This is a genomic window from Deinococcus frigens DSM 12807, assembly GCF_000701425.1.
In the GTDB taxonomy this organism is placed as follows: domain Bacteria; phylum Deinococcota; class Deinococci; order Deinococcales; family Deinococcaceae; genus Deinococcus; species Deinococcus frigens.
This window is the reverse complement of the sequence record NZ_JNIW01000007.1, coordinates 56,191-102,527: the sequence shown is the minus strand read 5'-3', so window position 1 is coordinate 102,527 and position 46,337 is coordinate 56,191. Positions and strand designations below refer to the sequence as shown.

Annotated in this window: 44 protein-coding genes (1 of these 44 running past the window's edge); 14 read left to right on the top strand and 30 right to left on the bottom strand. The window is 66.5% G+C overall.

Annotated elements, in window-relative coordinates:
* On the top strand, nucleotides 1-459 hold a 459-nt coding region (locus tag Q322_RS0104305), incomplete at its 5' end, for a magnesium chelatase subunit ChlI family protein (protein WP_162176581.1).
* A gap of 101 nt (nucleotides 460-560) precedes the next feature.
* On the opposite strand, the gene Q322_RS0104300 is transcribed toward Q322_RS0104305, so the two are convergent.
* Together Q322_RS0104300 and Q322_RS20595 are read right to left on the bottom strand one after the other, a co-directional pair.
* Nucleotides 561-893 carry a hypothetical protein gene (locus tag Q322_RS0104300; RefSeq protein WP_211248865.1) on the bottom strand — a complete coding sequence of 111 codons (333 nt, stop codon included), beginning with the start codon at nucleotides 891-893 and terminating at the stop codon, nucleotides 561-563.
* A gap of 93 nt (nucleotides 894-986) precedes the next feature.
* Entirely contained in the window at nucleotides 987-1,292 is a 306-nt protein-coding gene (locus Q322_RS20595) for a hypothetical protein (RefSeq protein WP_034417544.1), read from the bottom strand.
* Nucleotides 1,293-1,531: 239 nt separating this feature from the next.
* Between Q322_RS20595 and Q322_RS0104290 the strand changes: the two genes are divergently transcribed.
* From Q322_RS0104290 to mutL, 3 genes are all read left to right on the top strand, one after another.
* Nucleotides 1,532-2,851, top strand: coding sequence for a hypothetical protein (locus Q322_RS0104290; protein WP_029476274.1), 1,320 nt, complete (start codon nucleotides 1,532-1,534; stop codon nucleotides 2,849-2,851).
* On the top strand, nucleotides 2,841-3,971 hold the full coding sequence (locus Q322_RS0104285; protein WP_034417539.1) for a [LysW]-lysine hydrolase: 1,131 nt from the start codon (nucleotides 2,841-2,843) through the stop codon (nucleotides 3,969-3,971). The genes Q322_RS0104290 and Q322_RS0104285 overlap by 11 nt, the downstream gene beginning before the upstream one ends.
* Nucleotides 3,972-4,185: 214 nt before the next feature.
* Nucleotides 4,186-5,856 carry a DNA mismatch repair endonuclease MutL gene (mutL, locus tag Q322_RS0104280; protein WP_034417537.1) on the top strand — a complete coding sequence of 557 codons (1,671 nt, stop codon included), beginning with the start codon at nucleotides 4,186-4,188 and terminating at the stop codon, nucleotides 5,854-5,856.
* A gap of 58 nt (nucleotides 5,857-5,914) precedes the next feature.
* Here mutL and Q322_RS0104275 read toward each other — a convergent pair whose 3' ends face one another.
* Together Q322_RS0104275 and Q322_RS0104270 are read right to left on the bottom strand one after the other, a co-directional pair.
* The gene (locus Q322_RS0104275) at nucleotides 5,915-7,108 is read right to left on the bottom strand and encodes a M20 family metallopeptidase (protein ID WP_029476268.1); all 1,194 of its coding nucleotides are present in this window, start codon (nucleotides 7,106-7,108) and stop codon (nucleotides 5,915-5,917) included.
* A 112-nt stretch (nucleotides 7,109-7,220) separates the two neighbouring features.
* Nucleotides 7,221-8,798, bottom strand: coding sequence for an ABC transporter substrate-binding protein (locus Q322_RS0104270; protein WP_029476267.1), 1,578 nt, complete (start codon nucleotides 8,796-8,798; stop codon nucleotides 7,221-7,223).
* A gap of 195 nt (nucleotides 8,799-8,993) precedes the next feature.
* On the opposite strand from Q322_RS0104270, the gene Q322_RS0104265 reads away from it, so the two are divergent.
* Entirely contained in the window at nucleotides 8,994-10,439 is a 1,446-nt protein-coding gene (locus tag Q322_RS0104265) for a phosphoglucomutase/phosphomannomutase family protein (RefSeq protein WP_029476265.1), read from the top strand.
* 3 nt (nucleotides 10,440-10,442) lie between these two features.
* Here the strand turns inward: Q322_RS0104265 and Q322_RS0104260 are convergent, their stop codons facing one another.
* Both Q322_RS0104260 and lpdA read right to left on the bottom strand, forming a co-directional pair.
* The gene (locus Q322_RS0104260; RefSeq protein ID WP_029476263.1) at nucleotides 10,443-11,390 is read right to left on the bottom strand and encodes a type I phosphomannose isomerase catalytic subunit; all 948 of its coding nucleotides are present in this window, start codon (nucleotides 11,388-11,390) and stop codon (nucleotides 10,443-10,445) included.
* A gap of 67 nt (nucleotides 11,391-11,457) precedes the next feature.
* Complete coding sequence (gene lpdA / locus Q322_RS0104255; RefSeq protein ID WP_029476261.1) at nucleotides 11,458-12,864, bottom strand: dihydrolipoyl dehydrogenase; 1,407 nt, start codon at nucleotides 12,862-12,864, stop codon at nucleotides 11,458-11,460.
* Nucleotides 12,865-12,971: 107 nt separating this feature from the next.
* On the opposite strand from lpdA, the gene Q322_RS0104250 reads away from it, so the two are divergent.
* From Q322_RS0104250 to Q322_RS0104230, 6 genes are all read left to right on the top strand, one after another.
* Entirely contained in the window at nucleotides 12,972-14,003 is a 1,032-nt protein-coding gene (locus Q322_RS0104250; protein WP_029476258.1) for a M42 family metallopeptidase, read from the top strand.
* 23 nt (nucleotides 14,004-14,026) lie between these two features.
* Entirely contained in the window at nucleotides 14,027-14,419 is a 393-nt protein-coding gene (locus tag Q322_RS22205; RefSeq protein WP_084147781.1) for a putative immunity protein, read from the top strand.
* Between the two features lie 206 nt (nucleotides 14,420-14,625).
* On the top strand, nucleotides 14,626-15,330 hold the full coding sequence (locus Q322_RS0104245) for an IclR family transcriptional regulator (RefSeq protein WP_029476257.1): 705 nt from the start codon (nucleotides 14,626-14,628) through the stop codon (nucleotides 15,328-15,330).
* A 186-nt stretch (nucleotides 15,331-15,516) separates the two neighbouring features.
* A complete protein-coding gene (gene accB / locus Q322_RS0104240; RefSeq protein WP_029476255.1) occupies nucleotides 15,517-16,026 on the top strand; it encodes an acetyl-CoA carboxylase biotin carboxyl carrier protein in 510 nt (169 codons plus the stop codon).
* A gap of 133 nt (nucleotides 16,027-16,159) precedes the next feature.
* Nucleotides 16,160-17,497: an acetyl-CoA carboxylase biotin carboxylase subunit gene (gene accC / locus Q322_RS0104235; RefSeq protein WP_029476253.1), complete on the top strand. Its 1,338-nt coding sequence runs from the start codon at nucleotides 16,160-16,162 to the stop codon at nucleotides 17,495-17,497.
* 169 nt (nucleotides 17,498-17,666) lie between these two features.
* Nucleotides 17,667-18,452, top strand: coding sequence for a hypothetical protein (locus Q322_RS0104230; protein ID WP_029476251.1), 786 nt, complete (start codon nucleotides 17,667-17,669; stop codon nucleotides 18,450-18,452).
* Here the strand turns inward: Q322_RS0104230 and Q322_RS0104225 are convergent.
* The 3 genes from Q322_RS0104225 to Q322_RS0104215 form a co-directional block, all read right to left on the bottom strand.
* Nucleotides 18,394-19,761: a S41 family peptidase gene (locus Q322_RS0104225; protein ID WP_029476249.1), complete on the bottom strand. Its 1,368-nt coding sequence runs from the start codon at nucleotides 19,759-19,761 to the stop codon at nucleotides 18,394-18,396. The two genes, Q322_RS0104230 and Q322_RS0104225, sit on opposite strands and share 59 nt — an antisense overlap.
* A gap of 178 nt (nucleotides 19,762-19,939) precedes the next feature.
* Nucleotides 19,940-21,025 carry a M20/M25/M40 family metallo-hydrolase gene (locus Q322_RS0104220; RefSeq protein WP_029476247.1) on the bottom strand — a complete coding sequence of 362 codons (1,086 nt, stop codon included), beginning with the start codon at nucleotides 21,023-21,025 and terminating at the stop codon, nucleotides 19,940-19,942.
* Between the two features lie 196 nt (nucleotides 21,026-21,221).
* Nucleotides 21,222-21,962, bottom strand: a complete 741-nt coding sequence (locus Q322_RS0104215; RefSeq protein ID WP_029476245.1) for a class I SAM-dependent methyltransferase — start codon at nucleotides 21,960-21,962, stop codon at nucleotides 21,222-21,224.
* Nucleotides 21,963-22,030: 68 nt separating this feature from the next.
* Here Q322_RS0104215 and Q322_RS0104210 point away from each other — a divergent pair, with 68 nt between their 5' ends.
* The gene (locus Q322_RS0104210; RefSeq protein ID WP_034417534.1) at nucleotides 22,031-22,984 is read left to right on the top strand and encodes a DUF5694 domain-containing protein; all 954 of its coding nucleotides are present in this window, start codon (nucleotides 22,031-22,033) and stop codon (nucleotides 22,982-22,984) included.
* Here Q322_RS0104210 and Q322_RS0104205 read toward each other — a convergent pair.
* The 7 genes from Q322_RS0104205 to Q322_RS24405 all read right to left on the bottom strand — a co-directional run bounded on the left by Q322_RS0104205 (nucleotide 22,981) and on the right by Q322_RS24405 (nucleotide 30,263).
* Nucleotides 22,981-24,243, bottom strand: a complete 1,263-nt coding sequence (locus Q322_RS0104205; protein ID WP_342667654.1) for a polysaccharide deacetylase family protein — start codon at nucleotides 24,241-24,243, stop codon at nucleotides 22,981-22,983. The genes Q322_RS0104210 and Q322_RS0104205 overlap by 4 nt on opposite strands.
* Before the next feature lie 56 nt (nucleotides 24,244-24,299).
* Complete coding sequence (locus tag Q322_RS0104200) at nucleotides 24,300-25,430, bottom strand: MGDG synthase family glycosyltransferase (RefSeq protein WP_342667653.1); 1,131 nt, start codon at nucleotides 25,428-25,430, stop codon at nucleotides 24,300-24,302.
* A 2-nt stretch (nucleotides 25,431-25,432) separates the two neighbouring features.
* Nucleotides 25,433-26,578, bottom strand: a complete 1,146-nt coding sequence (locus Q322_RS0104195; RefSeq protein WP_029476239.1) for an LptF/LptG family permease — start codon at nucleotides 26,576-26,578, stop codon at nucleotides 25,433-25,435.
* Between the two features lie 105 nt (nucleotides 26,579-26,683).
* Nucleotides 26,684-27,112, bottom strand: coding sequence for a 3-hydroxyacyl-ACP dehydratase FabZ (gene fabZ, locus Q322_RS0104190; protein WP_029476237.1), 429 nt, complete (start codon nucleotides 27,110-27,112; stop codon nucleotides 26,684-26,686).
* Nucleotides 27,113-27,215: 103 nt separating this feature from the next.
* Nucleotides 27,216-28,265 carry a rod shape-determining protein gene (gene mreB / locus Q322_RS0104185; protein WP_156952875.1) on the bottom strand — a complete coding sequence of 350 codons (1,050 nt, stop codon included), beginning with the start codon at nucleotides 28,263-28,265 and terminating at the stop codon, nucleotides 27,216-27,218.
* Nucleotides 28,266-28,429: 164 nt separating this feature from the next.
* Nucleotides 28,430-29,221, bottom strand: coding sequence for an alpha/beta hydrolase family protein (locus Q322_RS24410; RefSeq protein ID WP_245593133.1), 792 nt, complete (start codon nucleotides 29,219-29,221; stop codon nucleotides 28,430-28,432).
* Between the two features lie 61 nt (nucleotides 29,222-29,282).
* The gene (locus Q322_RS24405) at nucleotides 29,283-30,263 is read right to left on the bottom strand and encodes a TolB family protein (protein WP_245593131.1); all 981 of its coding nucleotides are present in this window, start codon (nucleotides 30,261-30,263) and stop codon (nucleotides 29,283-29,285) included.
* A gap of 118 nt (nucleotides 30,264-30,381) precedes the next feature.
* Between Q322_RS24405 and Q322_RS0104175 the strand changes: the two genes are divergently transcribed.
* A complete protein-coding gene (locus Q322_RS0104175; RefSeq protein ID WP_029476233.1) occupies nucleotides 30,382-31,893 on the top strand; it encodes a carboxypeptidase M32 in 1,512 nt (503 codons plus the stop codon).
* Between the two features lie 57 nt (nucleotides 31,894-31,950).
* Here Q322_RS0104175 and Q322_RS0104170 read toward each other — a convergent pair whose 3' ends face one another.
* The 4 genes from Q322_RS0104170 to Q322_RS0104155 form a co-directional block, all read right to left on the bottom strand.
* Nucleotides 31,951-32,826, bottom strand: coding sequence for a carbohydrate ABC transporter permease (locus Q322_RS0104170; protein WP_084147789.1), 876 nt, complete (start codon nucleotides 32,824-32,826; stop codon nucleotides 31,951-31,953).
* A 56-nt stretch (nucleotides 32,827-32,882) separates the two neighbouring features.
* A complete protein-coding gene (locus Q322_RS0104165) occupies nucleotides 32,883-33,815 on the bottom strand; it encodes a carbohydrate ABC transporter permease (RefSeq protein ID WP_029476229.1) in 933 nt (310 codons plus the stop codon).
* Between the two features lie 175 nt (nucleotides 33,816-33,990).
* A complete protein-coding gene (locus tag Q322_RS0104160) occupies nucleotides 33,991-35,274 on the bottom strand; it encodes an ABC transporter substrate-binding protein (RefSeq protein ID WP_029476227.1) in 1,284 nt (427 codons plus the stop codon).
* Between the two features lie 72 nt (nucleotides 35,275-35,346).
* Nucleotides 35,347-36,027, bottom strand: a complete 681-nt coding sequence (locus Q322_RS0104155) for a glycerophosphodiester phosphodiesterase (protein WP_029476225.1) — start codon at nucleotides 36,025-36,027, stop codon at nucleotides 35,347-35,349.
* Between the two features lie 103 nt (nucleotides 36,028-36,130).
* Between Q322_RS0104155 and Q322_RS0104150 the strand changes: the two genes are divergently transcribed.
* Entirely contained in the window at nucleotides 36,131-36,967 is an 837-nt protein-coding gene (locus Q322_RS0104150) for a MerR family transcriptional regulator (RefSeq protein WP_029476223.1), read from the top strand.
* A gap of 74 nt (nucleotides 36,968-37,041) precedes the next feature.
* On the opposite strand, the gene Q322_RS0104145 is transcribed toward Q322_RS0104150, so the two are convergent.
* The 10 genes from Q322_RS0104145 to tig all read right to left on the bottom strand — a co-directional run.
* Complete coding sequence (locus Q322_RS0104145; RefSeq protein WP_029476220.1) at nucleotides 37,042-37,680, bottom strand: phospholipase A2; 639 nt, start codon at nucleotides 37,678-37,680, stop codon at nucleotides 37,042-37,044.
* Between the two features lie 164 nt (nucleotides 37,681-37,844).
* A complete protein-coding gene (ppk1, locus tag Q322_RS0104140; RefSeq protein ID WP_051668158.1) occupies nucleotides 37,845-39,971 on the bottom strand; it encodes a polyphosphate kinase 1 in 2,127 nt (708 codons plus the stop codon).
* 368 nt (nucleotides 39,972-40,339) lie between these two features.
* Nucleotides 40,340-41,584 (bottom strand): beta-ketoacyl-ACP synthase II, encoded by a 1,245-nt coding sequence (gene fabF, locus Q322_RS0104135; RefSeq protein ID WP_029476216.1) that lies wholly within the window; start codon nucleotides 41,582-41,584, stop codon nucleotides 40,340-40,342.
* 104 nt (nucleotides 41,585-41,688) lie between these two features.
* Nucleotides 41,689-41,919, bottom strand: a complete 231-nt coding sequence (gene acpP / locus Q322_RS0104130) for an acyl carrier protein (RefSeq protein WP_029476213.1) — start codon at nucleotides 41,917-41,919, stop codon at nucleotides 41,689-41,691.
* Between the two features lie 185 nt (nucleotides 41,920-42,104).
* The gene (gene fabG / locus Q322_RS0104125; protein WP_029476211.1) at nucleotides 42,105-42,857 is read right to left on the bottom strand and encodes a 3-oxoacyl-[acyl-carrier-protein] reductase; all 753 of its coding nucleotides are present in this window, start codon (nucleotides 42,855-42,857) and stop codon (nucleotides 42,105-42,107) included.
* Nucleotides 42,854-43,312 carry a hypothetical protein gene (locus Q322_RS0104120; protein ID WP_156952874.1) on the bottom strand — a complete coding sequence of 153 codons (459 nt, stop codon included), beginning with the start codon at nucleotides 43,310-43,312 and terminating at the stop codon, nucleotides 42,854-42,856. The genes fabG and Q322_RS0104120 overlap by 4 nt, the downstream gene beginning before the upstream one ends.
* Nucleotides 43,309-43,881: a DinB family protein gene (locus Q322_RS0104115; protein WP_084147780.1), complete on the bottom strand. Its 573-nt coding sequence runs from the start codon at nucleotides 43,879-43,881 to the stop codon at nucleotides 43,309-43,311. The genes Q322_RS0104120 and Q322_RS0104115 overlap by 4 nt, the downstream gene beginning before the upstream one ends.
* On the bottom strand, nucleotides 43,878-44,804 hold the full coding sequence (gene fabD / locus Q322_RS0104110) for an ACP S-malonyltransferase (protein ID WP_029476206.1): 927 nt from the start codon (nucleotides 44,802-44,804) through the stop codon (nucleotides 43,878-43,880). Before fabD ends, Q322_RS0104115 begins: the two co-directional genes overlap by 4 nt.
* Nucleotides 44,801-45,847, bottom strand: coding sequence for a beta-ketoacyl-ACP synthase III (locus Q322_RS0104105; protein ID WP_029476204.1), 1,047 nt, complete (start codon nucleotides 45,845-45,847; stop codon nucleotides 44,801-44,803). Before Q322_RS0104105 ends, fabD begins: the two co-directional genes overlap by 4 nt.
* Before the next feature lie 135 nt (nucleotides 45,848-45,982).
* Nucleotides 45,983-46,337, bottom strand: partial view of a trigger factor gene (gene tig, locus Q322_RS0104100; protein ID WP_029476202.1) — the final stretch only. The gene runs 1,031 nt beyond the window's last position; only the last 355 of its 1,386 coding nucleotides appear in the window; the start codon falls outside the window, past its right edge; the stop codon is at nucleotides 45,983-45,985.

Here is a 46,337-nt window from a genome sequence, read left to right as displayed (position 1 = left end):
TGCCCCTGCGGTCACTTGGGCGATCCCGAAAAGGGCTGCACCTGCACGGCCTCCGAGCGGGCGCGTTACGCCGCCCGGATCAGCGGCCCGCTGCTGGACCGGTTGGATATCGTTTGCAGGGTGCCCAGACTGACCGTGGACGAATTGACCCGCGCGCCGGAGCCGGAAGCGTCGGCCCCGGTCCGCGCCCGGATCACGGCGGCGCGGGGCCGGATGCTGGAGCGCCAGGGAGGCCGCAACGCCGATCTGGCCGGGCAGGCGCTGCGAAAGTTTGCGCCGCTGGCCCCCGGCCCGGAAAATTTCATCCGTGCGGCAGCCCGTCAACTGGGCCTGACCGGGCGCGGCTTTGACCGCGTGCTGCGCGTGGCCCGCACCGTGGCGGACTTGGCGGGCGAGACGGACGTACGCGAGGCGCACCTGGCCGAGGCGGTAACCTACCGGCCCCGTGAGCTGACCTGAACGGACATCTCGCCCCAGGTCAACCGTAACGCCGCAACACAAAACAGAAAAGCTGGGGGCACCCGGTCTTCCCAGATGCTCCCAGCTCCTCAAACCATTGCTCAGCTTTCGCTGGTGCCCCGGTCCCGGTCCGACATGGGGCGGTCAACCTCATCCTCGTCCACCCAGCCGAGGCCGCTGCGCTCGCGGGTCTCGTCGCTGCGGTCCACTGCGCCGCTGCCGCCCTCGACCAATGCCCCAGGATTGATGATGGCGGGCGTGCCGCTGGTGCCGCCGCCCCCACCGCTGACGACGGCGGGAATGAAATCCGCCTCGTCCTGCATCTCCCGTCTGGCCTCGCCCGGCAGCGGGGAATTGACGCGGTTGCTCTCCTCGGCCTCGACTTCCTCAACGCTCTTGCCCAGGGGTTTGTCGCCGTATCGGTTGTCAGTCATGCCCGCAGTGTGCGTGAGCGTGCCCACACTTGGGTGAAGTGGGCCTGCACCGTTCCTTATGCTGGGGTGCTCTCTGGGCGGGTCGGGCGGCGCTCAGCTCTCGCCCGATTCGCTGCTTTGCCCGGCGTCGGGGCCAGCCTGCGCCCGGTCGCGGCGTTCGTCGGCCATCACGCTGTCGGTCAGCAGGGTGTCGGTTAGCAGGGTGTCTGGCGCGATCACACCGGGGTTGGTGTTGGTATTGCTGTTCGCGACGGCGGGAATCACGCCCACCTCTTCCTGATCGCGCCGCACTGCCTCGCCCGGCACCGACGAGTTGACGCGGTTGCCCTCCTCGGCCTCGATGTCCTCGACGCTCTTGCCCAGGGGCTGGTCACCGTAGCGGTTATGGGAATCGGTCATGGTCCAGTCTGTCTGATGGGCTGCCGGGGCGGGTGAGGCGGGGGATGGACTCTCCTTCACGCTGTTTTACCGGGCGGGGTTTTTAATCGGGTTGGGTTTACCGGGCTGGGCCGCCGGGCGGGCGTTGAGAGAAAACGCTTTACCGCCGCCATAGCAAAATCGGTATGCTGGGCAGCAAGAACGCCGCCAAAATCCGCAGGACAGTGCGGACCCACGCCCCAGACCCCCGAGGAGTGACCATGACCCAGAGTGCCCAGAGTGAACGCGCCCAGACGGCCCTGACCGCCAGCGGAATGACCGGATCACCCCTGATGTCGCTGGAGCGCGACGACGCGCTGTTCGTCCTGACGAGCGACACGTTGATCTATCAGGATGGCGGCGGCACGCGGCGCGTGACCCTGCGCGACCTGACCCGCATCCACAGCGATCAGGCCGGGCTGCTGCGGGTGGAAACCCCCGCCGGAACGGCCCTGACCGCCAGCCTGCTGGGTTTCGACGTGGGCCAGGTCCAGAGCTTTTTCAAGGCGGTCAGGAGTACCACCGCCCGCGCCAAGGACGTGCCGGATTCACCCATGCCGACGGCGGGCGGGGCCAAGACCTTCGGGTCCGCGCCCACTGCGCCGAGTGGGGAGACCCAGGCTCAGGACACCGGGGCTGACGCGAAATCGGAACAAACGGTTCCCGAAGTGTCTGGGATGCCTGGGCCTTTCGGGGCGCAGGGGGGAGAGGCCCCCACCGACGGACCCCCCGCAGCCCGCCCGCCGTCCGACGCTCCATCAGACACCCAGAAGCCTGGGCTGACGGCGGCCACGCCCAAGGCCCCCGACGCCCCGCTGTCCGAGATCAAAATTCCCGAACTCGGGAAGGGTGGGGGCAGCGCCGAGAATCCGGTGGTGATCTCGTCGTCGAGCTTCTCGCCGAATGTCAGCAAGCCGGGGTTTGGCGCGGGCGGCGTGGGGGCGGCGGGCAAAACTGAGGTGGCCAGACCAGAATCTGCTAAACCGGAATCTGCCAAATCGGAAGCCCCCAAACCAGAACTCCGCAAGACCCAGGCCCCCGCACCCGCCCCGGCAGACCCGGCGGCCACCCGGATCGAGCTGCCCCACCGCCCCACCCCGCGCAGCGCCGTGGCGGTTCCTGGCAACAGCGCTCCGGCCACGGCGCAGGCGGACAGCCCAAAGCCAGAGCTTCAGGCCGCTCCCGACTCTGCGCCTCCTATCTCTGCGCTTCCTATCATTGCGCCGCCCGTCACCGCGCTTTCAAAGGTGGCGGCGGCCACGGCGCTGGCCCGGCAGGCCGAGACCGTCGAGGCCCTGGCCGGGCGACTGAAGATCCTGGGCGCGGTGCTGTTCGTGGGGGCGCTGGCGCTGGCCTTTTTCCAGTTCACGGGTGGTCAGCCGCTGGCCGGCATCTGGACCCTGCTCTCGGGCGGCGTGGGCGCAATCGCGCTGCTGGCCTTGGGCGAGATGTCGGGCCTGCTGGCGCTGCTGGGCCGCGCGCCCGGCCCGCTGCCGGAGCGCCTGCCCAACAGTGGGCATGACAGCGGGCATGACGGCTGACCTTCATCCTGCCGAGCCTCACACCGACGCCCAGCGGGACGCCCGCGAGCTGCTGATCGGGGCCGTCTCGCTCTCCTCCCTGTCGGGGCAGGAGGGCAAGGTGGCCGAATTTCTGCGTGGCTGGATGGAGATGCGCGGTTTTGCGGCGCAGGTGGACGAGGCGGGCAACGCGCTGGGCATGCGCGGCAACGGTCCCTATACCGTGGCGCTGCTGGGCCACATGGACACCGTTCCAGGGGAGATCCCGGTGCGGGTGGACGGTGACGGCGTGCTGCACGGGCGCGGCAGCGTGGACGCCAAGGGTCCGCTGTGTGCCTTTATAGCGGCGGTGGCGGCGCTGCCCCCCGAGGCCCTTCAGTCCGTCCGATTCGTGGTCATTGGCGCAACCGAGGAGGAGGCCCCCAGCAGCCGGGGCGCGCAGCACATCCGCGAGGTGCTGCACCCCGACGCCGTGCTGATCGGCGAACCCAGCGGCTGGGAAGGCCTGACGCTGGGCTACAAGGGCCGCCTGGTGGCGCAGGTCCGCGCCGAAAAGGACAACTTCCACACGGCGGGCGAGGGGAGCAGCGCCGCCGACGATCTGGCCGAGGCGTGGTTTCGCCTGCGGGCCTGGGCCAGTGTGGGTGCCGGGGGTACGGGCATCTTCGACGCCGTGCAAGCCACCATCCAGAGCATCGGCTCGGCGGGCGATGGCCTGACCCAGCGGGCCGAGGCGACCTTTGGCCTGCGCCTGCCGCCGCGCCTCTCGCCACAGGACGCAGAGAGGCAGATTCTGGAATTGTTCGCAGACCTGCCCAGCGTGTCGGCCAGCTTTGTCGGCCATGAGACTGCCGTGCGCCACCCGAAGGACAACCTGCTCACGCGGGCCATGCGCGTTGCCATTCGCGCCCACGGCGGCACCCCGGTCTTCAAGGTCAAGACCGGCACCAGCGACATGAACGTGGTGGCCGCCCACTGGCCGGTGCCCACCCTGGCCTACGGCCCCGGCGACAGCGCGCTGGACCACACGCCGGATGAACGCCTGGACCTGGCCGAGTATGACCGAGCCGTGGCGGTGCTGACCGGGGCGCTGGTGCGGCTGGCGGCCTCTGTGTCTCAGTCCGTGTGCCTGAGCGGTTGAATTGGGGCTAATACGGACTCCGATTGAAAGGTGTTGGAAACACCTGGAAATTCGAGCGAAGCGAGCAGGAGAAAAACGGGTTCCGGACGTGAAGTGGATGAGTCGGCGCTTTCCCGACTCATGCACGAAACAAACGGAATCCGTGTAAGGAGTGCAGCTCAAGCGCAAAATTCGCCGCAATGGTCCCGTTGGCCGTGCGCTACGCTTGCCCCACATGATCCGCGTCCTGCCCCCCGAAGTCGCCCGCTTGATCGCGGCGGGCGAGGTGGTGTCGCGCCCGCTGGACGTGGTGCGCGAGCTGGTGGACAACGCGCTGGACGCCGGGGCGAGCCGCATCGAGATCGAACTGGAGGGCGGCGGCCTGAGCCTGGTGCGCGTGCGTGACAACGGCGGCGGCATCGGCGCGGAGAGCGTGGAACTGGCCGCCGTGCGCCACGCCACCAGCAAACTGGAACCCCGTGCCGAGGCGGTAGAGCGCGTGACCACCCTGGGCTTCCGGGGCGAGGCGCTGTGGGCGGCGGCGCAGGCCGGAGAGCTGCACCTGGTCACCCGCCCGGCGTCCCAGGTGGGCGCATCCGAGGTCTGGGCGCAGGGCGAGAGCGTGCACGTGGGCCGCGCCGCCGCCCCGGCAGGCACCACCGTCACGGTGCGCGGCCTGTTTGCCCGCCTGCCCGCCCGCCTGCGGACCCAGGCCGCCCCGGCAGCCGAGGTCCGTGAGATCACCGCGCTGGTGGGCCGCTACGTGCTGCACCATCCGGGATTGCACTGGCGCTTGAGCGTGGACGGCGATCCCAAACTGATCCACGCCCCCGCCGATCACCGGGGCGCGGTGGCCAGCGTCTACGGCCCGCTGAACGCCAACCGCGTGCTGAAGGTGGAATCTGATGGCGAAGTCAGCGTGTGTGGCGTCGTCTCGCGCCCGGAATTAACCCGCGTCCGGCGGGACCGCATGCACTTCAGCGTCAACGGGCGGCCCATCGTCGCGCCGCCGGAGCTGGAAAGGGCCGTGATCGAGGGTTACGCGGAATTGCTTCCTGCTGGGGCCGCACCGCTGTGCGTGCTGGACCTCAGGGTTGCGCCGGGGGACCACAATCCCAACGTCCACCCCGCCAAGCAGGTGGTGGCCCTGGCCGATCTGGGCGGCGTGGCGGCCCGCGTGCGGGAGGCGGTGGCACAGGCTCTGGCGCAGCATCCGCTGGCCCGCGCCGCACCCGCATTGATCGCCCCGTCCGAACCCTCCGAGTCACCCCGCAACGGCAGTTTCCCCGAATTGACCCTGGTGGGCATTTATCAGGAGCTGTATTTGCTGGCCCAGGGCGAGGGTGACCTGTGGGTGGTGGACGCCCACGCCGCCCACGAGCGCGCGCTGTACGAACGCCTGACCCGGGAACTCCTGACGGCCCCGCCCGTGGAACTGCCCGAACCGGAGTTGCTGCACCTGACGCCGCAGCAACTGGCCGCCCTACACGAACGCGCCGCCGAATTACAGAGCTGGGGCTTGGAAATAGAGGACTTCGGTGCGGGCCTGGCGCGGCTGCGAACCCTGCCCGCCGCGCTGGCCGCCCTGCACATCCCGCGCCTGCACGAGCAGATCGTGGAGGGAGCGCTGGGGAGCGGCCCCGATCCGCGCCGCGACGTGCTGGCAAATCTGGCCTGCGCGCCTGCCCTCAAGGCCGGAATGCTGGACCACGGGCGCGGCGAAGTGGTACTGGCTGCCCTGGCCGACTGCCAACATCCCTGGGCCTGCCCCCACGGACGCCCCACCACCCTGCGCCTCTCGGAGCGCGATCTGGCGCACGCCTTCGGGCGGCGCGGTGTGCGGGACGTGGCGCGGGGGCGGGACGCTGACAGGAAAGTGGTTCCCAAAGAAATCCAGCGCAACTGAACACGCAAGGGAGGGCGCAGTGAAAAGTCACGCGCCCCCTCTCTCTCACGTTCTGTCTTTACAGCGGCTGCGTCAGTCTTTGCGCCGCCCCAACGTACATCCGCGTGCCGTGGTCCAGGGCGCGCTCGTCGATGTCGAATCTGGGGTGGTGGTGCGGGGCGTGGTCCGGGCCGCCCGCGCCGATCAGCACGAAGGTTCCAGGGGCCACCGTCATGTAGGCGCTGAAATCCTCGCTGCCCATCAGCGGCTGGCCGTCGGTAATGGTCACCGTGTCGCCAAACGTTTCCTGGGCCACTTCACGCAGCATGGCGGTGGTGGCGGCGTCGTTGACGGTGGCGCGGTAGCCGTTCTGGTAGCTGAAGGTGTAGCTGGCCCCGAACGCCTCGGTGATGCCCTGCACGATCTTTTCCATGCGCTGCGGCATCAACTTTCGCAATTCCGGGTCAAAGGTCCGCACCGTGCCGTTCAGGGTGGCGGTGTCGGGAATGATGTTGTGGGCGGTGCCGGAATGAATCTGGGTGACGCTCAGGACGGCGGGCACAATCGGATCGAGCTGGCGCGAGATCACGCTCTGAAAGGCCAGCACGATTTGCGCGGCGATCACCACCGGGTCCACCGTCTGGTGCGGCTGCGCGCCGTGGCCGCCCTTGCCCTGAATCACGATATCGAAGCCGTCCGGCGAGGCCATCAGCGGCCCCTCGCGCAGCATGATCACGCCGGTGGGAATCGGACTCATGACGTGTTCGCCCATCACCACGTCCACGCCAGAGAGCGCGCCGCTGTCCACGATCTGCTGCGCGCCGCCTGGAAAATGCTCCTCGGCGTGCTGGAAGATGAAACGGACCTCGCCGTGCAGTTTTTCCGGCTGGCCCGACAGCACTTTCGCCGCGCCCAGCAGCATGGCGGTGTGCGCGTCGTGGCCGCAGGCGTGCATCACGCCCTCGCGCTTGCTGGCAAAGGGCAGCCCGGTTTCCTCGGTGATGGGCAGCGCGTCCATATCGGCCCGCAGCAGCACCGTGCGCCCCGGCCCGGCCCCGCCCTTCAATGTGGCCAGGACGCTGGTGGGCGTGGGCCGCATGACGGTCAGGTTGGAAAGTTTGCTCAGTTGGCCTTCCACGAAGTCGGCGGTCTCGTTCTCGTGAAACGACAGCTCCGGATTCTCGTGCAGGTGGCGTCGCCACTGGATCACCTGCTGCTGGAGGGCAAAATCCTCGATGCTGGCCGGGGTGGGCTGACGGATGCTCTGGGTCATGGGGAAACCTCGCGGGTGCTCGTGAAACGGCGGGGAGGGTGACCGGCAAGACCGTTCGGGTCCCCCTCCCCGCCCTCCTCGCCTTATGGAAAGGCGGGATGAAAAGGCGGGTTTACTTCTTGCCGTCAATCGTGATGTCCTCGAAGGGCAGCAGGCTGGACGGCCCCGGCTGCCAGCCCTTGACATAGCTGCGGATGGCTGCCAGCGGGCGCGAATGCACGATGGGCAAGCGGACGTTGGCGTCGTAGGTGATCTGGTGGACCTGGGCATACGCCTTGGCCTGGGCCGCCCGGTTGCTGCTGGCGGCGGCCACACGCAACTGATCGAAGATTTTCTGGCTGTTGAAGTTGCTGTCCGCGCCGGATTCCTCGCCGTAGTAGGTGTTGTAGAAGTTGTACGGGCTGGCATACGGCCCGGTCCAGCCGATCATGTACATGTCGAAGCCGGGGGCCTTGTTGCGGTCGTCCAGGTACTTGGCCCAGTCCTCGGTCTTGAGGGTCACCTTGATGCCGATGGCGGCCAGATCGGCGGCCATCGCCTCGGCAATCGGCTTGGGCGTGGGGAAATACGGGCGGCTGACCGGCATGTACCACAGGTCCACCGTGAAACCGTTGGGATAGCCCGCGTCGGCCAGCAGTTTCTTAGCCGCCGCCGGGTCAAATTTGTAGTCCGCTGGCACCGCCTTGCTGTTGGCCCAGCCCAGCGCCGGGGGCAGAAAGCTGGCATCGGTCACGCCCAGATCGCCCCAGAAGGCGTCCACGATGGCCTTTTTGTTGATCGCCATGCTGATGGCCTGCCTCACCTTGTCGTTTTTCAGGTATTTGTTGCCCAGGTTCAGGCTCAGCATCCCCACGTTGAACGACGGCACCAGCACGGCAGTCAGGTTCTTGTCGGCCTTGACCGCGCCCAGTTGTTCGGGGTTCAGGTCGGTGGTGAAGTCGATGGTCCCGGCCTTGAGTTCGTTCAGGCGGGTGCTGGGGTCTTTCAGGAAACGCAGCACCAGCGCGTCGTACTTGGCCTTGGTGCCCCAGTACGCCTTGTTGGGCACCAGGTTGATGCGGTCCCCGGTCTTCCAGTCCTGCATGATGAACGGCCCGGTGCCCACCGGCAGCGCGGCAGGGGTGCCGTACTTCGCGCCCGCCTTTTTAATGGCCGCCGGACTGGCGATGCCGAAGAAGCTGGTCGCCAGCGTTTCGGGAAGCTGCGCGTAACCGCGCGTCATGGTGAAGATCACCTTGTTGGGGCCGTCGGCGCGCACGCTTTTCAGGATGGTCCCGGCGTCGCCCTTGAAACCGCCGAAGATGAACTGCCACGAGGTAAAGGACTTGTTCTGTTCCTTCGCGCCGCCGGGGGCATCGGCGTCCCACCAGCGGTTGACGTTGTACACCACGGCGTCGGCGTTAAAGGGCGTGCCGTCGGTGAACTTGACGCCCTGGCGCAGATTGAAGGTCCATTCGGTGGCGTTGGCGTTGGGGGTCCATTTGAGCGCCAGACTCGGCGAGATGTCGCTGGTGCCATTCTTGAAGCGCACCAGACCGTCGTAGACCATCATCTGCGGGGTGGCCGAGTTGCCGTCGGTGATGGTGCCGGAATCCAGCGAGACGGGTTCGCCGCCCGCGCCGTAGACCAGCGTGGCCGCGCCTGCCGAGGTGCCCAAGAGGGCCAGGGAAAGAAAGAGGGAACGCCGCATAGAAGCCTCCTGAAGATGGAAGAAGGGAAAGGCGAGGTCAGGGCTGGATTGCCGAGAAGTGCATTGTCGAAGCTGCTGTGAGGCTAGGGACTGCGGCGGGGAAAGTCAAACCTGTTGCCCAGACCGGCCCGGTCAGAATCTGGGCCGGAATCCTGTCAGACGCTTCTTGCTACGCTGTGGCCCGGAGACTCCTGGATGCCCATTAAATTCGGAACAGACGGCTGGCGCGACATCATCGCCGAGGAATTCACCTACGCCAACGTGCAGCGGGTGGCGCGGGCACATGCCCAGGCGCTGCGCCAATCACGGGCACAGGCGGGCGGCCAGTCGGTGGTGGTGGGCTTCGACACCCGCTTCCAGGGCGCGAACTTTGCCCGTGTGGTGGCGTCAGAGATGGCCGAGAACGGGCTGGACGTGTACCTGGCTGCCGATTACCTGCCCACCCCGGCGCTGTCTTTCGCCGTCGTCCACCACGGCGCGGCGGGCGGGGTGATGGTCACGGCCAGCCACAATCCGCCCGAGTACAGCGGCTACAAGCTCAAGGGAGACTACGGCGGCAGCGCCACCCCCGCCATCGTGGCCGAGGTGGAGGCCGCCCTGGACGCGCCCGGAACCTACAGCGGGCCGCGCGGCACGGTGCGGCCCCTGGACATCCGGCAGGCGTACTACGCGCAACTGGACCGCCAGCTCGACCTGGAGGTGCTGCGCGCCTACCGGGGCCGCGTGGTCCACGATCCGATGGGCGGCGCGGCCTGCGGCTGGCTGACCGGGTATGCCGAACACGCGGGCCTGAATCTGGATCTGAGCGAGCTGCACGGACGCCCCGATCCGCTGTTCCACGGGGTCAACCCCGAACCCGTGCCGCAGAGCCTGGGCGAGTTGATGGGTTTGCTGGCCGGGGAATCCGGGCAGACCCTGGGTGTCGTGACGGACGGCGACGCGGACCGGGTGGGCGCGGTCACGGCGGGCGGGCAGTTCTTCAACAGCCACCAGATCTTTGCCGTGCTGACCGCGCACCTGTACCGCGTGCGCGGCTTGCGTGGGCGGGTGGTCAAGACCGTGTCGGGCAGCCGCGTGATCGAGTTGCTGGCCGGGAAACTGGGGCTGGAGGTGCTGGAAACCCCGGTGGGCTTCAAGTACATCACCGACGCCTTTTTAGAGGGGCAGGACGACGAGTCCAAGGCCGTGCTGATCGGCGGCGAGGAATCCGGCGGGCTGTCCTCGCGTGGGCATATCCCGGAGCGCGACGGTCTGCTAAACAGCCTGCTGATGATCGAGGCGATGGCGGCCAGCGGCAGGAGTCTGTCCGAACTGTTCGCCGACATTGAGGCCGAGGTGGGCTTTCAGCACCACTATGACCGCGCCGATCTGCACCTGAGCGATCAGTTCGACAAGGCTGCGCTGCTGGCCGACGCCCAGGCATCTACGGAAGTGGCGGGCCGGGCGGTGGAGGGCGTTAACACCCGCGACGGCGTGAAGCTGAATCTGGCGGGCGGCGCGTCGGCCATGTTCCGCGCGTCCGGCACCGAGCCGGTGGTGCGCGTCTACGTGGAGGCGCAGAGCGACTCTGACCTGCGCGCCATTCTGGACGAGGCCACCCGGCGCGTGTATGGGTACGATCCGGGGCGTGAGGCTGGCTGAGCGTTATTCCGGCAGGCTGGAGCGCAACATCTCAAAGTCGCCGCAGAGCATGTAAGTGCCGACAGCAGCGGGCAGCAGTAGCGACTCGAACTGACCGAGCGTGTGCTGTTCGCCGCCCGCCTTCACCGTCGCCTCGCCTTGCGTTACGGTCAGGACGTGGAAGGTCTGTCCGGCGGTGTCGCCCGCCAGCGTGCCGTCCCGGTTGGTCAGCCGCTCCAGCACGAAGTAGTCGCAACGCGTAAGCTCCTGAACGGCCTCCCCGGTGGGCGGTGGGGGCAGGGCCGGGGCGGGCCAGGGCCGCGCGACCTGTCCGCTCTTTTCAAGGTGCAGGGCGCGGCCAGCGGCAGCGGGACGGTCCCAATCGTAGATCCGGTAGGTCAGGTCACTGGTCTGCTGGACCTCGTACAGAAAGACCCCTGGCCCCAGCGCGTGGACCGTTCCGGCGGGAATCATGAAGGTGTCCCCGGCGTGGACGGGCGTATACGCCACATGATCCATGACCTTTCCGGCCACAATCGCCGTGCTCAGCGTGTCTTGCGGGGTGCCGTCCCGAATGCCCGCGATGATCTGCGCGCCCGTGTCGGCGTCCAGCACCTGCCACGCCTCGGTCTTGCCTAAAAAGCCCTCGCCCTCCAGTGCGCGGGCCTGCGCGTCGTCCGGGTGAACCTGCACGCTGAGCCACTCGGCGCAGTCCAGCAGCTTGATCAGCAGCGGAAAGCGGCCAGAGGTGGCGCGGCTTCCCAGCAACTCTTTCGGAAACTGCTTTGCCAGTTCTGCCAGTGTCTGCCCGGCCTGTGGACCGTCCGAAACGTGATTGTCCTCGCCCACCACCCACGCCTCGCCAATTTTGCGGCCATCGTCGCTGCCCGCCGGGAGCAGCCGGGTGCCGCCCCACACGCGCTCGACGAGCCTGGATTCCAGCGGCAGGGGAGAGGAGAGGTTCTGGGTCATGCCCGCATCATAGACAGGGGGGCAGACCGCGTGGCCCGCCCCCCATTCATCAAAGATTGCGTCCGACTTACATATGCAGCGCCCGCTTGTCCGCTGCCAGCGCCGCTTCCTTCACCACTTCGCTCAACGTCGGGTGGGCGTGGATGGTGCGGGCCAGGTCCTCGGAGGAGCCGCCGAATTCCATGATCGCCACCGTCTCGCCAATCAGTTCGGAGACATTGGGACCTACCATGTGGACGCCCAGCAGTTTGTCGGTGTCGGCGTCGGCTACCACCTTGACGAAGCCGCGCGTGTCATTGTGGCCCAGCGCCCGCCCGTTGGCGCTGAAGGGAAACTGCCCGGTCTTGACGCTGTGGCCCGCGTCCTTGGCCGCCTTCTCGGTCAGCCCTGCCCAGGCGATTTCCGGCGAGGTGTAGATCACCCAGGGAATCACGTCGTAATTGACGTGTCCGGCCTGCCCGGCCAGTTGCTCGGCCAGCGCCACGCCTTCCTCCTCGGCCTTGTGCGCCAGCATCGCGCCGCCGATCACGTCGCCGATGGCGTAGATGCCCTTCAGGTTGGTGCGGTAGTGAGAATCCACCTTGACGTAGCCGCGCTCGTCCAGCCCCAGCCCCACCGCGTCCGCGCCCAGGCCCGCCGTGTGTGGAATGCGCCCGATGCTCACGATCAGCTTGTCAAACTGCGCCGTGACCTCCTGCTCGTTCTCGGTGTATGTGACGCTGACGCCCGCGTCGGACTGCTCCACTTTGGTGATGTTCACGCCAAAATGGAAGTCCAGCCCCTGCTTCTTGAACTGTTTCAGGGCTTCTTTGCTCACGGCGTCGTCGGCGGCCAGCAAAAAGCCGCGCAGGGCTTCCAGTACCGTCACGTCCGCGCCCAGGCGACGCCACACGCTGCCCAGCTCCACGCCGATCACGCCCGCGCCAATCACGCCCAGCTTCCCCGGAATTTCGGTAAAGGCCAGCGCGCCGCTGTTCTCCACTATGTGTCCGCCGAAGGGGGCCAGCGGCAGTTCGCGGGGGCTGCTGCCCGTCGCCACGATCACATTTTTGGCCTTGACCTCGGTTCCGGCGGCGTCCACGACCCACTCCTCGCCGTCGGGCCGGACCAGCTTGCCCAGACCCGAGATGGAGGTGATCTTGTTCTTCTTGAACAGGTAGGCGATGCCGCCGGTCAGCTTGTCCACCACGCCGGTCTTGCGCGACAGCATCCTGTCCAGGTCCATCTTCAGGCCGTCCACAGAGATGCCGTGATCGGCCACGTCATGCGCGATCATCTCAAATTTCTCGGAGGAATCCAGCAGCGCCTTGCTGGGAATACAGCCCACGTTCAGGCAGGTGCCGCCCAGGCTGGGTTTGCCGTCCCGCATAAAATCGTCCACGCAGGCGGTCTTGAAGCCCAGTTGCGCCGCACGGATGGCGGCCACATAGCCCGCCGGGCCGCCGCCGATGACCAACACATCATAAGAATCCATATCGCTCCTGAGCGTAGCACCGCCTGGGAAAACGGATGGTGGCGTGTTCCTGCCCTGGAGTTCCTGTGCTGGAGACAGCGGGCGCGGATTCCGCCATATTGGAGGCCATGAATCCCGCATTTGATCTGGATTACACGCTGGATGTGCTCGTGCGTCTGCTGGACACCCCCAGCCCCACCGGGTTCACGGGGGCCGCCGCCGCGCTGATCGAGCAGGAGGTGGCGGCGCTGGGTCTCACGCCGACGCGCACCCGCAAGGGCGCACTGACCTGGGAGGTTCCCGGTAGCGGCGCGGGCCACGTCACCTTCAGCGGCCACACCGACACGCTGGGCGCGATGGTCAAGGGCATCAAAAATAATGGCCGCCTGCTGCTGTCCACGCTGGGCGGTTACGACTGGGCCACCGTGGAGGGCGAGGACGTGCGCGTGCATACCCAGAGCGGGCGCGTCATCACCGGAACGGTGGTCAACATCCGCCAGAGCACCCATGTCCACGGAGCGGCCCTGCGTGACCTCAAGCGCGAGGCGTCCGTGATGGAGGTGCGGCTGGACGAGCAGACCGGCAGCGCCGCCGAGACCCGCACCCTGGGCATCGGCGTGGGCGATTTCGTCAGCTACGACGCCCGGCCCCGCGTCACCGCCGCCGGATACATCAAGTCGCGTCACCTGGACAACAAGGCGGCGGTGGCCATCTTCCTGGCCGTGAGCCGTGAACTGATCAAAACTCCGCCTGCCAAAACGGTGGCCTTTCACGTCACCACCTACGAGGAAGTCGGCCACGGCGCAGCCACCGGCATTCCGCCGCACACCGATGAATTGATCGCCGTGGACATGGCGGCGGTGGGCGACGGCCAGACCAGCAGTGAACATTGCGTCACCCTGTGCGTGGCCGACAGCGGCGGTCCCTACGATCACGCTCTAGGCAATCGCCTGCGGGCGGCAGCGGCAGCAGCGGGCCTGGATTTGCGCGTGGACCTCTATCCCTTCTATTCCTCGGACGGGACGGCGGCGTGGCGGGCGGGCGGCGATTACCCGGTGGCGCTGATCGGCCCCGGCGTGGACGCCAGCCACTCCTACGAGCGCATGCACACCGACGCCCTGCGCGACACGGCGGCGCTGATGCTGTCGTATGTGAAGTAACGAGGAGCAGGGGAGACTGGGCCTTGAAACCTGACCCGCAAGACCATGTTCTCCTGGCTCTGTGGGCCGCCGACTGTGCAGCGCACGTGCTGGAGGCTTTCGAGGCGCGTTGCCCGCAGGATGACCGCCCCCGGAAAGCCATTGAGGCGGCGCGGGCCTGGGCGCACGGCGATCTGAGCATGGCAGAGGCGCGGGCCGCTGCCTTCGCCTCCCACGCGGCGGCGCGTGAAGCCTCGAACCCCACTGCTATCGCTGCCGCCCGTGCTGCTGGGCATGCCGCCGCCACCGCGCATGTGGTGACTCATGCGCCACATGCGGCCAGATATGCGCTGACTGCGGCTTCAGATGCAGATGCAGAACGCGAATGGCAAAGGGGACAGCTCCCGGAACGGCTGTGGGCTTTCGCCTTTCGCTGAGTTGAAGGGAAACCCCTGAGTTGGCTGTGCTGCCAGCTTCCCTCAGAAGGCAATCGCAAAAAACGGAAAACCACTTCCTTATAAGGACGGGAGGGGCTGAACCGCAAAACTCCGCCCAGACAGCAGATTCCTCTCCCCCTCCCTCAACCCACAATGAAGCCCAGGCCACATATACATTTCACCCGATGTCCGCGTAAGCTGGACGGGTGCTGTCCTTACAGAAAGCGTCGAACATCCTGTCGGCCTTCAGTGCCGAGCAGCCGGAATGGGGCGTGCGCGCTCTGGCGGCACATCTGGGCGTGCCGCGTGCCACGGCCCACGCGTATCTGGCGGGCCTGACCGGAGCGGGTTTCCTGCGCCGCACTCCTGCCGGGAAATACCGCCTGTCATGGCACCTGGCCGAGATGGGCGCGCAGCTCACGGCCTCGCTGCCGTGGTTCCCGGAGGCCCGCTCACTGATCACCCGGCTGGCGCTGGAGGTGCGCTGCGTGGCCTTTCTGTGCATTCTGGAGGGCGAGGAAGTGGTGGCCGCCATCCGCGAACGCCACCCGGACGCCGACATCGATCTGCCGCTGGACATCTACCTGCCCGCCACCTCCACCGCCAGCGGCAAGATTCTGTACGCCCACGCGGACATCACGCCCAAGACCTTTGCCCCCTGCACCCAGAGCAGCATCACCACGCTGGACGAGTGGCACACCGAGGTGGCGCGGGTGGGGCGGCTGGGCTACGCCTACAGCATCGAGGAATGGATTCCGGGGCAATGCACCCTGGGCGTGCCGTACCACTACGCGGGCGCGCTGGTGGCGGCCATCGGCGTGCAGATGAGCGCCGAACGCTACCTGCGCGAGGAACGCGCCGTGCGCGAGCGGGTGCTGGACATCGTGCGCGAGGCCGAGGGACTGAGTTAACAAGCCATGCAATAGAACTGGACCGAGTTGAAAATTCTGCCCACAGACGCGTGGAAGCCGCTAAACTCGGCAGGCAGCCAAACGGGCGTCAGGCATGGGGGAGGCTCTCCCCACTGGTGACCCGTCATGATGGACAGGCGCAACCTACCGCAGCAGACCCGATTGTTACGATCACAAGGAGGGGCCATGAACCCAGACGACCTCAAACAGATGCTCGATGCCCTTAAAGCCGCCGATGTCCGCGAATTTAGCCTCAAGACCGGCAGCTTTTCACTGGACCTCAAGCGCGGCCCGCAGGCCATGGGCGGCCCGGCCTCCCAGCCCAGTGCCGCTGCCCCGGCACCCAGGATGGAAACGGCGTTCGACGCCGCGCCTGAGAGCAATCCCAATCCCGCACCCAGCGCTCCCCTTGCCAGCGCCGCTCCCGCCGAGAGCGCGGCCCCTGCGCCCAGCGCCAGCAAGGGTGCGCCGGTCAAAGCGCCGATCGTCGGCACGTTCTATGCCAGCAGCAGCCCGGACGCCGCGCCTTACGTCAAGGTGGGCGACACCGTGGCCGCTGGGCAGATCCTGTGCATCATCGAGGCCATGAAGCTGATGAACGAGATCGAGGCCGAGGCGGGCGGCGTGGTGCGCGAGATTCTGGTCAAGAACGCCGAGCCGGTGGAATACGGCCAGACGCTCTTCCTGATCGAGTAGGAGGAATTGCGATGAGTCGAAGACGAATCCGAGCAGAGCGAGTAGCAACAGGTACGGGAGGGCGGCGATGGACGAACGTCCGGCGATTTCCCGGATGTTCGGGAATCAGAGCCATCTCGTACAAGGCGGCGGCATGTTCAAGAAAATCCTGATCGCCAACCGGGGCGAGATCGCCCTGCGCGTTATCCGCACGGCCCGCGAGCTGGGCGTCAAGACGGTGGTGGTGTACTCCACCGCCGACGAGAAGAGCCTGCCCGTGTTGCTGGCCGACGAGTCGGTGTGCGTGGGGCCGCCCGCCAGCAACGCCTCGTATCTGAACATTCCCAACATCCTTCAGGCGGCCCTGATGACCGGCGCGGAGGGCATCCACCCCGGCTACGGCTTCATGGCCGAGAACCCCGACTTCGCCGAGATGTGCCGCGAACACGGACTGGTCTTTATCGGCCCCACGCCCGAAAGCATGCGGGCGCTGGGCAGCAAGGCGGGTGGGCGCGAGATTGCCGCTGAATCCAACGTGCCCGTGGTCCCTGGAACGGGCATTCTGGCGGACCTGGACGCCGCCGTGCTGGCCGCCAAGCAGATCGGCTACCCGGTGCTGCTCAAGGCCAGCGCGGGCGGCGGCGGGCGCGGCCAGAAGGTCATCCGCACGCAGGACGAGCTGAAGAAGGGCTTCGCGCAGGCACAGGAAGAGGCGCGGCTGTACTTCAGCGACCCGGACCTGATCATGGAAAAGTTTCTGGAAGAGTTCCGGCATGTGGAGGTGCAGGTCATGGGCGACGGCACCGGCCACGTCATCCACATCGGCGAGCGCGATTGCTCCATCCAGCGGCGCAACCAGAAGCTGATCGAGGAAGCGCCCAGCACCCTGCCCGACAGCCTGCGGCAGGAGATCCTCGCGGCGGGCGTGCGCCTGGCGCAGCACGTCAACTACGCTGGGGCGGGCACCTTGGAATTCATCGTGGACCGCGACGGCAACTACTATTTCATGGAGATGAACACCCGCATTCAGGTGGAACACTGCGTCTCCGAGATGATCAGCGGCCTGGACCTGGTGCGGATGCAACTGGAAATCGCCTCCGGTCACGGCCTGAACATGAAGCAGGAGGATGTGGTGCTGCGTGGCCACGCCATCGAGTGCCGCCTGAACGCCGAGGACCCCGACAAGGATTTCCGCCCGGCGGCGGGCAGGATCGACGACGTGCATTTCGCGGGCGGCCCCGGCGTGCGCGTGGACAGCCACGTCTACACCGGCTACGTCATTCCGCCGCACTACGACAGCCTGATCGGCAAGCTGATCGTGCATCACGACAACCGCGCCGAGGCGATTGCCCGCATGAAACGCGCCCTGGAAGAAACCGTGATCCAGGGGCCAAAAACCACCATTCCGCTGTACATCAAGATCATGGACAACCCGTTCTACAAACGTGGCGCGGTCATGACCAATTTCTTGAAGACGCGGATGGACATGTGATACGGATTCCGTTTGTTTCGTGCATGAATCGGGAGAGCGCCGGTTCATCCACGTTACGCCCGAAACCCATTGTTCTCCTCGCTGTTCGGTCCAGAGCAGCGCTCATGCGGACGCCTGGATGCCCACTCGGATGTTCAGGTGTTTCTAACACCTTTCAATCGGAGTCCGTATGACCACCCACCGGCGGCGCATGGAGGGGGCGGCGGACTACCTGAAACGCGAGGACAAGCGCGAGCAACTGGACCGGGACGAACGCCAGTACAAGCGGGAAGGTGCCGCCAGGACGCGCGAGGGGCTGGAGACCTTTTTGCGCGGCGAAACCGAACATGCCGACGTGCAGCAGCAGCCCCTCAACCTGCTGGACTGGCGCACAAGGGATGACCTGAACGCGGTGGTGGCGGCCAACCCAGACCTGTTCCGTCAGGCCCTGACCCGGCTGTGGTCCGATCAGGCGAAGTTCAGCGAGGCCGATGCCTTCTGGGGCATGCTGGACCCGTCGCTGGCTGCCCTCTCCGAAACCAGCAGAAAGCGCTTTGCTTCCCTGAATGCCCGGACGAGCGTGGCCTCGTACTTTTTGTTCATCGCCGCCCCCGAACGCCATCCTTTTTACCGGGCGTCTTTCTCGGCCAGGGCCATCCAGGCGCTGTACGACAAAGCTGAGGGGCTGGATAAGAGCAGCGTGGGCGGTCTGCTGCGGGATTTCGTGGGCCGCTGTCACTACGTTCAGCGCGAATGGCCTGCTGCGGGCGTGCCGCTGGAGGACATGGCCGACGTGCAGAGCGCACTTTACATCCTGGCGCAGGAATATTTCTGGGGACAGGGGTTGACCGTGCAAGAAAAGAGCGCCTGCGATCCACGCAGGCGCTCTGCTGTCATCCGGTGTCAGCCTCTCGCGCTTACGGCTGATCGCGCGCCGGGTCCACCGTCAGCACCGGGGCCTTTGCCAGCGCCCTGACGCCGCTTTCGAGCAGATCATCCTGGCCCTGTGTCAGGCGGCGAATCTGCTCCTCGCCCTGGGCCAATGGCTGATCGGGAGTAATGCGGGTGGGGTACGGCGTGCCGTCGGGCTTGGCGTAGTTCAGGATGGTCAGTTGCAGCGCGCCGTCGCCCACTTCAAAAATGCGGGTAGCGGTGTTGCCCACCCCGGCGGTCGTCTCGCCGATGACCGGGCCGCGCGCCGCGTACTGGATTTCGTAGGCGAAGAACTCGCTGCACGAGGCGCTGCCGCTGTCCACCAGCACAGCCAGCGGGCCAGTCCACAGATTAGGATTGCGGACGCTGCCGGGGGTGATCCTGCCGTCTTCCAGGCGGGTGCCCCGGCTGACCACCGTGCGGACATTGCCGTCCACGCTGCGCGCCACGCGGGTGACGCTGGGAACAAAGGCGCTGACGCCGCTGTCGCACTCGTACAGGCTGCCGCCGCCGTTGCTGCGCAGATCGACGAGCATGCCCGTCGCCCCGCGTGCCTGGGCCTGCCCCACCAGATCATGCACCTGCTGGGCCACCCCGCCGCCCGACAGGAAGGTGGGAATCCGCAGCACGGCCACCTCGCCCTGCGTCGTGATGGCCCCCGCTCCCGCCGGGCTGCCTGCGGGCACGTAGCTGATGCGCGGCAGATCGCGGGTGCTGCTCTCGCGCGAGGTCAGCGTGAGGGTTAGGCCCACGCCCCGGCGGGTCAGGCTCAGGGCGGTGGGCTTGCCGCCCTCCTTGGCCGTTTTAAGGCCGCTGAAGGTGTACGGCGCGCCGTCGATGCTCAGCAGCAGATCACCGCGCAGCAGGCCCGCGTCCTCGGCGGCGCTGCCCGGCACGACTTCGGTGACCACGCGGTTCTCGCCGTCCAGTCGGGCCAGCTTCACGCCAAATTGCAGGCGGTTGCCCCCGCTGGCACTGGCCGAGAAGTCCTTGAAGTCCTCGGGCGTCTGGAAGAAGGTATGTTCGTCGCCCAGCGCCGTGACCTCGGCCTGAAGCACCGGGTAGGCCCTGGCCTCGGCGCAGTCGGCAACTCCGCTGCACACGGCGTCCAGACGCTTCTGGTACTCGGCGGCCAGGGCCACACGGTCCACCGTGGACAGCCCGCCGTAGTTGTCCTCGATCAGGTGGTTGACCCGGTTAAAGACCAGTTGCGCCGGAGAGGACGCCGCCTGCGCGCCGGTGCCGCCCAGCAGCAGCGCGCTGCCCAGCGTCAAGGCGCGTCCCGTGCGGGCCAGGAGAGGGCTGCCGGAGGCGACACGGCGCGGTGCGGAGAGGCGCGCGAGAGGTTTCATAGCTGGCCCCCATTCTGCGCTGAATTGATGGGAAAATGGTGGGCCGAAATTGCTGTCAATATCACGAAAGGCTGCGCCTGGACGTCAAAAAGCGGGAACGGCTACAGTGAAGGCGGGGGAGGCGAGGGTGTGGGGTGGGGGCGTCTCGCCTTCAGACGTTTTTGACCTTGAGACCCCCCTACGCCACCGGCTGCTGCTGGTACAGTTCCACCACGCGGCGCAGGAACTTCAGGCCCGGTTCCAGGCTGCTGGTCTGGACCCATTCGTCCAGGCGGTGCGCGTTGCCGCCCCGGTACACCCCGATGGCGACGGCGGGCAGGCCGTGGGGCGCGGCGGCATTGGCATCGGTGCTGCTGGACGCGGTTCGCAGTTCGGTGCGGATCTCGCGGGCGGCCTCGCGGATGGGGGGCAGCAGGGCCGCGCTGTGCAGGTCGCCGCCGGGCCGGTCGCCCACCTGTTCCACCCGCACGGTCACGCCCGCTTCACGCGCCGCCGCGTGCAGGGCCGCCACCGCGCGGCGGTCCAGTTTGCCCAGCACCTCGGGGTCCAGCGAACGCAGGTCCAGCAACAGTTCCGCGCTGGCCGCGATGGAATTGACGCTGGTGCCGCCCGAGGCCACGCCCACATTCAGCGTGGTGCGCGGCGAGGGCGGCAGGGGCAGGGCGTAGAGCGCGCTGATGGCCCGCCCCAGCGCGTGCAGGGCGCTGGGCGACTGGTCCCCCCAGGAATGCCCGCCCGGCCCCAGGAAGGTGGCCCGGTAGCGCCGCACGCCCACCCCGCGCGTGACCGCGATGCCCAGGTAGCCGTCCACCGCAATAAATGCGCCCAACTGCGCGCGGTGCTGCGCGATCAAGTATTTGCTGCCGCGCAGGTCACCCAGCCCTTCCTCGCCCACGTTGGCCGCGATCCACAGCGGACGGCGCAGGACCCCGGTCTGCCCGCGCAGATCGCGCAGCAGCGCCGTGAGAACCGCCAGGCTGGCGCTGTTGTCGCCCACCCCTGGCCCGATCAGCCGCCCGCCGTCCTCGCGCACGGCCACGTCGGTCCCGGCCTCGAACACGGTGTCCAGGTGCGAGGCCAGCAGCAGCGCCGGGTGGCCCTCGGTGCTGGGAGGCGCAATACGGGTCAGCACGTTGCCCACCGCGTCGATGTCACAGGGGTAGCCCAGCTCCCGCCACAGCGACGCGATCAGTTCGGCCCGCGCGCCCTCCTGGAATGTAGGCGCAGGCGTCTGCGCGATCCGCGCCAGGTAAGCAAGAGGCATCGGGCGCAATTCTAGCGGCTCAGTGGGTGGGCTGACCGTAGGCGGGGCTGGAGTGGCGGAAGGCGGCGCGGGTGAGCTGACCTGCCCGCCTTTGTGCGCCGCCGGTCTATTCGCCCTCACAGCGCCTGCGCCCACCTCACAGTGCCTGCGCCCACCTCACAGTGCCTGCGCCCACCTCACAGCGCCTATGCCCACCTCACAGCGCCCGCGTCTGGAAGACCATCACCTCGCTGCCCTTTTCTAATGGGCCGCCCTGAAAACTGCCGGTCACGCGCGGCGACTCGAAACCCGCGAAGCGCAGCAGCCACTCCACCTCGTAGCGGGTGTAATAGCGCTGGGTCAGGGTGTAGTGCCGCCGGGTCAGCCGCCCGCCGCCGTGCGTGGTGTCTACCTGGTATTCGGTGGTGATGTGCTGGCGCACCTTGTCGTGGCGCTGCACCAGAAAGATGTCGGTGCGGCTGCCGTCCGGCGCGTGCAGGGTCTCGCCCTCGTGCCGCACGGTGTTGGGCTTGCCGAAGCGCGGCAGGTAGAGGTCAAAGGCAAACTGGCCCCCCGGCTCCAGGTGCGCGCGCAGGTTCTCCAGCGCCTGCACCTGCTCGCCCGGCGTGTACAGGTGCATCAGCGCATTGAAGGGGGCGATGACGAGGCTGAACTTCTGCTCCAGCCGGAAGGTCTGCACGTCGCCCTGTACCAGCTTTAACTCCAGGCCGCTCCCCGCCGCCCGCTCGTGCGCCCGCGCGATCATGCGCTCGCTGGGTTCCAGCCCGGTCACGTCCACGCCGTGCCGCGCCAGGTAGGCGGTGACGCGCCCGGTCCCGGCCCCCACCTCCAGCACTGGCCCCGCCGCCCGCTCGGCCACGCCCGCGTAGAAATGCAGATCGTCGCGGTAGAGGTCGTACTGGTGGTCATACAGGTCGGCGAAATCGTCGTAGTTCATGAACGGAGGGTAGTGGGTTGTGGACTGTGGGGTGTAGGAAAGGCGAGACTGGCGGATTAGTCTGGTCCATGCCATTCGCGTTTGACGGAGTACCTACCGAATTGCTGGTGCTGGGCAGCGCTCACCTGACCGTCGAGACGGCGGATGACGCCCTGCAACCCACGCTGAAGCGCCTGCTGGCCTGGCACCCCCAGGCCGTGGCCGTGGAAAACCTGCCCGGTGCCGTGGTTCAGGGTTACCGGCGGGAGGGTGAGCTGTACGCCAGTCTGCGCGTGGGCGGCTACCCGGTGGCCATCAAACTTGGGGTAGAGGCCAGCGGGCACCGCGCCTGGAGCCGGGCGGAGGCTGAAGCTGTGGCCCTGTGCCCCGATACCACGCCCACCGAGCGGGTGCTGGCCTGGCTGGTGGCGCTGGAGCCGGTGAATGCGCTGCTGACCTGGACGCCAGACCTTCAGTTGCCGCCCGACGTGGCCACCAGCCTGGCTGAGTACGCCGCCCATCAGGGAGAAATCCACCGACTGGCGGTGCCGCTGGCCCGCCAACTGGGGCACGCCCGGCTGCATCCTTTCGATGATTTTACAGCCAATCCAACCCTTGAGGCACGATTGAAAATTCTGTACCAGATTCGGGAGGATCAGACCTTCATGGCTGGAATTCATTCGTCGCGCGCCATCCGCGAAGGAGATGAGCGTTTGCAGCAGGCCAATGCTGCGGGCGACTACTGGGACTTTTTGCGGTACGCCAACAGCCCGCGCTGGGTGCAGGACAGTCTTGCGCTGGAGGAAGGTTCTTACCTGAATCATCCTCTGCCCGGCGGCGAACACCGCACCCAGGTGGCGGACTGGAATGCCCACAACACCTTCATGGCGGCGCGGCTGCGGCAGGTCACGGCGCTGTATCCCGGTGGGCGCGTACTAACGGTTGTGGGAGCTGCCCACAAGGGACCGCTGGAAGCGGTGCTGGCCTCCATTGCCCCCGACCTGAGACTGGTGGGGCTTTCGGAACTGGAAAGGTCTGGTTAGCCCTCGTCCCCGTATTGCGCCAGAAACGCGGCCCGGCTCAGGATGCTCAGCCTTGGCTCGGCCACTTTGGGCGCGCCCGCAAAGCCCCAGCGCATCACGCGTGCCCACAGGCGCAGGCGTCGGGCATCGGCGGGGGGCAGATCATGCGTTTCGAAGCCCATCACGGCCATCAGCGGCGAGACGGCGCTCAGGCAGAAGACGTACTGCGCGCCGCGCAGGTCCGGGCGGCGCAGCAGGTCGCCTGCCACCAGCCGGTAATCCCGTTGCGCCTGCCGGATGCTGGGACGGTTGATCCCCAGGTCCACCATCAGCGGGTTGTTGACATGAAACTCGGCGCACGGCGCACCCTTTGGAACCGGGGTGCCGTCGGCCAGCGTCACCCCTTTCAGTGGAAAGGCCGAATGGCCTGTGCGGAAGAGGTTGTCGGCCCGGCCCGCCGTGGGCTGGATGCGGCCCACCCGGTCAAACACGCCGTCCAGCGCGATAAAGGCCCGTCTTCGCAACGCTGCCGAGTCCACAGGCGTCGCTCCCTCCAGCTCAGCTACGGTTTTGAAGCCGTAGCCGCGCACCTTCAATTCACGCAGCAGCCCCGGCAACATCGGCACGGTATTCGCCGCCCCTGGCCCGGCATCGTGCAGCACGACGATGGAGCCGGGGCCAGCGCGCAGCAGCAGCCGCTCTTGCACCTGATCCGGCGTGAGGTCCGCGCGCCAGTCCTGGCCATCCACGCTCCAGTGGACGCCGCGCACGCCTGCCGCCCGCTGGCCCAGCACGGTTGCCAGGGTGTAGGCCCCGTGGGGCGGACGGTGATACCGGATAGGCCGTTCCATCACTCTCGCCACCCGCCGCGCCGCCCGCACCACGTCCAGAAAGCCGCCCCAGGGCGTGCGAATCCAGGCGTGGATGTGTTGCTCGGCGTGGGCAGCCACCTCGTGCCCCTCGGCCAGCATGCGGGCGATCAACTGCGGGTGATCTGCGGCCCGGCCCGCGATCACGAAGAAGGTGGCCCGCGCGCCCGCCTCCTGCAAGGCGTCCAGCACGGCGGGCGTGGTCACGGGGTCCGGCCCGTCGTCGAAGGTCAGCGCCAGCTCGCGCCGCCCCCGGCTGCCCTCGCGCAACAGGCCGATGTTGGCCAATTGTACGGCCAGTGCGGGCAGGATCAGATAAGCGGTCAGGGCAGCGAGGGGGGGAAGGAGCCAGGCGAACTTGCTCTTATTTGAGGCTCGCGTGGTGGCCCCCCCTCCCCAGCCCTCGGGCACAAGGAGGGAAGGAGCTGAGGATAGACCCTCAACCGCTTTGACCCTCTGACCTTTGCTCACCGTCCCAGCCGCCGCAGCAGGGCCGCCGCCACCCGGTCCGCCGCGTCTGGCACGCTGATGCGGCGGGCGCAGGCGCTGAGGCGGGCGTGTTCATCGGTGTCCAGGGCACGCAGGACGGCGGGGCGCAGTTCGCTCAGGTCATGTGCCCACAGGCCCGCGCCGCAGCGTTCCAGATAGGCGGCGTTGTATTCCTCCTGGCCGGGAATCGGCGCGTGGATTACCTGCGGCACGCCCAGGGCAGTCGCCTCGGCCACGGTCAGGCCGCCCGCCTTGCCCACCACCAGATCGGAGGCGGCCAGCAGTTCGGGAAAGTCGTCGGTGTGCCCCAGTTCGTGGACGGTGGCTCCGCCCACCTGCTGAATGCCCCGGTCCCTGGCCCCGGCCAGCACCAGCACCTGCACCCGCCGTCCCAGGCTGCCCAGTTCGCCCAGCACGCGGCCCAGCGCCGGATAACTGCCCGTCCCCCCCCCAGAGACGAGCAGCAGCGGCACGTCGGGCCGCAGGCCGTACCTGACCCGCAGGGCCGCCCTGTCCGTCCCGATCAGGGCGCTGAACCGGGCCGAGATGGGAATGCCGGTTACCTCCAGCTTGCGGCTATCCAGGCCACGCTCAATCATCTGCTGCGCCGTCTGCTCGGTGGCCACCATCACCAGATCGGCCTCGTGCCTGATCCAGTGGCGGTGGGCGCGGTAATCCGTGACGATCAGCGCGTTGATGAAGCTTTGCCCGGTGTGCCGCTGGACATGGTGCGCCAGGGGCACCGAGGACCAGTAGCTGCTCAGCACGAGTTCCGGCTGGGTCAGGGCCAGATCACGCCGCATCCCCTTCAGACCGACCCAGCGGCAGAAAAATTCAATCATGCTGAAGGAGCGGTCGTGATCGGTGCCGTGGTAGAAGGCCTCGTACAGCCACGGCGCGTGCCGCAGCTCGAAGGCGTACAGGTCCACCGTCCAGCTTCGTTCGGCGGCGCTCAGGTAGCCCACCACGTCGCTCTGTAAACCCTGAACGGCGGTGCCCCGTCCGGTCAGGGCCTGCTGCACGGCGGTCTGTGCCTGGTGGTGTCCTGAACCAATCGACGCGCCGACAAACAGGGCGCGCAGCGGTGAAGCGCCTGGCAGGGCCGTCACCTTCAAGTCCGCCTCAGCAGCCACAGCCCGCCCGCCGCGAAGACGATGTTCGCCAGCCACGCGCCGGGTTCCGGCAGGGCAGGCATTGCCGCCGCCACCGTCAGGCCGACGAAGAACAGCAGGTAATACGCCACCGCGATCAGCAGGGCGATGCCCAGGCTGACCCCCAGCGTGCGCCCGAAGCGCAGGGCGAAGGGCAACGCGGCCAGCGCCAGCACCAGATTGCCGAAGGGCAGCGCCAGCTTGCGGTTCAGGTTCAGCCGCGCCGCCTGCCGGTCGGCGGGCTTCCCGCCGGGGGCCGTCAGCGCCGCGATCAGTTCCGGCCACCCCTGCGCGTCCGCACCGATGGCGTCTGCGTAGGTGGCCAGCGTCTGCTTGCGCGACAGCCCGGTGTCCACATTCAGCGTGTCGCTGGCCTTTTCGGGAATGACCACGCTGGGAAACACGCCTTGCACCGCCGTGCGGAAGGCCGCCGGGTCATTGTCCGGCACCGCCGAGAGTTGTGCCGCCGCCGCGTAGTCCACGGTGTAAACGCTGTACCCGCGCAGCGAGAGGACAGAGTTCTCGAAGGTCCCCGCATCGGCGAAGATCAGGGTGGCCCGCCTTCCCCCGTCTGGCAGCCACTTCTCCACCCGCACGCCCCGCAACTCGCGGGAGGCCGTGTCGTATCCGGCCAGCGCCAGCGTCAGGCCCGCGCCCAGGTCCACCGTCTTGCCCACCAGTTGCGACAGCCCGGCCCCGGTCAGGCCGTCCCAGTACAGGCCGCGCGTTTCCACGTTGGCGCGCGGGGCCACCCACAGGCTCAGCCACACGGCCAGCGCCGTGACCGCTGCGGCTACCACGCCCACGGGCCGCGCCACCCGCCCCAGGCTGATGCCCCCGGACTGCACCGCCACCAGCTCGCGCTCGGTGCTCATGCGCCCAAAGGCCACCACGGTCATCAGCACAGTCGCCATCGGAAAGACCTTGACCAGCGTATCCGGCATTTGCAGCCCGATCCACTTGCCGATCAGGGCCACCGGCACCCCGCTCAGCCACTGGCTGGAGACAAAGAAATACCCGAAGCTGAGGACCGCCGTGAACAGCAGCGTCCCCGCCAGCAGCGGCGGAATCAGCTCGGCGGTAATGGCGCGGGTGAGGCGGGTCATAGCGTCCTCAAAACAGTTTGCCTGAAAGGTGAGACGAGGTACGCGGAATGCCCGGCACAGTCAGGAGATTATTCTGTGCCCAGCACGCCGCGCCCTGCCTTCCGATCACCCCTTGCCCACCGCGAACAGGATCGTGGCCTCCGCCGCCAGTGCGCCGTCCACCTCGGCGCGGCAGGTGGTCTTGCCCAGGCCCCGGCGCATGAATTCCAACTTGGCATACAGGTGCAGCGTGTCGCCAGGAATGACCTTGCGCTTGAAGCGTGCGCCGTCAATGCCCGCCAGATACCCAATGGTGCCGGGTTCCAGAGCCTCGTGCATGCAGAAGAAACTGGCCTGGGCCAGCGCCTCAATAATCAGCACGCCGGGCATCACGGGTTCGGTGGGAAAATGGCCGGTGAAGAACGGCTCGTTGACGCTCACGTTCTTGATGGCGTGGACCTCACCGCCTTCCACACTCAGCACGCGGTCCACCAGCAGGAAAGGGAAGCGGTGGGGCAGGGTGTTCATCACTTCCTGAATCAGGATGGGTTGCATGGGGAACTCCTTGGAAGGAAAGCAGGAAACGGGGGAAAGAAGGCGCTGAATTCTCCTTCCTCAGACGGTCAGACGCCTCGATCTGGACGCTCCACAGCTTTGTTTAGCGCCGCAGGTAATAGTCGCTGGATACCAGACTGTCGCCCAGCACCGAGAGCATGTCCAGCGCCATGCCGGTGCCGACGGCCACGGCTTCCACGGCGTTCTCGGCCACCGAGACGGGAATGCCGGTGGTCTGGCGCAGCAGCTCGTCGAAGTTGCGCAGCAGGCTGCCGCCGCCGGTCATCACGATGCCCCGGTCAATAATATCGCTGACCAGTTCGGGCGGGGTGATTTCCAGCACGCGCTTGACGCCCTCCACGATGCGGGTCACGGGTTCGGCCAGCGCCTCTACCACGTCGCGGCTGTCCAGGCTGATGGTGCGGGGCAGACCGTTGATCAGGTCACGCCCGCGCACCTCGGCCACCAGATTCTCGGAGTCGTCCACCAGCATGGCGGCCCCCACCTTGACCTTGATTTCCTCGGCGGTGCGCTCGCCAATCAGCACGTTTTCCTTGCGGCGCACGTAGCGGATGATGCTCTCATCGAATTCGTTGCCCGCCACGCGCATGGACTCGCTGACCACGATGCCGCCCAGCGAGATCACGGCCACGTCGCTGCTGCCCCCGCCGATGTCCACCACCATGCTGCCCAGCGGCTCGGTGATCTTGAGGCCCGCACCGATGGCCGCCGCCAGCGGTTCCTCGATGAGAAAGGCGCGCTTGGCGTTGGCGTTCAGCGCCGCCCGCAGCACCGCCCGGCGCTCCACGTCGCTGACATTGCTGGGCACACCCACCATCAGTTGCGGTTTGAAGCCGCCGAACCCCAGCAGGCGGCCCGTGTTGCCCTGCACTTTTTGCAGGAACATGGTGATCATCTTCTCGGTCAGGCCCTCGTCGGCGATCACGCCGTCCTTGATGGGCCGCACCGCCACGATGCCGCCGGGGGTGCGCCCGATCATGCGGTACGCTTCCTCGCCCACCGCGCGCACCTGCTTGCTGTCGCGGGTCATGGCGATCACGCTGGGTTCCTGCAAGACCAGCCCCCGGCTCTTGGTATAGATCAAAAAGGTCGCCGTTCCCAGGTCAATTCCGATGTCTTCTGACAGCCTCACACTCCATCCTCCGGTCAAAACGCACTGATCGTAGCACGGGCCTTGGGCGCTTCCCGGAAGGGTGTTATGAGTGGTCCTGGGGAAGGCTGAGGGCCTTCTGGAAGGAAGGCGAATCCCTCAGTCTGCTTCGCTGCCAGCGCCCCTGAATGGGAGCCGGGAAACAGCTACAGCCGCCGCGCCAGGTAATCGGCCATCAGGCGGTAGCTGCGGGTCTTTCCGGCGATGTCACCCGCGCCGTGGCCCTCGTCGCCGAATTCGACGTACTCGAAGTCGCGCCCTTCCTCGCGCCCGTTCGCCAGCAGCGCGTCGCGGAAGCCTCTGGCCTGGTTGACCGGGCAGCGCGGATCGTTGGTGCCGTGCATCATCAACAGGTGCGCCTTCAGATCGGCGGCGTGCGTGATGGCGCTGCGGTCCCGCCACAGCGCGGCGTTCTCCACTGGATCGCCCATAATGGTGCGGAAGTAGTAGCCCAGTTGCGGCATCACGCGGGCGTTGTCCTCGTACAGTTGGGGCAGATCGGTGATGCCCACGATGGGCACGCCCACCTTGAACAGGTCCGGCTGCCTGACCACCGCCATGTAGCTGAGGTAACCGCCGTAACTGCCGCCGAAGATGCCCAGGCGCGCCCCGTCCACTTCCGGCAGGGACTTCAGGTATTCGGCCCCGGCAGCGATGTCGGCCAGATCGCGCCCGCCCCAGTCCAGCAGGTTGGCGTCGCGCCACGGTACGCCGTAGCCGGTGCTGCCGCGCACGTTGGGACACAGCACCAGATACCCCCGGTCCGCCAGAAACTGCGCCTGCGCGTCGAAACCCCGGAAGAACTGTGCAGTGGGGCCGCCGTGCGCGTGGATCAGGGCGGGGTACTGCTGGCCTGCCTCCAGCTCACGCGGTTTGTAGAGGATGGCGGGAACACTCAGCCCGTCCGCCGTCGGGTAGTTGATGTACTTGCCCGGCACGAAGTCGGCGGGGTCCACTTCGCCGTACTCGGCGTCCAGCAGCACTTCAGAGGTGTCGTCTTCAAGGTTGTACAGCAGTACCTGCGGGCGGGTGGTGGCGGTCACATAACTGAACAGCAGGTGGCTCCCCCCGCGCGCGAACTCGGTCCCCACGGCCAGACCGGGCGGCAGCTTCAGCCCACGCGCCTCTCCCGTCGCCGTGTCGTACAGCACCGGGGTCAGGGTGCTGTCCACGTTGCGGATCACGCTCAGCCAGCGCCCATCCGGAGAAAAGCTGCCGGAGTATTCCTCGATGCGCTCGTCGGCGGGGGTCAGCCACTGCACCTCGCCCGTTTCCACGGTCAGCAGGCCCACTCGCCGATTCCCGTCCGCATCGCTGCTGGCGGCCACGCGCAGGCCGTCCGGGTGCCACTCGCCCACGCTGTCCTGACTTGCCCTCGCGCACCCGCAGCACGCGGCGCAGGCCAGAGCCATCGGCGTTTAGCACATAGCCGTCGGTGTTGCGGAGGTCCGCACTCTCGTTGGTGGTCAGCGTCAGCCGCGTGCCGTCGGGACTCCAGGCGGCGGCCTGGGTGGAGTTGGGCAACGCGGTGAGCGCTGTCCAGGCGTCTTCACCCTCTTTCGACAGGTCATAAACATGCACGTTCATCTGGCCGCCGCGCGTGCTGTTGATCAGCAGACGTTGGCCGTCCGGGTGCGCGTCCGCGACGTAATCCATGCTCTGCGGATCGTGCTGAAGGGCTTTGGCCTCGCCCGATTCCAGATTCAGATCGAACAGCGCCTGCCGTTCGTCGCCGTTGTGGTCCCGGCTGAAGAAGATGCGCGAATCGTCGGCCGCCCAGACGAAGCCCGCGCGGATGGCCTTGGGAGCCTGCCCATCCGTGAGCTGACGGCGCTGGCGGGTCTCCAGATTCAGCGTGTACAGCTCGAACCGTCCGGTCCAGTCGGCGTAAAAGGCCACCTGATCGCCGCCGCGAGAAACGTTCAGCGCCGCCACCGTGGGCAGGGCCGCCAGAGCTTCCAGAGAGATACGTTGGGACATGGGATCAAGTGTTCCACACAGAACAAAGGCAGAACATGAAGAAAGGGCGATAAGCCAATCGGCTAGCCTGACGGGTTTTTTGAGGCCACGCCCTGTCTGCCTGCGATACCCTCTCGCCATGACTTCCAAAACAGACGCCCAGTGGGAAGACCTGAAAACCCGCTGGCAGGACCTGAGTGATTTGGGCGGCATCGGCTCACTGCTGGGCTGGGACCAGAGTACGTACCTGCCCGCCGGGGCGGCGGCGGGGCGTTCGCGGCAGCAGTCGCTGCTGTCACGCATGGCCCACGCCCGCGCCACCGACGCCGAATACGGGCGGCTGCTGGACGCGGCGCAGGGCAGGGCGGACCTCTCGCCCGCACAGACGCGCATGGTGGCCGTGGCCCGCAAGAATTTCGAGGAAGCCACCCGCTTTCCCGCCGACTTTGTGGCCGCCTGGACCCGGCACGGCGGCGACAGCTACAGCGCCTGGACCACGGCCCGGCCCGACAACGACTTCGCGCGCATGGTGCCGTATCTGGAAAAGTCGCGGGATTTCAGCCTTCAGGCCGCAAGCTACTTCCCCGTATTCAGTGATCCGATGGACTACTTCATTGACCAGTCCGACGAGGGCATGACGGCGGCGGAGGTGGGCGACGTATTCAGCAAACTGCGCGAGGCGCTGGTGCCGCTGGCCGACGCCGTGATCGGGGCCGATATACCCCGCACCGATTTTATGGGCCGCCACTTCGACAGCGCTGCGCAGCTCAGATTCGGCGAGTCGGTCATCCGCGATTACGGCTACGACTTTACGCGGGGCCGCCAGGACCTGACGCACCACCCCTTCATGACCCGGCTGGGCCGCGCAGACGTGCGGATCACCACCCGCGTCAGGGAAAATGACCCTGGCGAGGCGCTGTACTCCACGCTGCACGAGGCCGGACACGCGCTGTACGAGCAGGGCGTGGACGAGGAGTATCTGGACACGCCCATCGGCGGCGGCGTCAGCGCCGGGGTGCATGAGAGTCAGTCGCGGCTGTGGGAAAACCAGGTGGGGAGGAGCCGCGCCTTCTGGGCCGCCTACTTCGGCAAATTCCGCGACGCCTTTCCCGAGCAGCTCGCGGGCGTGTCCGAGGACGAGATGCACCGCGCCGTCAACACCGTGGCCCGCAGCCTGATCCGCACCGATGCCGACGAGCTGACCTACAACCTGCATGTCATCACCCGCTACGGGCTGGAGCGCCAGCTTCTGGGCGGCAGCCTGGCCGTGCGCGACCTGAACGACGCCTGGCACGCTGCCTACGAGCAGAACCTGGGCCTGCGCGCCCCCAGTGATGTAGACGGGGCGTTGCAGGACGTGCACTGGTACTTCGGCAGCATCGGCGGGGCGTTTCAGGGCTACACGCTGGGCAACGTCCTGAGCGCGCAGTTCTACGCTGCCGCAGAGCAAGCCAATCCGGGCCTTGAAGGCGACATCGCCCGCGCCGATTTCAGCCGCCTGCACGGCTGGCTGCGCGAGAACGTCTACGCGCCGGGCAAGCTGTACAAACCCGCCGAACTGGTGGAGCGGGCCACCGGGCAGGCGATGACCGTCGAACCCTATTTGAAGTACCTGCGGGAGAAGTACGGGGAGCTGTACGGGGTGAGCTGAGTGACAAAAGAAGAGGGGAGGCTGGGATGTAAGCCTCCCCCTCTTCTTTTGTCGCCGCTACTTGTCCTCGCTCAGCGCAAAACCCCGGCTGAACTGCTCCTGAAGCAGCGTGAAGACGATCAGCGGCGGCAGCATGGTGATGATCGCGCCCGCCATCACCGCGCCCCAGTCGGTCTGGCCGCCCACCTCGATCAATTTGCGCAGGCCCACCTGTACCACCTGCTTGTCGTCCTGCTGCACGATCACCAGCGGCCAGATGTACTGGTCCCAGGCGTACACGAACTGGATCACGGCCAGCGCGCCGATGGTGTTCCAGCTCATCGGAATCAGGATGCGGGTCAGGTAGCGCAGCGGCCCGCAGCCGTCGATGCGCGCGGCGTCGGCCAGGCTGGTGGGAATGTTCAGGAAATGCTGGCGGAACAGGAAAGTGCCCGTGGCGCTCGCCAGGAACGGCACGATGATGGCGGCAAAGGTGTTGGCCCACTTCAGGTCCTGGCTGACCAGATCAAAGAGCGCGATGATCAGCACCTCGGTGGGCAGCATCAGCGAGAGCAGCACCAGCGTAAAGGCCACGCTCTTGAGCGGAAAGCGGAAGTACACGAAGGCCAGCGCGGCCATTAAAGCCAGAATCGTCTTGCCGGTGGTCACGCAGATCGCCACAATCGTGCTGTTGAGCATGTAGCGCCCCAGCTTAGCCTCCACCCAGATGCTGCTCAGGTTGTCGAAAAACGAGCTGCCCGGCAGCATGTTGGGGCTGATTACCTGACTGGACGCCTGCGTGGCCTTGATCAGCGCGAAGATCAGCGGCGTGCTGATGATGATGACCGCCAGAATCAAGGCGACGTGGGTAGGCCATACCGCTCCCCGGCGGCCCGGCCCGCGCCCGCCGCTTTTGCCCGCCTGCGGTGTAAGAGTGTCCGTTTTAACTGCCACGTTGCCCACCCCCAAACCGGATGCCACCCACCACTAACCGCTGACCACTGGCCCGATCACCCGCCATAGTGCACCCGCTTTTCGCCCACCTTGAACTGCATGAATGTAATAAATGCCACCAGCACCAGCATCAGCGCGGCCTGCGCGGCGGCCACCCCGCTCTTGAAATTCACGAAGCCGTCCTGGTAGAGCTGATAGACCAGAAACGTCGTGATGCCCGCGTTGTGGAAGTACGGCCCGCCGCGCGTCAGGATGTCGGTCAGCGCAAAGGAATCGAACAGCGCCGAGATGATATTGGTAAACACCAGAAAAAACGTGATCGGCGTCAGCAGCGGAAAGGCCACCCGCCAGAACACCTGTGCGGGCGTCGCCCCGTCAATCTCGGCGGCCTGCATCACGTCGCCGGGCAGGTTCTGAATGCTGGCCAGGTAAAACACGATGTTGTACGCCAGCCCTTTCCAGATGGCTGCCACCACCACCAGCCCAAAGGCCAGAATGGGGTCATCCAGCCAGCGCGGCTTGACGCTGAACAGGCTGCCCAGCAATTGATTGACCACCCCAATTTCCGGGTTGAACATGAACAGCCACAGCGTCCCGGCGATGGCCGGACTCAGGGCATACGGGTAGATCAGCAGCAGGCGGTAATACTTGGAGCCGCGAACGGGGCGGCTGGCCAGCCACGCCAGCCCCAGCGAGAACAGCAGGCCCAGAGTCACGGTCAGCACCATGAAGATCAGCGTTTGCAGGGCGACCTGCCGGTACGCCGGACTCAGCAGCAGTTCGGTCACGTTCTGGAGGCCCACGAAACGCTCAGTGCCCAGGATCAGGTTGGCCTTGTACGCCGCCAGCCGCAGCGTTTGCAGCGCGGGCAGGTAGATGAAGACGGCCAGGATCAGCAGGCTGGGCAGCAGAAAAAACCAGGGCATGGCTGCGCCCCGGAAGACCGCGTTGGCCTCGGTGTTGGCGGTGGTTTGTGCGGGCTTGAGCAAGGGCGGAACCTCCTTGGGTTCGTGCGGGAACACAGTCAAAACGGTGTCGGGGATTGAGGGGTTTAATTTAGTCTGTTTTAGGGCAGGCCATGTCAGGGTTGGGTCACCTGCCCCTCGCACGGCCCCAAAAAGCCGCCCAGACCCAAGCGGGCGGGGCGGCTGAAAACCGGGAAGCTTACTTGAAGTTGGCGTTGTACTCGCTCAGCGCGGCGTCTGCGCGGGCCTTGGCTTCCTTGAGTGCGGCGTCCACGCTCTGGCCGCTCAGGACCTTTTGCACGCCTTCCTCGATGATCTTGCGGGTCTGGATGGCCGCGCCGTTCAGGCCACCCGCAGTGGCGGGGCTGGGCACGGTCCGGGTGAGCTGGTTAAAGGCCACCAGTTGCAGCGGCGTCTGGGTAAACCAGCCCTGCTTGCGCAGCAGATCGATGCTGCTCTGGCGCACCGGGTAATAGCCGGTCAGCTTGTGCCAGGACGCCATATTCGCGGTGTTGGTCATGAACAGGGCGAAGTCCAGCGCGCCCTCGGCCTGCGCCTTGGGGGCGGCCTTGGGAATCCACAGGCTGGCCCCGCCGATCACCACGCCGTTGCGCTTGGTTCCCGATGGAATGGGCAGCACGCCGATGCCCATCTGGAATCCAGCTTTCTTGGCGGCCTCGCCGTTGTTGCCGATGTCGGCGGTGGAGGTGATATGAAACACCACCTTCTGGTTGTTGAAGATGGCATCACTGCCGTCCCAGTCCTCCAGCTTGCCGGTATAGGTGTAGTATTTGTTGTCCTGGAGGGTCTTGAAGAACGTGAAGATGTTCCTGGCAGCGGCGCTGTCCAGGTTGGTGGCGGTGGCGCGGGCGGTGCGCCCATTGTTGTTGTTCAACAGCGGTGCGCCCTGCTGCGCCATCCATTGCTCGATAAACCAGCCGTTCAGGCTCATGCCAAAGCAGGTCACGCCCAGCTTGGCAGCCTCGATCTTTTTGCAGGCATCCAGCATGCCGCCGAAGGTGGTGGGCGGCTGATTGGCATTCAGCCCCGCCTTCTTCATCAGATCCTTGTTGTAGTACAGCACCGGGCTACTGGAGTTGAAGGGCAGGCTGTTCACCTTGCCGCCAATGGTGTAGTAGTTGATGACGGGCTTGATGTAATCGCTGAAATCCACGTTCTTGACGCTGCTGACGGGCTGGAACACGCCGCTGTCGAGGGCGAGCTGGCTGCCGACCTCGAAGATCTGTACCAGCGCGGGCGGCTTGCCCTGACGCGCGGCCAGAATGGTGGCCTGGAGGCTGTCGTTGTAGCTGCCCTTGTAGGTGGGCACCACCTTGGTGCCGGGGTTGGCCTTGTTGAATTCGTCGGCGCGCTCCTGAATCCAGCCGGTGCGCTTGGCGTCCCCAAAGGAGTGCCAGAATTCCACGGTGGTCTGTGCAGTGGCCGTGCCCATCAGGGCCAGCGTCAACATTATTTTTTTCATGGACTTAAATTAGGCGCTCCCCGTCATAGCCTTGTCAAGCTGAGTCCACGGTCAGAAGGTGCAAACGCCGTCTCAGCGCGAGGCGAGCAGAGTATCCGGCAGATCGCCGATCAGGGCAGACACGCCCAGAGCTTCTAGGCGGATCACCTCGGCGGGGTTGTTCACGGTCCATGTGTTGACCCGCCAGCCCCCGGCCCGCGCCTGTGCCATCAGCGCCCCGTCGATCAGCGTGTGGTGCGGGTGCGAGGCGTCGGCCCTGAGCCAGCGCAGCACGGGCGGCACGAGGTCCAGTGGGCCAAACGTGTAGCTGCGGTGGTACAGCAAGCCCCGCTCGATCTCCGGCGCGTGCCTGCGGGCGGCGGCCAGAATCAGAGGATTGAAACTGCTGACGATCACCTGCCCAGCCAGCCCATGCGCCCGGATGGCGTCCAGCGTGCGGGAGACGCGGTCATCGGGCCACGCCCGCTCGTATTTGATTTCCACGTTCAGGTACGCGCCCGTTCGCGCCGCCCAGCCGAGCACCTGTTCCAGCGTCGGCACGTAATCGGGCAAATCAGCGGCTACCATTTCTGGCAGGGCGCGGCCATCTTGCAACTGTTCGTCGTGGTGGATGACCAGCGTGCCGTCCCCCAGCCGCCGCACATCCAGTTCCACGCCATCTAATCCAGCGTCCAGCGCGGCCTGAAAGCCCCGCATGGTGTTCCCGGTGTGCAGTCGTGGCGTTCCCCGGTGGCCTAAGAGCAGCGGCGTCATACGCTCAAGCCTACCCGCTTGGCTCCACTCTTGACTCGGCTCCTGGGGCAGCCCTCAAGCTACAGGCACCTCCGGAGGTGCGCTCCATGAAGACACCAGCTCCATGACCACAGCACCAGACATGACCAGCAGCACCTTTGCCGGGGCCAGCCGCCTGAGCCTGAAAGCCCTGCGCCTGTACGACGAACTGGGCCTGCTGCCGCCCGAACGGGTGGACCCGGATAACGGCTACCGCTACTACTCGGCGCGGCAGTTGCCCCAGGCCCGATTGATCGGGTTGCTGCGCCAGCTCGGCCTGTCTCTCAGCGACATCCGCGCCGTGCTGGACGCCCCGGCAGAACAGCAGCCGGACCTGATCCGGGGCTACTGGACGCGGGCCGAGACCCAGCACGTCCAGCGGCGCGAACTGGCCCGCTATGTCCTGCGTACCCTCAAAGGAGAACCCAGCATGACCCAGCACTTCAACGTCCAGCAGCGTTCCGTTCCCGCCCAGCAGGTGGCCACCGTCTCCCGCCGCCTGCGGGTGGCAGAGTTGCCCGGTTTCATCTGCAAGGGAATGAACGACCTCCACCGCCGTATTCAGGAGCAGGGCGCAAGCCTCGCGGGCGCTCCCTTTGTCGTCTACCACGGCCAGGTCAACGAGGACAGCGACGGTCCGGTGGAGGTCTGCGTGCCGTACAGCGGGAACCTCAAGCCGGGCAGGGATTATGTGCTGCGCGAGGAAAGTGCCCACCACGAAGCCTTCGTCACCCTGACCAGAGCGCAGTTCGAGTTCCCAGGCATCCTGGAAGCCTACGACGCGGCCTGTGCCTACGCCTTAGTGCACGGCGACAGGAGTTCTTTCAGCCCCCGCGAGGTCTACCCGCACGACTGGGACACGCTGAAAGACAGCGATCCGGCAGGGGATGTGGCGTGGCCGTTCGTGCGACAGAACGGTTGAGCCGGATGCTGGCCTGAATTGAAGACGCTGCCCGAATGCAGATTCGCGGGCGGCGTCCTTCCTGAGTTCAACCGTTAAAAGCTGCCCCCGCCCCTCAACCGGACGGCCTCGTAATAGGCAAAGGCGGCGCTGTAACACGCCGGGCGCTTGTACCAGCTCTTGGCGGCGCAGATGGCCTTCATGTTGGTGTAGAACGCCTCGTCGGTGGTCTGGCGGTTGGCGTCGGTGCGCTGATACACCTTCAGGTTGCGGTAGCCGAAATCGTGGACATTGCAGGCGGGTCTAAAGTCCTCGCGGTAGCCCAGGCCCAAGCCGTCGGGGGCGCTGCATCCGTCGCGGCCCCAGTCCAGACCGGGATAGGGGTAGCCCGTGAAGGCGTAGGCCGCGTACTGGCTGGTGTAATTGTTCACGCTGCCCCAGCCGGTGCGCTTGATGTAGGCCAGTCGGTCACTGGCGAGGTCCAGACCGGTAATGGTCGGCGTGGCGGGCAGGCTCAGGTCTGCGGGCCGCTCGCCGTACGCCTCCTGCAAGGCTTCCAGCAACCCCGGAAGGTTGCCGTACTTTTCCAGAATCGCCTGGCTGCCCGCGTTTTGCAATTCCGGGCGCTGGGCGTAGGCGTCGATTCCGGTGGAAACACTGGCATTGGGCGTGGTCTGCCCACAGGCCATCAAAGTGAGGGACAGCAGGGCGGCGGGCAACAGCAGTGAGCGCATGTGGGTCTCCTGGGATGGGAATGGGAAGGCAAAAACGCGGGCACGCGGAAATCGTTGCCCCTGGGACAGAACAGATTTTCATTCACCGTAGGGTCATCACTCGGGACCACTTTTGAAAGAGGCTAAATCGTGCGCCGCCCGCCCGAACGGGTGGATGCCCGTCCCTACACCAGATGCCGCGCCGCCGCAAACATTTCCTGCGCGCTGCTGTCGCCCGGTAATTTCTCGTATTCGCCGTCCAGACACAGTTCCCAGGACCCGCGCTGATCGGTCCATTCGGTGTTCAGGATGTCCAGAAATTGAGCGCGGTGGGCGTCATCCAGCACCGGGGCAATGACCTCCACGCGGCGGTCCAGGTTGCGGCTCATCCAGTCAGCGCTGCCGAAGTACACCTCCGGGTGACCCGCGTTGCCAAAGGCGTAGACCCGCGCGTGTTCCAGATACCGCCCCAGCAGGCTGCGGACGCGCACACTTTCAGACAGGCCGGGGATGCCGGGGCGCAGGCAGCACACGCCCCGGATGACCAGTTCGATGCGGACCCCGGCGCTGGCAGCCCCGTACAGCGCCTCGATCATGGCCGGATCGGTCAAAGAGTTGACCTTGATGCGCGCCCAGGCGTCGTGGCCCGCCCGGGCATGGTCGGCCTCGCGCTCCAGCAGGGCTTCCAGGCCGGTGCGGGCGGTGTCGGGGGCCACCAGCAGGTGGGTGTACTCGGCCTCGGCGTAGCCGGTCAGGTGGTTGAACAGTTCGGCCACGTCCATGCCGATTTCGGGATCGGCGGTCAGCAGGCTCAGATCGGTGTACAGGCGGGCCGTTTTGGGGTTGTAATTGCCGGTGCCGATGTGTACGTAGCGGCGCAGGCCACTCTCTTCCCGGCGGACCACCAGCGTTACCTTGGCGTGGGTCTTGAGGCCCGCCATGCCGTACACCACATGCGCCCCGGCCCGCTCCAGTTTGCGCGCCCAACTGATATTGCGCTGCTCATCGAAGCGTGCCTTGAGTTCGATTAAAGCCACCACCTGCTTGCCGTTCTCGGCGGCGGTCCGCAGCGCGGCCAGCAGACGCGGGTCATCCCCGGTGCGGTACAGCGTCTGCTTGATCGCCAGCACCTGCGGATCGCGGCTGGCCTCCTCGATGAAATTCAGGATGTTGGCAAAGCCGTCGTAGGGGTGATGCAGCAACTCGTCGCCCCCGCGCAGCGTGTCGAAGATGCCGTTTTCCTCGTCGCCGTCCAGATCCGGTACGGCGGGCGCGTAGGCCGCGAAAGCCAGGTCCGCGCGCTCCAGCGGCAGGCCCATCAGGTCAGCAGTGCCCAGCGGCCCTTCCAGCAAAAAGATGTCCTCGGCGGCCAGTCTCAGACGCTCCTGCAAGAAGGTCACGAGTTTAATCGGCGTCTCGCGCACCACTTCCAGCCGCACGGCAGCGCCAAAGCGGCGACGGCGCAGGCCGTCCTCGATGGTGGCCAGCAGATCCTCGGCCTCCTCTTCCTCGAACTCGTAATCGGTGTTGCGGGTCACACGGAAGACGTGGGCGGCCAGCACCTCGCGGCCCTTGAACAGCTCGGCGATGTGTGCGGCGATCACGTCTTCGAGCATCAGCAGGGCGTCACCGATCACCACCACGCGCGGCAGCACGCCCACCGGCACCTTGACCCGCGCAAAGTCGGTGTCATCACTGGAACTGCCCCGCAACAGCACCGCCAGATTCAGGCTAAGGTTGCTCAGGTACGGGAAGGGGTGGCTGGGGTCCACCACCAGCGGCGTCAGCACCGGTTGAATTTCTGCCAGGTAATGTTCGCGCAGGCTGGCGCGGGCGCGTTTGCCCAGATCGGCGACGCGGCACAGTTTGACGCCCTCTTCCATCAACAGCTTCAGAATCTTGCGCGTCGTCTTCTCGATCTCGCGCAACATGGCTTGGGTGCGTTCGCGGACCAGCGCCAGCGTCTCACGCGGCGACAACCCGTCCAGACCCGGCGTGCTGACCCCCGCCGCGATCTGGCGGTGGATGCCCGCCACGCGCACCATGAAGAACTCGTCCAGGTTGCTGCCGCAGATGGCCGCGTATTTCAGCCGTTCCAGCGGCGGATTGCGAACGTCGCGCGCCTCGGCCAGCACCCGCTCGTTGAAGGCCAGCCAGGACAGTTCGCGGTTCAGGTAGCGGCTCTCGGTGTTCGCCACCGTGCTGTGCGTGCGCGTCTCGCCTAGGCCCTCCGGCTCCGGCTTCTTGCGGCGGCGCTTGGCCTGGGCGGGAGCGGGTTCGGTCAGGACGGCGGACGATTTGGCGCGGGACACAGGGGCAACTCCTTTTGTGGTCTGGGGATAGAAACAGTGGTCGGCGCTTCCGAACAGCAAGATGCACCGGGTCCATCAGGCGGCTATCAGGGCATTAAAGCACCGATTGACGTGAGTGACCCGGTATTGAGGTTGATGATTCGTGGAGGGATGGGGGGTGGCCTGGCAGGCGAAGCTCTCGGTCGGCTTCGCCGCCAGCTCCCCTCAAAGAGAGCTGGGATGCGCGACTGGCCTGAGATTCTGCGCCCTCTTGCCTCCCTTCTGAGAAGAGGTGGCGCGCAGTGCTGGTGGGGTCTACCCGGCCTGTCAACCTCAAAACTGCCCTTCGCCTTCAGATTTTTAGACAATCGAACGGTTAGACCTGTCCCTCACACCCGCTTGAACAGCAACGCCGCGTTCTGCCCGCCAAAGGCGAACGAGTTGCTCAGCACGTACTCCACCTGCTTCTCGCGTGCGCCCTCGGGGATGTAGTCCAGGTCCAGTGCGGGGTCCGGGTCCGTCAGGTTGATGGTGGGAGGCAGGATGCCGTCTCTCAGCGCCTGCGCCACGGCAATGGCCTCAATGGCCCCCGCCGCGCCCAGCAGGTGCCCGGTCATGGACTTGGTGGAGCTGACCGCCAGTTTCCCCGCGTGATCGCCGAACACATGCTTGATGCCCTGCGTCTCGTACAGGTCATTGAAGTGCGTGCTGGTGCCGTGCGCATTGACGTAGCCCACCTGCTCGGGGTTGACCCCCGCCGTGTTCAGGGCCATCCGCATCGCCACCTGCGCGCCGCGTCCCTCCGGGGCGGGCATGGTGATGTGGTGCGCGTCGGCGCTGGTGCCGTAGCCGACGATCTCGGCGTAGATGGTGGCTCCCCGCTTTTTGGCCTTCTCGTACTCCTCCAAGATTACAATGCCCGCACCCTCGCCCAGCACGAAGCCGTCGCGGGTGGCCGAAAAGGGGCGGCTGGCCGTTTCCGGCGAGTCGTTGCGGGTGGACAGGGCCTTCATGTTCGAGAACCCGCCGATGGCGATGCGGGTGACGGCGGCCTCGGTGCCGCCCGCGATCATCACGTCGGCCAGGTCGAGCTGGATGTAACGCGCGGCGTCGCCGATAGACCCGGTGCCGGTGGCGCAGGCGGTGACCACCGTGCTGCTCGGCCCCGTCGCGCCGAATTTCATGGCGACGTGTCCGGTGGCCATGTTGGCGATCATCATGGGAATGAACATCGGGCTGATGCGCCCTGGCCCGCGTTCGTGCAGCACCCCGGCCTGATCCTCGAAGGTCTTGACCCCGCCGATGCCGCTGCCCACCACCGTGCCGACGCGCTCGCCGCGCAACTCCTCGGCGCTCAGACCGCTGTCACGGGCGGCCAGCTCCGAGGCCGCCAGCGCCAGTTGCACGTAGCGGTCCAGTTTGCGGGCCTCGCGCGGATCGATGAATTCGTCCAGGCTGCCCCCCACCTCGCCCGCGATCTTGCTGGCGGTATCGGAGGCGTCGAAATGCGTGATCGGCCCCACGCCGCTCCTGCCCGCGCGCTGCGCCTCGGCGTAGGCTGCCGCCCCCATGCCGATGGGCGTCACCGGCCCCAGCCCCGTAATGACCACCCGCCTCAGTCCTGAAACGCCCATACTTTCCCTCCCTTGTCAGAAAGGACGGGGCCACGGTGTTACCCGCGCCCCGTCCGTTGTCCTGCTGGTCCTGCCCGGCCATCAGGGCCGGAGGCAGCCGCGGTTTACTGCTTGCTCTCGATGTAATCGACGGCGGCCTGCACGGTGCGGATGTTCTCGGCATCCTCATCGCTGATGGTCACGCCGAACTTGTCTTCCAGGCCCATGATCAGCTCCACGGTTTCCAGGCTGTCCGCGCCCAGATCCTCCACGAAGCGCGCTTCCGGATTCACCTTGTCCGCGTCCACACCCAGCTTGTCCACAATCACATCTTTCACGTCATCAAAAGTCGCCATAGTTTGTTCCTCCTCTCCTTGAAGTGCCGTACTTGAAATCTGGGCCAGTCTACACGCGCAGGGTGTCCTGGGCTGCGTTCTTGAACGGGGTGCAAACGGGCAGTTCGGGAGGGCCGCGCGGAGAGCTGTCCAGAGAGCTGTCCAGAGAGCTGTGCAGAGAGCCGCGCTCAGGCCCGCCGGCCCGCTCAGTGCGGGTTGAGTCCGCCGTCCACGCCAATGGTCTGCCCGGTGATGTACCCGGCCCCGGCTGAGGCCAGGAACGCCACCAGCGCGGCGACCTCTTCCGGCTGGCCGAAGCGGGCCAGGGGAATGTCCGCTAGGTAACCCTGCTGCACATCCTCCGCCAGCGTGGCAGTCATGTCGGACTCGATGAAGCCGGGGGCCACGGCGTTGACCGTGATGCCGCGCCCGCCGTATTCCTTGGCCAGCGCCTTGGTCAGGCCGATCAGTCCGGCCTTGCTGGCCACGTAATTGGCCTGCCCCGGATTGCCGGTCAGGCCCACCACGCTGGCGATGTTGATGATCCGCCCACTGCGGGCACGCATCATGTGCTTGATGGCCGACCGGCACGCGGCAAAGGCGCTGGACAGGTTGGTCTGGATCACGGCGTCCCAGTCCTCGTCCTTCATGCGGATGGCGAGGCCGTCGCGGGTGATTCCGGCGTTGTTGACCAGCACGTCCAGACGGCCCATGTCCGCGATCACGTCCTCGACGAGTTTTCCGGCATTGGCAGGCGTGGTCAGGTCTGCCCCGAACACCTCGGCGCGGACGCCGGATGCACGGGCTTCCCCGGCCACCTTCTCGGCCTCGGCGGCGTTGCGCCCGTAGTGGACGGCAATATCGAAGCCGCCCTGCGCCAGTTTCAGGGCCATCGCGCGGCCCAGGCCCCGGCTGCTGCCGGTGACGAGGGCCACTTTGTTGGGGCTTGGTTCGGTCATGACGTTTCCTTGACGAGATTGAACGGGTTTGGGTTTTCCGGCAGCACACAGCGCCACAACCACGGGGCAGGAGGGGCGTCGCCGCCGATGGCGGAACAGGTCAACTCCAGATCTGCCTTGCCTGTCCGCTTCAATGTCAATTTCGCCGCTTCTGGAATGGGCGTGAGCTGCGGGCGCAGATACGTATGCAGCGAGCCGCCCATCACACTTCCGGTCACGCTCAGTGTTTCGCCCTCCAGACTGCCCGTTCCCGTTACCCGGTAGGTGCTAGAGCTGTCATAGGCGGCGGTCAATTCCAGGCGCAACCGCTGATCAGCGGCAGTCGTCCCACTCCAGCTTCCCCGCAGAATGCTGGGATGATCCGCGAAGGGGATCGGCGTGGGCGTGAACCCCTGCTGTCTGTTGCAGGATGTGGCCGCCGCAGCGACGAGAAACGCCAGAGCGAGTCTTTTCATAATGAGGCATTGTCCATGCTGACCGTTCCCGGCGCAACCTTGCCCAACCGCGCCTGCACGCCGTCCGCATGGTGCCGGTTGTGCATCAGCGTGAACAGCAGCATCTCGCGCACCGACAGCACCCCCAGCGCCGGATGGGGCATGGCCCAGGCATTCAGCCCGGCGTCTGGCCATCCTCCGAGGGCATCATTGACCGCGCTCAGAGAAGCCCTGAACCGCTCTACCAGTTCCGTCTGACTGCCCTGCGGCTGCGGGAGCCAGCGCCCGGACGCCCTGGCTCCGCCAGCGAGGACAGCGCGGTAGTCGGCCCGAATCTGGCGGTAAGTTCTGGTTTGATGCTCCGGCGGCAGGGGCTGGAGCCGCCCGCGCGCCACGCCCAGCCCACCCGCAACCGGCAGATTCGAGCGGATCAGATGATCGAGGTGATGCGCGGGTGACCAGTGCTCCGTGTCGCCGTCTGTGAATGTCGTCGAGGCCAGGCCAGCAAAATATTCGCCGATCTCGTCGGCTGCCCGGACAAAAGCGTTCCGCAAATCGGCCCAAGATACCGGATCAGGCCCAGCGCTCATGCTCCCAACGCCTCCACATCCGCCGCCGTGCCCACATTCACGGTCTTCGCGCCCGGCACGATGCGGCCCACCAGTCCGCTCAGCACCTCGCCGGGGCCAAATTCGATAAAGGTATCCACACCCTTGCCTGCCAGGGTCTGGATGGTCTCCACCCAGCGCACCGCGCCCGTGATCTGGCGTTCCAGCAGCTCTGGCACCCGTTTGGGGTCGTCAGTGAGTTCCGCCGTCACGTTCGCCACCACCGGAAAGGCGAAGGGGCCGTAAGCTGCCGCCTTCAGATCGGGCGAGAGGCCAGTGGCGGCGGGGGCCATCAGCGCGCAGTGGAACGGGGCGCTGACTTTCAGGGGAATGGCTTTCAACCCGCGCGCCCTGAGCTGCGTGCTGGCTTCTGCCACCGCTCCCGCCGCGCCGCTGATGACGGTCTGGGTGGGGGCGTTGAAGTTGGCGGGCTGCACGCCGTCGATGCCGCCGCAGACCTCGGCCACCACCGCCGGATCGCCCATGATGGCGCTCATGGCCCCGTCGCCGGGGGCCACCGCCCGCTGCATCAGCGTGCCGCGCGTGCGGGTCAGACGCAGGGCGTCCGTGAGGGTCAGGACTCCAGCCGCCACCAGGGCGCTGTACTCGCCCAGCGAATGCCCAGCAGCCACCTCCGGCGTCTGGCCCGTTTTTTCCTGCCAGGCCCGGTAAGCGGCAAGACTGGCGGCCACCAGCGCGGGCTGCTGGTTGGCGGTCAGGGTCAGGTCCTCAATCGGGCCGGTTTCAATGAGGGCGCGCAGGCCCGGCAGCGTTGTCTCGGCCTCGGCATACACAGCCTCTGCAACCGGAAACGCGGCGGCCAGATCGGCCCCCATACCCACCGCGTGCGAACCCTGGCCGGGAAAGAGGGCGGCAATCCTGTTCGTGCTATTGGGGCCGCTCAAGCGCCCACCTCCGCCAGCGCGGGAGCAAGCCTTGCCTTCAGGCTGGGCGCACCGCTCCACCACCTCATCGTTCCGGCCACCCAGCTCAGGCCGCCGCCAAAGGCGATCAGCAGCAGTTGCTGGCCGTCCTGCACGCGCCCATCGTCCACGGCTTCGCGCAGCGCGAGCGGCACCGTGGCGCTGGAGGTATTACCGTAGCGGTCCAGATTCACCACCGTCTTGCTCATGGGAATGCCGAAGCGTTCCACAGCGGCCTCGATGATCCGCACATTGGCCTGGTGCGGAATCACCCAGTCTACGTCTGCGCTGGTCAGGCCGCTCTTTTGCAGCACCTTCTGACCGCTGTCGCCCAGCACGCGCACGGCGAATTTAAAGACCTCGCGCCCATTCATCCCCACGTATTTGCCCATCTGAAAGCCGCCGGGCAATTGTGGAGCCGCGCTACGCAGGTACAGGCTGGACCCGCCCGCGCCGTCCGCGCCCATGATGAACTCCTGAAAACCCAGGCCGTCGGGGACCGGCCCCACCACCGCTGCGCCCGCACCGTCGCCGAACAGGATGGCCGTGCCCCGGTCCTGCTGGTCCACGATCTTGCTCAGCGCCTCGGCCCCCACCACCAGCACGCGCCGCGCCACGCCGGACTGGATCAGGCCAGAGGCCACGCTCAGGGCGTACACGAAGCCGCTACAGGCGGTGGACAGGTCAAAAGCCGCCGCCCCCGCCAGGCCCACCTGCATGGCGATCAGCGCGGCAGTCGAGGGCATCAGCGCGTCCGGGCTGACCGTGGCGCAGATCACGGCGTCCACGTCCTTCAGGGCGTCCGGGTCACGCGAGAGCATGTCGCGCACCGCGCCCACGCCCACGTCGGAGGTGTACTCGTCGGGGGCCGCGAACCGCCGCTCGCGGATGCCAGTGCGAGACTCGATCCACTCGGCGTTGGTGTCCATGTACGCCTCGAAATCCGCGTTGGTCACGATCCGCTCGGGCGCGTAGCTGCCCAGGGCGGTGATGCCGATACTGGGGCGATTGGAAGGGGCGCTCATGTCCGTCACGGTAGCATTCTTTGAACGGACGTTCAATGAATTGAGTTCAGGGTTTGGAGACGGGTTGTATTTGTGGCCCAAGAGCAAAAAAGAGGCGCGCCCCGCAGGACGCACCCCCCCTCTTCGACTTGTCAACTACTCGGTCTTGTTCTCGCCCTCGCCCTGCTCGGTCTGGGGCTGCTCGGCTTCCGGTTGTGCTTCCTCGACCTGGGCCTCCTGCGTTGCTTCAGGAGCTGCTTGCGCCGGGGCTTTCTCTTTCTGCTGCCCTTCCTGCTCTGCTTGCTCAGGCTTGCTCAGTTGCGCCATCGCCTGCTGGAGGCCCTTCTCGCGCATCAGGCTGGTGTAGTAGGTGTTGATGCCGTCCGGCCCCAACTGCTTGCTCAGATCCTGGGCAGTCATGTTGTTGGACTGGGCCAGGGCGTTCATGGTCTGGTTGAATTCGGCGTCGCTGACCGTCACCTTCAGGTCCTCGGCCAGTTGCTCCAGCGCC

Excerpts from the sequence above, each read along its gene's own strand:
- Q322_RS0104225 (WP_029476249.1), bottom strand. The coding sequence starts at position 19,761 with ATGAAACCTCTCGCGCGCCTCTCCGCACCGCGCCGTGTCGCCTCCGGC.
- Q322_RS0104290 (WP_029476274.1), top strand. The coding sequence starts at position 1,532 with ATGACCCAGAGTGCCCAGAGTGAACGCGCCCAGACGGCCCTGACCGCC.
- fabG (WP_029476211.1), bottom strand. The coding sequence starts at position 42,857 with ATGACCGAACCAAGCCCCAACAAAGTGGCCCTCGTCACCGGCAGCAGC.
- Q322_RS0104105 (WP_029476204.1), bottom strand. The coding sequence starts at position 45,847 with ATGAGCGCCCCTTCCAATCGCCCCAGTATCGGCATCACCGCCCTGGGC.
- Q322_RS0104220 (WP_029476247.1), bottom strand. The coding sequence starts at position 21,025 with ATGCCTCTTGCTTACCTGGCGCGGATCGCGCAGACGCCTGCGCCTACA.
- acpP (WP_029476213.1), bottom strand. The coding sequence starts at position 41,919 with ATGGCGACTTTTGATGACGTGAAAGATGTGATTGTGGACAAGCTGGGT.
- Q322_RS0104175 (WP_029476233.1), top strand. The coding sequence starts at position 30,382 with ATGACTTCCAAAACAGACGCCCAGTGGGAAGACCTGAAAACCCGCTGG.
- lpdA (WP_029476261.1), bottom strand. The coding sequence starts at position 12,864 with ATGGATTCTTATGATGTGTTGGTCATCGGCGGCGGCCCGGCGGGCTAT.
- Q322_RS0104270 (WP_029476267.1), bottom strand. The coding sequence starts at position 8,798 with ATGCGGCGTTCCCTCTTTCTTTCCCTGGCCCTCTTGGGCACCTCGGCA.
- Q322_RS0104275 (WP_029476268.1), bottom strand. The coding sequence starts at position 7,108 with ATGACCCAGAGCATCCGTCAGCCCACCCCGGCCAGCATCGAGGATTTT.
- mutL (WP_034417537.1), top strand. The coding sequence starts at position 4,186 with ATGATCCGCGTCCTGCCCCCCGAAGTCGCCCGCTTGATCGCGGCGGGC.
- Q322_RS0104120 (WP_156952874.1), bottom strand. The coding sequence starts at position 43,312 with ATGAAAAGACTCGCTCTGGCGTTTCTCGTCGCTGCGGCGGCCACATCC.
- Q322_RS24405 (WP_245593131.1), bottom strand. The coding sequence starts at position 30,263 with ATGTCCCAACGTATCTCTCTGGAAGCTCTGGCGGCCCTGCCCACGGTG.
- Q322_RS0104150 (WP_029476223.1), top strand. The coding sequence starts at position 36,131 with ATGACCACAGCACCAGACATGACCAGCAGCACCTTTGCCGGGGCCAGC.
- Q322_RS0104145 (WP_029476220.1), bottom strand. The coding sequence starts at position 37,680 with ATGCGCTCACTGCTGTTGCCCGCCGCCCTGCTGTCCCTCACTTTGATG.
- Q322_RS0104215 (WP_029476245.1), bottom strand. The coding sequence starts at position 21,962 with ATGAACTACGACGATTTCGCCGACCTGTATGACCACCAGTACGACCTC.
- Q322_RS0104195 (WP_029476239.1), bottom strand. The coding sequence starts at position 26,578 with ATGACCCGCCTCACCCGCGCCATTACCGCCGAGCTGATTCCGCCGCTG.
- Q322_RS0104210 (WP_034417534.1), top strand. The coding sequence starts at position 22,031 with ATGCCATTCGCGTTTGACGGAGTACCTACCGAATTGCTGGTGCTGGGC.
- Q322_RS0104250 (WP_029476258.1), top strand. The coding sequence starts at position 12,972 with ATGAATCCCGCATTTGATCTGGATTACACGCTGGATGTGCTCGTGCGT.
- accB (WP_029476255.1), top strand. The coding sequence starts at position 15,517 with ATGAACCCAGACGACCTCAAACAGATGCTCGATGCCCTTAAAGCCGCC.
- Q322_RS0104285 (WP_034417539.1), top strand. The coding sequence starts at position 2,841 with ATGACGGCTGACCTTCATCCTGCCGAGCCTCACACCGACGCCCAGCGG.
- Q322_RS20595 (WP_034417544.1), bottom strand. The coding sequence starts at position 1,292 with ATGACCGATTCCCATAACCGCTACGGTGACCAGCCCCTGGGCAAGAGC.
- fabZ (WP_029476237.1), bottom strand. The coding sequence starts at position 27,112 with ATGCAACCCATCCTGATTCAGGAAGTGATGAACACCCTGCCCCACCGC.
- Q322_RS0104265 (WP_029476265.1), top strand. The coding sequence starts at position 8,994 with ATGCCCATTAAATTCGGAACAGACGGCTGGCGCGACATCATCGCCGAG.
- Q322_RS0104115 (WP_084147780.1), bottom strand. The coding sequence starts at position 43,881 with ATGAGCGCTGGGCCTGATCCGGTATCTTGGGCCGATTTGCGGAACGCT.
- Q322_RS0104155 (WP_029476225.1), bottom strand. The coding sequence starts at position 36,027 with ATGACGCCGCTGCTCTTAGGCCACCGGGGAACGCCACGACTGCACACC.
- fabF (WP_029476216.1), bottom strand. The coding sequence starts at position 41,584 with ATGGGCGTTTCAGGACTGAGGCGGGTGGTCATTACGGGGCTGGGGCCG.
- Q322_RS0104300 (WP_211248865.1), bottom strand. The coding sequence starts at position 893 with ATGACTGACAACCGATACGGCGACAAACCCCTGGGCAAGAGCGTTGAG.
- Q322_RS0104160 (WP_029476227.1), bottom strand. The coding sequence starts at position 35,274 with ATGAAAAAAATAATGTTGACGCTGGCCCTGATGGGCACGGCCACTGCA.
- accC (WP_029476253.1), top strand. The coding sequence starts at position 16,160 with ATGTTCAAGAAAATCCTGATCGCCAACCGGGGCGAGATCGCCCTGCGC.
- Q322_RS0104260 (WP_029476263.1), bottom strand. The coding sequence starts at position 11,390 with ATGACCCAGAACCTCTCCTCTCCCCTGCCGCTGGAATCCAGGCTCGTC.
- Q322_RS0104230 (WP_029476251.1), top strand. The coding sequence starts at position 17,667 with ATGACCACCCACCGGCGGCGCATGGAGGGGGCGGCGGACTACCTGAAA.